This is a genomic window from Kitasatospora kazusensis (assembly GCF_039529945.1).
Taxonomy (GTDB): Bacteria; Actinomycetota; Actinomycetes; order Streptomycetales; family Streptomycetaceae; genus Kitasatospora; species Kitasatospora kazusensis.
Map to the genome: position 1 here is coordinate 1 of NZ_BAAANT010000045.1, position 47,193 is coordinate 47,193.

Genomic DNA, 47,193 nt, shown 5'->3' on the forward strand with positions numbered 1-47,193 from the left:
CGTGCGCCGCGAGATCCCTCCCGATCTCGCGGCGCACGTCCGTCGTCCGTCCGTGGTCGTCCCTCGTCTGCCCGTCGTCGTCTGTCCGTGTGGACGGGACGGGCCGGTCAGTACCGCCCGGCCGGGCGGGGCAGGCCGTAGTGCTCGCGCAGGGTGCGGCCGGTGTAGCCCTCGCGGAAGAGGCCGCGGGCGCGCAGGATCGGCAGCACCTGCTCGATGAAGTCCGTCAGGCCGTCGGGCAGGATCGGCGGCATGATGTTGAAGCCGTCCGCCGCACCCTGGCCGAACCAGGTCTCGATGTGGTCCGCCAACTGCTCGGGTGTGCCGACCACCACCTGGTGACCGCGTCCGCCGCCGAGCCGGCCGACGAGTTGGCGCAGTGTCAGGCGGTCGCGCTCGGCGAGGTCGCGGATCAGTTCGAACCGGCTCTTGGCGCCGTTGATCTCGGTCACGGGCGGCAGCGGGGGCAGGGGTTCGTCCAGCGGGTGGTCGGTCAGGTCGAGGCCGAGCACGGTGGAGAGCACGCCGACCGACCGCTCCGGGTTGATCAGGTCGTCCAACTCCCGGTCGAGCCGCTTCGCTTCGGCTTCGGTCGAGCCGAGCACCGGCACCACGCCGGGCAGGATCTTCACCGCCGCCGGGTCGCGTCCGGCCTCGGCGGCCTGCCGCTTGAGGTCGGCGTAGAACGACTGGCCCTCGGCCAGCGTCTGCTGCGCGGTGAACACCGCCTCCGCCCAGCGGGCGGCGAACGCCCGGCCGCTGTCGGAGGAGCCGGCCTGGACGAGCAGCGGGTGGCCCTGCGGGCTGCGCGGGATGTTGAGCGGGCCGCGCACCTGGAAGTGCGGTCCGGCGTGGCCGATCTCGTGCACCCGGGCGGCGTCCGCGAAGGCCCCGCTCGCGCGGTCCAGCAGCAGTGCGCCGTCCTCCCAGCTGTCCCACAGCGCGGTGACCACGTCGAGGAACTCGTCGGCCCGCCGGTAGCGGAGCGAGTGCTCCTGGTTGGCCGTCCGGTTGAAGTTCTGCGCGGCCCGCTCGCCGGCGGAGGTGACGATGTTCCAGCCAGCCCGGCCGTGGCTGATGTGGTCGAGCGAGGCGAACTGCCGGGCCAGGTTGTAAGGCTCGGTGAATCCGGTGGAGACGGTGCCGATCAGCCCGATCCGCTCGGTGACCACGGCCAGCGCGGTGAGCAGGGTGAACGGCTCGAAGTGGCTGATCAGGCCCCAGCCGCCGTCCGAGCGGGCCTCCACCCCGTCGGCGAGGAAGACGGAGTCGAAGGAGGCGGCTTCGGCGGCCTGGGCCAGCCGCTGGAAGTGCGCGATGTCGGCGGCCTGGGCGGGGTCGGTGCGCGGGTGGCGCCAGGCGGCCTCATGGTGGCCGACGCCCATCAGGAAGAGGTTGAAATGCAACTGCCGGTCACTGTTCTCGGGCATGGCGAAGCACTCCGGAATTCGGAAGGAGGGAGGAAGGAGGGTGAAGAGTGAAGGGTGAAGTGTGAAGCAGGATGACGGAGGGTCAAGGGGAAGGAAGGAGGGTGAAAGGGTGCGAAAGGAAGAAGAAGGGGGATTCGGAAGGAAGGGCGGGATTACCCGATTCTCCGGTTCGCCACCTGGCCCGGCAACGATTCTCCGGGCCGTGGAATTAATACGGCGTCAATGGCCGCTGCGCGCCGTCCGCAGTTCCATCGGCCGTTGGTACGCGCTGTCCAGCACCCCGGCGCAGGCCGCCACCGCCAGGACGTCCGTCCCGAACGAGGCCGCCGTCACCAGCTGTCCCGGCTCGGGACGGGAGTGCTCCAGGACCTGCGCCCGGAGGTAGCCGCCCAGTTGGGGTGCGACCAGCAGGCCGGCCTCGCTGACCACCAGCACCTCGGGGTTGAGCATGTTGAGCAGCAGGGCGGCGGCGGGTGCGGCCAGTCGCAGCCGCTGCTCCAGCAGCCGCAGCGCGGGGTCGGCCCCGACGGCGGCCAGGGCCAGCAGCAGGTCGAAGTCCGGGACGGGGATCAGCCCCTGCGCGTGCGCGCGGCGGGCGACCGTCCGGTCCGAGACGGTGGCTTGGAGGCAGCCTGTCCGGCCGCAGGAGCAGGGCTCGGCCGACCCGGGCACCGGCAGGTGCGCGACCTCCCCGGCGCGGGAGCGGCGTCCGCGCAGCACGGTGCCGCCGGTGGCGAAGGCCGAGTCCACCACGTTGCCGATGAACAGCTGGGCCAGCTCGGTCGCACCCCGGCCCGCGCCGAACAGCAGCTCGGCCCGGGCGAGCGCGCGGGCGTGGCTCTCCACGTGCACCGGCAGCCTGGTGAACCGGGCCAGGCCGTCCCGGACGGGTACGTCCCGCCAGCCGAGCGGGCCGTGCTCCACCACCGTGCCGCGTTCGGAGTCCACCCAGCCGCCCGTCACCACGCCGAGGCCCAGCACCGAGCGCCCGCCGGTGTGGCGGGCCAGGAAGCCGGGGAGGTGGTCCCGGATCGCCCCGAGCACGGCCCGGGCTCCGCCCTGCCGGGGGATCCGCTCCTGGGCGGTGACCCGGCCGCGCAGGTCCAACAGCGCGAAGGTGAGCCACGGGACCCCGATGTGCACGCCGCAGGCCAGGTGGTGCCGGGTGTCCACGTCCAGGGGCAGCCGGGGCCGGCCGGCCCTGGGCGGCCCGTCGGGCGGCGGCAGCTCGCGGAGCAGGCCGAGGCCGATCAGGTCGGTGGTGTGCCGGGAGACGGCGGCTGGGCTGAGCCCGGTGGCCTGCCCGACGGCGGTCCTGGCCAGCGGTCCGCCGGCCAGCACCGCGCGCAGGACGGCCCCGGCGCCGCCGCCCTCCACGGGCAGCGGGCCGCGGCCGAGGGTGGGTGGAGCGACCAGTGCCAGCATGCGGTCGATGCTCCCAGCGGTGTGTTGCCCGGGTGTGGCGGCGGCATGAAGGGCTGGGCGGGCGGCCGCCCGGACGGCGGCGGGGCCGGGTGGCTCTGGGACGCTGCCGGGCGGACGGCCCTCGCGAAGGTGCGGAGATGAAGGCTGTGTCCGGGTGCGAACCGTCAAAAAGCCGCTAAATATGTCCGGCTACCAGGCTGATCAGGGGAGATCCGGCCGGAAGGCCGTAGTCTCGAAGTCGGCGAACAGATGTCCGGGGGCGGAGTCCCCGGCCCGGACCAAGAATGGTGCGCATGGCACGCGGCAGGCTGCGGATCTACCTCGGGGCGGCCCCCGGGGTCGGAAAGACGTACGCCATGCTCGCCGAGGCCCAGCGGCGGCTGGTCCGGGGCACCGACGTGGTGGTCGGCTTCGTCGAGCACCACAACCGCAGGCTGACCGCCGAGATGACCGAGGGTCTGGACACCGTCCCGCGCCAGGAACTGACCCACCGTGGCGCCGTCTTCAGCGAGATGGACCTCGACGCGATCCTGCAGCGCAGGCCGGCCGTCGTCCTGGTGGACGAACTCGCGCACACCAATGTTCCCGGCTGCCGCAACGCCAAGCGCTGGGAGGACGTCGAGGAACTCCTCGCGGCCGGGATCGACGTGGTCTCGACCGTCAACATCCAGCACCTGGAGTCACTCGGCGACGTGGTCGAGGGCATCACGGGCGTCCGGCAGCGCGAGACCGTGCCGGACGAGGTGGTCCGCCGGGCCGACCAGATCGAGCTGGTCGACATGTCCCCGCAGGCGCTGCGCCGCCGCCTCGCGCACGGCAACGTCTACGCCCCCGAGAAGATCGACGCCGCGCTCGCCAACTACTTCCGCCCCGGCAACCTCACCGCCCTGCGTGAGCTGGCCCTGCTCTGGACGGCCGACCGGGTCGACGAGTACCTCCAGCGCTACCGGGCCGAGCAGGGCATCGAGCGCACCTGGCAGGCCCGCGAGCGGATCGTGGTCGGTCTCACCGGCGGCCCCGAGGGCGGCACGCTGATCCGCCGGGCGGCCAGGATCGCCGACCGGGCCTCCGGCGGCGAGCTGCTGGCCGTGCACATCGCCCGTTCGGACGGACTGACCGGGGCCGGCTCCCCGCAGGCCCTGATCGAGCAGCGGGCGCTGCTGGAGAGCCTCGGCGGCAGCTTCCACACGGTGCTCGGCGAGGACCCGGCGGCGGCGCTGCTGGACTTCGCGCGGGGCGTCAACGCGACCCAGATCGTGCTCGGCTCCAGCCGCCGGCGGGCCTGGCAGTACATCTACGGGCCCGGTGTCAGCGCCACCGTCACCCGGGACTCCGGCGACATCGACGTGCACATCGTCACCCATGAGCACGCCGCCAAGGGCCGGGGCAGGATCCCGATCCGCAAGATCACCGACCTCGGCCGCGCGCGCACGGTCGCGGGCTGGCTGATCGGCGTCGCCGGGCCGCCCCTGCTGGCCCTGGCGCTCACCCAGCTGCACGGCCTCGGCGTGTCCACGGACATGCTGCTGTTCCTCTCCGTGACGGTCTGCGCGGCCCTGGTCGGCGGGCTGCTGCCGGCCGTCGCGTCCGCGCTGGTCGGCTCCTCGGCGCTGAACTACTACTTCACGCCCCCGATCCACACCTTCACCATCTCCGCGCCGCAGAACATCCTGGCGGTCGGCATCTTCACCGCCGTCGGCATCTCGGTGGCCTCGGTGGTCGACCTGGCGGCCCGCCGGACCCAGCAGGCCGCCCGGAGCCAGGCCGAGGCGCAGACCCTGAGCGCGCTCGCCGGTACCGTGCTGCGCGGTGTGCCCAGCGGGGACGGGCTGCTCACCGCCCTGCTCGACCAGGTCCGGGAGACCTTCCAGCAGGACTCCGCCGCCCTGCTGGAACGCCCGGACGGGCACGCGCCCTGGCGCTCCGCCGCCGTGAGCGGTCCGCAGCCGCCCGAGCGGCCCGAGGACGGCGACGTGGACGTCCCGGTGGGGGAGAACCTCGCGCTCGTCCTGCACGGCCGGGTACTCCCGGCGGCCGACCGCCGGCTGCTCGGCGCGTTCGCCGCCCAGGCGGCGGTCCTGCTGGAGCGCCGCCGACTGGCCGGGGAGGCCGCCGCCGCCCGCCGGGAGGCCGAGGGCAACCGGATCCGTACCGCGCTGCTCGCGGCCGTCTCGCACGACCTGCGCACCCCGCTCGCCGCCATCAAGGCGGCCGTCAGCTCGCTGCGCTCGGAGGACGTCGAGTGGGACGAGGCGGACGAGGCCGAACTCCTGGAGGGGATCGAGAACGGCGCGGACCGGCTCGACCACCTGATCAACAACCTGCTCGACATGAGCCGCCTGCAGACCGGCACCGTCACCCCGCTGATCCAGGAGACCGACCTCGACGAGGTCGTCCCGTTCGCACTCGGCGGGGTGCCGCCGGAGTCGGTCAAGCTGGACGTCCCCGAGACGCTCCCGATGATCCACGCCGACGCCGGGCTGCTGGAGCGTTCGCTGGCCAACCTGGTCGAGAACGCCGTCAAGTACAGCCCCGACGGCGTGAAGGTCCTGGTCAAGGCCGACGCGTTGCACCCGCTGGGCGCCCCCGGGAGGGTCGAGCTGCGCATCGTCGACCGGGGCCCTGGCGTGCCGGAGGAGGCCAAGGAGCGGATCTTCGCGCCCTTCCAGCGCTACGGCGACGCCCCGCGCGGCGCCGGCGTCGGCCTCGGCCTGGCCGTCGCGCGCGGCTTCGTCGAGGCGATGGGCGGCACCGTGGCCGCCGAGGACACCCCGGGCGGCGGGCTGACCATGGTGGTCACGCTCCCCGCCGTCGACCTGCCCGACCCGAACCATCCGGAAAACCGGCCCCAGCAGCCACCGAACCGAAAGGCGGAGCCCGTATGACCCGGGTCCTTGTCGTGGACGACGAACCGCAGATCGTCCGCGCCCTGGTGATCAACCTCAAGGCCCGCAAGTACGAGGTCGACGCGGCCCACGACGGTGCGAGCGCCCTGGAGCTGGCCGCGGCCCGCCATCCGGACGTGGTCGTCCTGGACCTGGGGCTGCCCGACATGGACGGCGTCGAGGTGATCAAGGGCCTGCGCGGCTGGACCCGCGTCCCGATCATCGTGCTCTCCGCCCGGCACGCCTCCGACGAGAAGGTCGAGGCGCTCGACGCCGGCGCCGACGACTACGTGACCAAGCCGTTCGGGATGGACGAGCTGCTGGCCCGGATGCGGGCCGCCGTCCGCCGGGCCGAGCCGGTGGCCGGGGAGGACGACTCGGTCGTCGTCACCGAGAGCTTCACCGTCGACCTGGCCGCGAAGAAGGTCAACCGGGACGGCACCGACGTACGCCTCACCCCGACCGAGTGGCACCTGCTGGAGGTGCTGGTCCGCAACGCCGGCCGGCTGGTCAGCCAGACCCAGCTGCTGCAGGAGGTCTGGGGCCCCGCCTACCGCACCGAGACCAACTACCTGCGGGTCTACCTCGCCCAGCTCCGCCGCAAGCTGGAGGCCGACCCCTCGCACCCGCGGCACTTCATCACCGAGCCGGGCATGGGCTACCGGTTCGAGGCCTGACCCGGCCGGCCGCCGCCGGGCCCGGATCCGCCACCGGGCCCGCTCCCGCCACCCGCCGCCGGGGCCGGACCAGCCGCCGGGCCCGACCCCGGGACGCGTAAAGCCGGTACCCTTCGGGCATGAGTGGTGACAACAGCAGCGACCAGCCGCAGGGCCGCTTCCGCCGCATGCTCAGCCGCCTGACCTCCTCCGCCGAGGAGCTCCAGGCCGAGGAGCTGCGACAGGACGCCGCGGAGTCGGGCTGCACCCCGATCGCCAGCTGCGGAGACCGCGAGCTGGTGACCGTGGCGGGCACCCTGCGGACAGTGACACTCCGTCCCCGGGCCGGTGTGCCGGCCCTGGAGGCGGAACTCTTCGACGGCAGCGAGGCCCTGGACGTGGTCTGGCTGGGCCGTCGGTCGATCATCGGCATAGAGCCCGGCCGTCGGCTGATAGCCAGCGGCCGGATCAGCCATGCGCGCGGACGCCGTGTGCTCTTCAACCCCCGCTACGAACTGCGTCCTGCCGGACACGGGAGCGAGTGAGTGTGACCAATCTGCCCGGCGGCGATCCCGCCGCCCGCACCGTCGTCCCCGACGACTACGGTCGCTACGTCGACCAGACCATGACCGAGGCGGTGGAGTCGACGGCCGATCAGTGGCGGGCGGCGGAGACCCCCGAGGAGGCCGCGGCCCGGGAGGCGGCGGCGTCCAAGGAGGCGGCCGACACCATCCTGAAGGCGTTCGGCGGGATCCGCGGCATGGTCGACATGACCCTGCCCGGCCTGGTCTTCATCCTGACCTTCAACATCACCCACCAGATCCCCACGGCGGCCTGGGCGGCCCTCGGCCTGAGCGGGATCTTCGTGGTCGTCCGGCTGTTCCGGCGGGAGACCATCCAGCACGCGTTCAGCGGCGTGTTCGGGGTCGCGATCGGCGCCTGGATCTCGATGAAGACCGGGAAGGCGGAGAACTTCTACCTGCCCGGCCTGCTCTACAACGTCGGCTACTGCATCGCGCTCGCGATCTCGGCCCTCGTCCGCTGGCCGCTGGTCGGCCTGATGCTCGGGCCGGTCACCGGTGAGATGTTCACCTGGCGGACGGAGAACCCGGGCCGGCTCAAGGCGTACACCAGGGCGACCTGGGCCTGGGTGGTGATCATGGGCGTCAAGCCGCTGATCCTCTTCCCGCTGTACTTCACCCACAACACCACCCTGCTGGGCTGGCTCAAGACGGCGCTGGGCATCCCCGCGCTCGTCCTGGCGATGTACGTGACCTGGCGGATCCTGCTCAAGGCCCCGGCGCCGATCAAGGCCGTGGTCGAGGAGGAGTAGCTCCCGCCGCGTACCCGCGTGCGTGAGGGCCGTACCCGGCTGCCGGGTACGGCCCTCACGCACGTGTGCCGGGTGGTGCTACTGGGCGCCGGAGACCGCCGACAGCAGGTCCTCCAGCTCCTCCTCGCGCTCCTGGGCCGCCACGAAGAGCAGCTCGTCGCCGCCCTCCAGGGTGTCGTCCTTGCCGGGCACCAGCACCCGGCCCTCGCGGATGATCGTCACCAGCGCGGTGTCGGCCGGCCAGCTGACGTCCCCGACCCGGGTGCCGACCAGCTCGGTGTCGGCGGCGAGGGTGAGCTCGACCAGGTTGGCGTTGCCCTGGCTGAAGCGCATCAGCCGGACCAGGTCGCCGACGCTCACGGCCTCCTCGACCAGCGCGGACATCAGACGCGGGGTGGAGACGGCGACGTCGACGCCCCAGGACTCGTTGAAGAGCCACTCGTTCTTCGGGTTGTTCACCCGGGCGACCACCCGCGGCACGCCGTACTCGGTCTTCGCCAGCAGCGACACGACCAGGTTGACCTTGTCGTCACCCGTCGCGGCGATCACCACGTGGCAGCGCTGCAGCGCGGCCTCGTCCAGCGAGGTGATCTCGCAGGCGTCGGCCAGCAGCCACTCCGCCATCGGCACCCGCTCCACCGAGATGGAGTTCGGGTTCTTGTCGATCAGCAGGACGTCGTGGCCGTTCTCCAGCAGCTCGCCCGCGATCGAGCGGCCGACGGCACCGGCCCCGGCAATTGCGACTCGCATCAGTGCTCACCCTCCTGCGGGCCCTTGGCGAAGGCCGACTCGACGGCCGCCTGGTCCGCCCGGCGCAGCGTCACGTGCACCAGATCGCCCTCCTGCAGCACCATCTGCGGCGTGGGCAGCATGCCTTCGCCGAGCCGGGTGACGAACGCGATCCGGGAGTTTGACGCCTCCTCCAGCGCGCTCAGCTTGTGGCCGATCCAGGACGGCGCGTACGCCACCTCGGCCATCTGCACGCTGCCGCTCGGGTCCTGCCAGAGCGGCTCGGCGCCGCTGGGCAGCAGCCGGCGGAGCATCTGGTCGGCCGTCCAGCGGACGGTGGCGACGGTCGGGATGCCGAGGCGCTGGTAGACCTCGGCGCGCCGGGGGTCGTAGATCCGGGCCGCGACGTGCTCGACGCCGAAGTTCTCCCGGGCCACCCGCGCGGCGATGATGTTCGAGTTGTCACCGCTGCTGACGGCGGCGAAGGCACCGGCCTCCTCGATGCCCGCCTCGCGCAGGGTGTCCTGGTCGAAGCCGACGCCGGTGACCCGGCGTCCGTTGAACCCGGAGCCGAGCCGGCGGAAGGCCGTCGGGTCCTGGTCGACGACGGCCACCGAGTGGCCCTGTTTCTCGAGCGCTCTCGCGAGGGCCGAACCCACGCGTCCGCACCCCATGATGACGATGTGCACGGGACGCTACCTCACCCAGTCCGTCGGGGTCATGACCTGCGCAAACACCGCTCATCATCCTTCCGCGCCCCGCAACCGGGGCGATCTCGGGGCCGCGCCGGCGGTCCGGCGAGGCGGGGCAACGTGACCGGTGCCCGCAAGCCCATCATCCGACACGCTAACCCCTCTACCGAACGCAGTCTCGATGAAGGTAGCGCCCAGGGGTCGGTGCCGGGGGGAAAACCCCTTACGATCCCTTAACGTGCCTATGCCTGCTGACCTAACGAAACGCATTCTGATCGGTCGAGCGCTGCGCAGCGACAAGCTGGGGGAAACGCTTCTCCCGAAGCGGATCGCGCTGCCGGTGTTCGCCTCCGACGCGCTGTCCTCGGTTGCCTACGCCCCCGAGGAGATCCTCCTCACCCTCTCGCTGGCCGGGGCCTCGGCGATCCACTTCTCCTGGCAGATCGGCGTCGTCGTCGCCGTGGTCATGCTGGCGGTGGTGGCGTCGTACCGGCAGAACGTGCACGCCTACCCCAGCGGCGGCGGCGACTACGAGGTCGCCACCGTGAACCACGGGTCGAACTCCGGCCTGGTGGTCGCGGCGGCCCTGATGGTCGACTACATCCTCACCGTCGCCGTGTCCACCACCTCCGGCGTGGCCAACGTGGTCTCCGCGGTGCCCGCGCTGCGCGGGCACGAGATGGGCCTGTCGGTCGCCCTGGTGATCATCCTGATGGGGATGAACCTGCGCGGTGTCCGCGAGTCCGGCACCGCCTTCGCCGTTCCGACGTACGCGTTCATGGCCGGTGTGGTCGGCATGCTGCTGTACGGCATGGTCCGGCACTTCGCCTTCGGCGCGAGCATGCACGCCGAGAGCTCCGGGTTCCACCTGGAGGCGACGCCCGGCAACGGCTCGCTGGCCGGGTTCGCGCTGGTGTTCCTGCTGCTCAAGGCGTTCTCCTCGGGCTGCGCCGCGCTGACCGGCGTCGAGGCGATCAGCAACGGTGTGCCCGCCTTCCGCAAGCCCAAGAGCAAGAACGCGGCGAACACGCTGCTGATGATGGCGAGCATCGCCGTGGTGATGTTCATGGGCATCATCTACCTCGCCCACCTGACCGGTACCCAGATGGCCGAGAACCCCGCCCAGCAGCTCGCCGGGGTGCCGGCCGGCTACCACCAGAAGACCGCGCTGGCGCAGATCAGCGAGGCCGTCTTCTCGAACTTCACGCCGGGCTTCTACTTCATCGCCGCCGTGACCGGCCTGATCCTGGTGCTCGCCGCCAACACCGCCTTCAACGGCTTCCCGGTGCTCGGCTCGATCCTCGCCCAGGACCGCTACCTGCCCCGGCAGCTGCACACCCGCGGTGACCGGCTGGCGTTCTCCAACGGCATCATCCTGCTGGCCGGCGCCGCGATCCTGTTCATCGTGGCCTTCGGCGCCGACCCGAACCGGCTGATCCAGCTGTACATCGTCGGCGTCTTCGTCTCGTTCAACATGAGCCAGTCGGGGATGATCCGGCACTGGACCCGCCTGCTGCGGACCGAGACGGACCCGAAGAAGCGCGCCCACATGTACCGCAGCCGGGCGATCAACGCCTTCGGCCTGGTGATGACGGCGGCCGTGCTGATCGTGGTGCTGGTGACCAAGATCAGCCACGCCTGGATCGCGATCGCCACCATGGTGGTGCTCTTCGTGATGATGAAGGCTGTCCGCCGCCACTACGACCGTGTCTCCGACGAGCTGGCCGCCGCCGAGGAGCCGGACGACGTGGTGCTCCCCACCCGGGTGCACGGCATCGTGCTGGTCTCCAAGCTGCACAAGCCCGCGCTGCGCGCGCTGGCGTACGCGCAGCTCGCGCGCTCCCAGACGCTGGAGGCCGTCACCGTCAACGTCGACCCCTCCGACACCGAGGCGCTGCGCCGGGACTGGGACGCGCGCGGCATCGAGGTGCCGCTGAAGGTGCTGGACTCGCCGTACCGCGAGATCACCGGGCCGGTGCTGGACTACGTCAAGAACCTGCGCCGCAGCAGCCCGCGCGACGTGGTCAGCGTGTACATCCCCGAGTACGTGGTCGGGCACTGGTACGAGCACCTGCTGCACAACCAGAGCGCACTCCGGCTCAAGGGACGCCTGTTGTTCCGGCCCGGCGTGATGGTTACTTCCGTACCCTGGCAGTTGGAGTCCTCCGAGCGGCGCAGCCCGCAGAAGGCCTGGTCCGCCCCCGGCGCCGTCCGACGTGGCGATCCGAGGCGCCAGCCCGTACGGTCGGGGGGTTCCGCCACGGAGCGGTCGGACATTCCGGCGCAGCCCGCGGACCGTACGGCAGAAGCCACCGCAGACCCCAGCAAGGACGCAACCACGTGAGTCGCAACACCCCGCCCCGTTCCTCCGGCAAGTCAGCGAAGTCCGGCGGCAAGTCCGGCGGGAAGTCGGGTGCCAAGTCCGGCGCCAAGCCGGGGCAGGTCACCCGCGCGCGCTGGGGTGCCCGGCCCGCCCGTCCCGAGGCGACCGACCGGGACGGCTTCACCGCGCAGACCGCTCCGCTGGCGCCGGGGGAGTCCTCCCCGCCGCCGGCCGCCGCCGTGCGCAAGGCCGCCGAGGCGAAGAAGCCGGCCGGCGGCCGGTCCGCCGCGGGCAAGCCGGCGGGCGGCGGTGCCAAGGCCCCGGCCGGCGGCGGTGCCGCGGGCCAGCGCGCGCCGCGCAAGCAGGCCGTCCGCCCGCCCAAGGCGCTGCGGGCCGCCAAGCCCGTGCTGCGCGTCCCTGCCGGTGACCCGCTGGTCGGCGAGCGCTACGAGGTCGAGGTCGGCCCGGTCGCGCACGGCGGCGGGCACTGTGTGGCCCGGCACGAGGGGCGGGTGCTGTTCGTCCGGCACACGCTGCCCGGCGAGCGGGTGATCGCCCAGGTCACCGAGGGCACCACCAAGTCCCGCTTCCTGCGGGCCGACGCGGTGGAGATCCTGACCCCCTCCAAGGACCGGATCGCCGCGCCCTGCCCGTTCTCGGGCCCCGGGAAGTGCGGCGGCTGCGACTGGCAGCACGTCACCCCGGGCGGGCAGCGCAAGCTCAAGGGCCAGGTGCTCACCGAGCAGCTCGCCAAGCTGGCGGGGCTCACCCCGGCGGAGGCCGGCTGGGACGGCAGCGTCGAGCCGGTCGGCGGCAAGCTGCCGCCGGGCGAGGTGCCGCAGTGGCGCAGCCGGATCCAGTACACGGTCGACCAGGAGAGTGGCGAGGTCGGCCTGCGCAAGCACCGCTCGCACGACATCCAGCTCGTCGACCGCTGCCTGATCGCCTCCGAGGGCATCACCGAGCTCGGCCTCGAAGCCCGTGACTGGACCGGTCTGACCTCGATCGACGTGATCGCCGCAGCCGGGTCCTCGGACCGTCAGCTGATCCTCACCCCGGCGCCGGGCGAGCAGCTGCCGCTGGTCGAGCTGGACAAGCCGGTGTCGATCTCGCGGATCGACGACCAGGAGAACTTCCACCAGGTGCACGGTCGCACCTTCGTCCGCGAGCGGGCGGTCGGCCGCACCTGGCGGGTCAGCAACGGCGGCTTCTGGCAGATCCACCCCGAGGCCCCGGACACCCTGGTCGACGCCGTGATGTCCGGCCTGGACCCGCAGTGGGGCGAGAACGCCCTCGACCTGTACTGCGGCGTCGGCCTCTTCGCCGGTGCGCTGGCGGACCGGGTCGGCGAGGACGGCGCGGTGCTCGGCATCGAGTCCGGCAAGCAGGCCGTCCTCGACGCCCGGCACAACCTGGCGGAGCTGGAGAACGTCCGGATCGAGTGCGACAAGGTCGAGGCCCTGCTGCCGCGCACCGGCATCGAGTCGACCGACCTGATCGTGCTCGACCCGCCGCGCGCGGGGGCCGGCCGCGAGACCGTCCGCCACCTGGTCGGGCTGTCAGCCCGCCGGATCGCGTACGTCGCCTGCGACCCGGCCGCGCTCGCGCGGGACCTGGCGTTCTTCCGCGAGGGCGGCTACCGGCCGGTCTCGCTGCGGGCCTTCGACCTGTTCCCGATGACCCACCACTTCGAGTGCGTGGCGATCCTGGAGCCGATCCGGGGCGCAGCGTAGCGGCCTGCGGCGCGCGCCCGTGAGGGGTGCGCGCCGACCGGCGGACGGGCCGGGTGGAGGGGGGACGCCCCCTCCACCCGGCCCGTCGCCGTTGCGGGCTCCGCGGGGGCTGCGGGCTCTCCGGGCGTCGCCCGGGGCCGGGGCCGGTCAGCGGCCCTTGCCGCTGCCGTTGAACGAGAAGGGCGCCGTCCGCCGGCCGTCGGCCCCGCGCGGGACCAGCGCGTTCGAGTCGCCGTGCGTCCGGTCCGCCACCAGGCCCGACAGGAACCGGGTGAACCACTCCCAGCGGGTGTAGCTCGCGGGGACCGGTGCGGCGGTCGGCTGCTCCGCCGGGCGCACGTAGTGGGCGGGCGGAGTCCCGTCGGCGCTCTGCCGGCGCTGGGGCGAGTGAGGCTGCGTCATGGCGGTGTCCGATCCTCGGGCCGGGAGAGTACTGCCTCCGGCAGCTTACGGCTCGTCCCAGTGCTGGCAGGGGCCGATGGTGGGGCAGGACCAGCCCTGCTGCCGGTGGGAGTCGTGTGCCACCGGGTTGCGGCAGTCCCGTGCCGCGGCGGGCGTCGCGGAGGGCGCGATGGCGGGTACGACAGCGGGTACGACAGCGGGCGCGATGGCGGGTGCGGCGGCGGGTGCGGCGGCGCGTGTCGTGGTGTCCGCGCCGAGGGCCCGGGTCGGCGGGCCCGCCTGCGCCGTTCGCGCCGGGGTGAGGTCGAGTGCGCCGTCCTGCACGCCGTCCAGTGCGCTGTCGGAAATCGGTCGTCCGGCCATGGCTGCCTCCTGTGCACCCGGCCGTGGGGTGGGCCGGTGCACTTCACGCTAGGCGGCCCGCCGGGCCGCGGGCATGAGCCGCTGGTCCCGGGTGTGTCCCGGGTCCGGCGCCGACGGGAGCGGTCCGCCTCCGGACGGGTGACGGACGTGCTTTGCGGGCAGTCTCCTCGGAGGTGGCGCGGGGTGGACCGGGGGAGTGGAGCGGCCGGAATGCGCCCTTGTTGTGCTAGCGCTTCGGCGCTAGCTTGAGGTATGGCCAAGAAGCAGCTGAATGTCCGGGTGGACGCCACCACCGCCGAGATGGCCCGCGAGCGGGCGGAGCAGCAGGGGATCAGCATGAACCAGTACATCGAACGACTCGTCCAGCAGGACATGGGCGAGTCGGGGCGGCTGTTCGTGGAGAAGGCCGCGCAGTTCATGAAGGAGTACGAGACCGCCTTCCTGTCCGAGTTCGGCGAGCGCGGCCAGGCCGACCTGCAGGACGTGCGTCGTTGAACCTTGAGGTCGACCTCTCCTGGCTGCTCATGACAGCCGAGCAGTACACCCCGGGCGATCCGCAGGTCACCGACTACGGATCGCTGCTCGCCGCGGTGGCCCGCCACCAGGCCGACATCTTCGACATCGCCGTCTACCCCGAACCGCAGGACCGCGCCGCCGCGCTGATGCACCAACTGATCCGCGTCCCGGCGCTGGAGCGGACCAACGAGCTGTTCGCCACCGCGGTCGCCTATGCGTACCTGGTCGCCAGCGGCTGCAACGTCGCCACCACGGCCCGCGAGGTACGCAGCCTCGCCCGCGCGATCCGCGAGGGCAAGCTCGGCGTCGGCGGGGTGGCCGAGCGGCTGGCCGCCTGGGTGGTGACCGAGCCGGAGGAGGAGGGCGTCACCGGCGAGGACGACGGGGAGGAGGGCGAGGCGGACTGAGTACGATGGGGGGTCATCCCCATGCCCCCCATGCCGAGGACTCACGGACGTTGCTGCAGGACATCGAGCGCTACCTGGCCTGCCCGCACTGCGCACAGCAGCTCACCCTCGACGGGCGGACGCTGCGCTGCGCCGCAGGCCACAGCTTCGACCAGGCCAAGCAGGGGTACGTGAGCCTGCTCGCCGGTGACGCGCACACCGGCACCGGCGACACCGCCGGCATGGTCGCCGCCCGCAGCGACTTCCTCGCCGCCGGGCACTACCGCCCGATCGCGGACGCCCTCGCCGAGGCGGCGGTGGCAGCCGGAGCAGCCGGGCCGGCCGGGCCGGGGGAGGGACTGGTGGCCGACCTCGGCGCCGGTACCGGCTACTACCTCGCGCACGTGCTGGCGCGGACCGGGGGCACCGGCGCCGCGCTCGACATCTCCAAGTACGCGCTGCGCCGTGCTGCGAAGGCACACCCGAGGATCGGCGCCGTCGTCTGCGACGCCTGGCGCCCGCTGCCGTTGCGCGACGCGAGCGCGGATCTGCTGCTCAACGTCTTCGCGCCGCGCAACGGGCCCGAGATCCGGCGGGTGCTGCGCCCCGGCGGCCGACTGCTGCTGGTCTCGCCGACCTCGCGCCACCTCCGGGAACTGGTCGCGGCACTGGGCCTGCTCTCGGTGGACGAGGACAAGGAACGCCGGATCGACGAGAAGCTCAGCCCCTGGCTGACCAGGACCGACCGGGTCGAGCTGGAGTTCCGGCTGAGCCTGTCGCGGGCCGATGCGGCGGCGGTCGTCGCGATGGGCCCGAACGCCTGGCACACGGACGCCGGCAAGCTCGCGGCCACGCTCGCCGAGCTGCCCGAACCGGTCGAGGTGACCGGATCGGTCCAGGTCACGACCTACGGCTGAGCCCGGGCGGGCGTACGGCCGGGCCCGGGCAGGCACAGCGGCAGGACCCCGGCCGGCGTAGGGCCCGGCCGGGCCGGGGGTACGGCCGCGTCCCGGCGAGGACGCCGCCTCGGCTGCCAACTCGTTGGGATGAATCTCGCGGGCAGGCACGTTTCTGCTCCCTCGACGAGGGCTAGGGTCCCCCGGGTGACCAGCGAAGCCGCCCCCAGCCTCCGGCCGGGGGGACCCACACCGTCCGCCGTCCGCCCCGTCCTGCGCCCCACCGTCGAGGAGCTCCGGCTCACCTCCTTCAAGTCCTACCGCCGGACGACCCTGCCGCTCTCCCCGCTGACCGTCCTGCACGGGCCGTCGGGCGTCGGGAAGTCGAACGCGCTGGACTCGCTGGCCGTGCTCTCCCGGCTCGCGCTCGGCGAGCAGATCGGCCCGTCGCTGGACGGGATCGGCGGCACCGCGGGGCCGCTGGCCGCACCCGTCCGGGGCGGACTCGCGGGCTGCGTGCCGCACGGCCGGAACGCGATCATCCTGGGCTGCACGGTGCGGTCCGCCGCCGGGCCGATCCGGCTCGAACTGGTGGTCCGTACCGATGGGCCGGTCCGGGTCGCCCGCGAGTGGCTCACCTGTGGCGGGCGGACGCTGGTCGAGACCGGCGAACAGGACGTGGCGCACGGCAAGGTCAACGTCACCTGGCACAACGACACCCGGCAGGGCGACATCCGGGCGCCCTTCCCCAGCAACACCCTGATCACCACCCAGATCCCGCTCCGGGTGGCCGGGTCCTCGCCCGGCGAGCGGATGGTGCTGGCCGCGAGCGAGCACCTGCTCACCGCCCTGCGCGAGGTCTTCCCGCTGCACCCCGTGCCCGCGCTGATGCGCGACTGGGCGAAGCCGGACCCGGACGCCCGGCTGCTCGGCTCCGCCGCCAACATCTCCGCCGTGCTGGCCAGGTTGAAGAGCGACTGCACCCGCCGTTACGGCCGGCTGCTCAAGGCCGTCCAGGCTGCGGCGCCGCACCCGCTGCTCGGGCTGGACGTGGCCCGGCGCGGGCCGGAGGCCCAGGAGCGGCTGCTCGCCGTCTTCGACGAGGGCGTGCTCGGCCGTACCGGGGCCGACCAGGCCTCGGACGGGATGCTCCGGCTGCTCGCCTTCGCGGCCGTGCTGCTGACCGGTGCCGGGGTGCTGGACGTCGACCCGGCCGGCGAGGTGCCCTCGGCCCACCGGCAGCTCACGGTGCTCGCGGAGGACCTGGGCGCGGGCCTCGGCGCGGAGCAGACCGCCTCGCTGCTGCGGGTGGCCCGGGAGGTCTGCGAGCGGGAGGACGTCCGGCTGCTCGGGGCGCTTCAGGATCCCGCGGCCGCCCGGGAGGCGGGCGGAGCGGAGCTCATCGAGTGCCGTCGGGACCCGGCCACCGGGCACAGCGTGCTGCGGCCAGAGATTCCCCGGGTACCGCCACAGGCGGTCGGGGCGATGGGGTAGACCTGGGGTGTGAACGATCAGCAGAACGGCCCGGCCGGTACCCCGCAGGACGACTCGGCGCAGAACGCTTCGGTTCAGGAGGCCCGGGTGCAGGACGCTTCGCTCGGGCGGCTCCAGCAGCGGCTGGCCGAGTTCGCGGCGGCTCGTGACTGGCAGCCCTTCCACGTCCCGAAGAATCTGGCCGCCGCGCTGAGCGTGGAGGCCGCCGAACTGCTCGAAATCTTCCAGTGGCTGACGCCCGAACAGGCGGCCGCGGTGATGGACGACCCGGGCAGCGCGCACCGGGTCCGGGACGAGGTCGCCGACGTGCTGGCGTACCTGCTGCAGTTCTGCGCGGCGGTCGGGGTGGATCCGCTGGCCGCGCTCGCGGCGAAGATCGAACGGAACGAGCTGCGGTTCCCGGTGCCCGGCGGGGACACCGGACCGGGGCACCGGACGGAGCACTGAGGGGCGGCAGGTCGCTCGTGTGGGTGACCTGAGTTATCCACAGGGGCGAGTTGTCCACAGGAATTCAGGGAGGTGCTGCGCGGAGCCGGTCCGCGCAGCACGCTTGCGCCGTGACCCACCGTCGGAGACGACGGCCGACGCGAGCGAGGGGAGCGGCGACTCATGGACGCGCTGCGACTGATCAAGACTGCCCGGCACGCGCTGGCGGAGGCCAGGACGGTACCGGACGCGCTGACCGAGGCCTGGCAGGCCGGGCTGCTCACCGAGGCGGTCGGTGCCAGGATCGCCGAACGGGACACCGGAGAGGTGGGCGCGCTGGGGCAGTTGCTCTGCGACGCAGGCGCGCACGCCGTCAGCTGCCTCGACCAGCCGCCGACCGGACCGGCGCCACAGGACGGCGTCCGCCCGGACTGGAGCCGGGAGGACTGGAGCCGGGCCGACTGGAGCGGCACCGGCCGGGCGGCCCGGCTCGGCGAGGTCGGCGACCTCGAACCCGCCCTGGAGGAACTCGGCCGGCTGCTCCACGACGTCGCCGAGACGCTGGTGGTGCTGGCCTGCGGTGCGGAGACGGAGAGCCTGTACTGGCGCTGTATCGACGGGGTGGACGCCGGTTCCGAGTGCAAGGACCTGGTCGCGGAGCTGCTCCGCGCGGTTCGTAAGGAGACGGCGGCGAAGGACGCGGCGGGCTGCGGCCGTCCGGCGGGCTGCCGGGGCCCGGGCTGCGCGGAGCCCGGGCCGGTCACGGACCAGCGTGCCGGGGGCGGCCTGCCGATGCTGCTGGTGCCGCTGCGTCCGCCGGTCGCGGGGCGCGGCTACCAGCCCGGGGCGGAGGATTCCGCGGAGCCGTCGGCGGCCGGCCGGCCCTCGGCGGATCGGATGCCGGAGGACTGCAGGTCGGCGTCGAGCCCGGCCAGGTCCTCGTTGAGGGAGGCGAGCAGTTCCTGCATCTGCGCGAGCAGGTTCATGGGCGTGGCGGGTGTCTCGGACGAGGGCTCGGACATGAGGGGACCTCTCCAGCTCAATAGTGCGGTCTGAGTTGTCAGGACAGCGGCCGGGGCGGTTGCCCGGGCCGTCGGCCCCGTCGGCCCAACGACCTCGCCGCACGGCCGGTCACCGCGAACCACCCGTAGCGGTCCAACCGCGGCACCGGGTACGCCCCAGGGGTGAGTGCGGCTTGCGACGCGCCGACGAGGTCGGCTAGGAGGCCCGGCGGGCGGGCCGGTGCGTCATTGCCGGAAGGCCTCGCCCTCGAAGACGTCGTCCGGGAAGACCCGCCCGAGAAGACCCGCCCGAGCCCCCTTGCTCAAGAAGCCCTTGCCCGGGAAAACCGAGCGGCCCCCGGCTCGTCGGGTGCGACGAGCCGGGGGCCGGAGCCCGGAGAAATGACGGGAGGATCAGTTGTGCGCGTGCAGCTCGGCGTTGAGACCGCCCCACGAACCGGACCGGGCGATCACCTCGACCGCACCGCTCTGCGAGTTGCGGCGGAACAGCAGGTTGTCCTGGCCGGACAGCTCGACCGCCTTGGCGATCTTCCCGTCCGGGGTGGTCACCCGGGTGCCGGCGGTGACGTACAGGCCGGCCTCGACCACGCAGTCGCTGCCCAGCGAGATGCCGATGCCCGCGTTGGCGCCGAGCAGGCAGCGCTCGCCGACCGCGACGACCTGCTTGCCACCGCCGGACAGGGTGCCCATGATCGAGGCGCCGCCGCCGATGTCGCTGTGGTCGCCGACCACGACGCCTGCACTGATCCGGCCCTCGACCATCGAGGTGCCCAGCGTGCCGGCGTTGAAGTTCACGAAGCCTTCGTGCATCACGGTGGTGCCGACGGCCAGGTGGGCACCGAGCCGGACACGGTCCGCGTGCGCGATCCGGACACCCGTCGGGGCGACGTAGTCCGTCATCCGGGGGAACTTGTCGATCCCGTACACGGCCAGCTGCCCGCCCTGCGCGCGGACGGCGAGCCGGGCCTGCTCGACCTTGTCCACCGGGACGGGGCCGATGCTGGTCCAGGCGACGTTGGCGAGCAGACCGAACAGGCCGTCCAGGTTCTGGCCGTGCGGCTTGACCAGACGGTGGCTCAGCAGGTGCAGGCGCAGGTACGCGTCGTGCGCGTCGAGCGGCTTCTCGTCCAGGGAGGAGATGGCGGTGCGCACCGCGACCACCTCGACGCCCCGGCGCGCGTCGCTGCCCAGGGCCTGCGAGGCGCCTTGGCCGAGTGCGGCCTCGGCCTCCTCGGCGGTCAGCCGTACGGTGCCGGCCGGGCCGGGCTCCGCGACGAGCTCGGGTGCGGGGTACCAGGTGTCGAGGACGGTGCCGTCGGCAGCGATGGTCGCCAGACCGGTGGCGACAGCGCCGCTTGCGAGGGAGGAGGTTTCAGCAGTCACATCGTGCACGTTAACGAATTCCGGCCATCGGTGCTGCACGCGCCCACCGTCCGGACACGCCCGCGCCGGACAAAACCCGGTGCTCCCCGCACCTCGGCTCCGCAATACTCGGACGGGTGTTCATCTCGATCTCCACCACAGGAACGGCCGAGCGCCCAGCCACTGACCTGGGCTTTCTGCTGCACAAGCACCCCGATAAGGTGCAGCGCTTCTCCACCTCCCACGGTCAGGCCCACGTCTTCTACCCCGAGGCGAGCGAGACGGTGTGCACGGCGGCTCTGCTGCTGGACATCGACCCGATCGCCCTGGTCCGCCGGGGCCGGGGCAAAGGGCGGGGCGGCTCACCCGACTTCGCGCTGGCCCAGTACGTCAACGACCGGCCCTACGCCGCGTCCTCGCTGCTCGCGGTGGCGCTGCGGACGGTGTTCCGTTCGGCGATGAAGGGCGTCTGCGAGCACCGGCCCGGACTCGCGGAGCAGCCGCTCCCGCTGCGGATCGTGCTGCCCGCCGTACCCGCCAACGGTGCGGGCGAGGACGGACCGGCCGCGATGGTGCGGCGGCTGTTCGACCCGCTCGGCTGGCAGACCCGGGCCGAGGCGATCCCGCTGGACGACTCCTTCCCCGAGTGGGGCGAGTCCCGGTACGTCCGGGTGGAGCTGACCGCGACCGTGCGGCTGGCCGACGCACTTCAGCAGCTGTACGTCCTGCTCCCCGTCCTGGACGGCGCCAAGCACTACTGGGTCGCTCCGGACGAGGTGGACAAGCTGCTGGACGCGGGGGAGGGCTGGCTGGGCGACCATCCCGAACTGGTCCTGATCACCCGTCGGTACTTCGCCCGTCGCTGGTCGCTGACCCGGACGGCGCTGGAGCGCCTGGAGCTGGCCCGGCTCGCCGAGACGGACGACCGCGAGCCCGAGGAGATCGACAACGCCGTCGACGACAACGCCGTCGACGATGCCGACCGCCCGGATGCCGGCGGCCCGAACAACGACCGCCCGGAGGAGGTGGAGGAAGTGGAACAGCCCGTCTCGCTGGCGGTCCGACGCCGCCAGGCGATCCTGGCCGCGCTCGCGGAGGTCGGCGCGGCCCGGGTCCTCGACCTCGGCTGCGGGCAGGGTGAACTGGTCGGAGCGCTGCTCAAGGAGCGCCGGGTGACCGAGGTGCTCGGGGTGGACGTCTCCTCCCGGGCGCTCGCGGCAGCCGAGCGGAAGCTGCGGCTCGACCGGATGACCGAGCGCCAGGCGGCCCGGGTCAGGCTCGTCCAGGGCGCGCTGACCTACACCGACGCCCGGCTCAAGGGCTACGACGCGGCCGTGCTCTCCGAGGTCATCGAGCACCTCGACCTGCCACGGTTGCCTGCCCTCGAATACGCGGTGTTCGGCGCGGCCCGGCCGCAGTCCGTGGTGGTGACCACCCCCAACGCCGAGTACAACGTCCGCTGGGAGACCCTCCCGGCCGGTCACGTCCGGCACGCCGACCACCGCTTCGAGTGGGACCGTGCGCAGTTCCTGGCCTGGGCGGAGCGGGTCGCCGACACGTACGGCTACACCGTCGTGGTCCGCCCGGTCGGTCCGTACGACGACGAGGTCGGCGCACCGACCCAGCTCGCGCTGTTCCGCGCGGGCACCACGGACGGCAGCGCCTCCGCCGCCCCTACCGCCACCTCCGCAGCCCCCGACGCCTCCGCCCCCGCCTCTACCCCCACTTCCACCTCCGCCCCCACTTCCACCCCCACTTCCGCCTCCACCGAAGGGAGCGTGACCCGATGACCGACCTCGACGCGCTGCCCGCCCGCCGCCTCCCCGTCACCGACGTCTCGCTCGTCGTCCTGATCGGCACCAGTGGCGCGGGCAAGTCCAGCTTCGCCCGCAAGCACTTCCGGCCGACCCAGGTGGTCTCGTCCGACTTCTGCCGGGGCCTGGTCGCCGACGACGAGAACGACCAGTCGGCCTCGGCCGACGCCTTCGAGGTGCTGCACTACATCGTCGGCAAGCGCCTCGCGGCCGGCCGCCTCACGGTGGTGGACGCCACCAACGTCCAGCCCGAGGCCCGCAAGCAGTTGATCAAGATTGCCCGGGAGCACGACGTGCTCCCGATCGCGATCGTGCTCGACGTCCCGCCCGCCGTCTGCGCCGAGCGCAACCAGGCCCGGCCGGACCGGCAGTTCGGTCCGCATGTGATCCCCCGCCAGCAGCGCGAGCTGCGCCGCTCGCTCAAGGGCCTGGAGCGCGAGGGCTTCCGCAAGGTGCACGTGCTGCGCGGTGAGGCCGAGGCGGCCGCCGCCGAGATCGTCATCGAGAAGCGCTACAACGACCTGCGCCACCTCACCGGCCCGTTCGACATCGTCGGTGACATCCACGGCTGCCGCTCCGAGCTGGAGACCCTGCTCGGCCGGCTCGGCTACACCCTCGTCCGCGACGACCTGGGCCGTCCGGTCGACGCCGTGCACCCGGCCGGCCGCACCGCCGTCTTCGTCGGCGACCTGGTCGACCGGGGCCCGGACACGCCGGGCGTGCTGCGGCTGGTGATGGGCATGGTCGGGGCCGGGCACGCCGTCTGCGTCCCCGGCAACCACGAGAACAAGCTCGGCCGCCACCTGGACGGCCGCAAGGTCACCGTCTCGCACGGCCTCCAGGAGTCGCTGGACCAGCTGGCGGGCGAGAGCGAGGAGTTCCGCCGCGAGGTCCGCACGTTCATGCGCGACCTGGTCAGCCACTACCTGCTGGACGGTGGCGACCTGGTGGTCTGCCACGCCGGCCTGCCCGAGAAGTACCACGGCCGCAACTCCGGCCGGGTCCGCTCGCACGCGCTCTACGGCGACACCACCGGCGAGACCGACGAGTACGGGCTGCCCGTCCGCTACCCGTGGGCCGAGGAGTACCGGGGCCGGGCCCTGGTGGTCTACGGCCACACCCCGGTGCCGACCGCGAGCTTCGTCAACAACACCATCTGCCTGGACACGGGCTGCGTCTTCGGCGGCAGCCTGACCGCGCTGCGCTACCCCGAGCGCGAGCTGGTCGTGGTCGAGGCGGAGCGGGAGTGGTACGCCCCGGTCCGTCCGAGGAGCACCGACGCCCCCGGCTCCCGGGAGGGCCGCCCGCTGGACCTGGCCGACGTGGCGGGCCGGCGGATCGTCGAGACCGCGCTGCACGGCCGGGTCTCGGTGCGGGAGGAGAACGCCGCGGCCGCGCTGGAGGTGATGAGCCGTTTCGCACTCGACCCCCGGCTGCTCCCCTACCTCCCGCCGACCATGGCCCCGAGCGCGACCTCCCGCCGCGAGGGCTACCTCGAACACCCCGAGGAGGCGTTCTCCTCCTATCTCGGCGACGGCGTCCGGCAGGTGGTCTGCGAGGAGAAGCACATGGGCTCCCGGGCCGTGGTGCTGGTCGCCCGGGACGCCGCCGCCCTGGAGAAGCGGTTCGGCGTCGCCGGCCCGGGTGCGATCTGGACCAGGACGGGCCGCGCCTTCCTCAGCGACGACGAGCTCACCGGCGAGGTACTGGGGCGGGTCCGGTCCGCCGCCGAGCGGGCCGGGCTGTTCGAGGAGTTCGACACCGGCTGGCTGCTGCTCGACGCCGAGCTGATGCCGTGGTCGCTCAAGGCCGTCGAACTGCTGCGCCGTCAGTACGCGGCCGTCGGTGCGGCGGCCGGCTCGGCGCTGCCCTCGGTGCTGTCCGCGCTGGAGCAGGCGTCCGGGCGGGGCCTGGACCTCGGCGAGCTGACGGCCCGGCAGCGGCAGCGCGCGGCGGACGCGGAGGCGTTCACCGCCGCGTACCGGCGTTACTGCTGGCCGACCGAGGGCCTGTCCGGTATCCGGCTCGCACCCTTCCAGGTGCTGGCGGCGGAGGGGGCCAACCTCGCCGTCCGTCCGCACGACGAGCACCTGGCCTGGATCGACCGGCTGGTCGCCGCGGACGACCGGTCGGCACCGGTCCTGCAGGCCACCGGCCGCCTGCTGGTCGACACCTCCGACGAGGCGTCCGTCGCGGCGGGGGTCGCCTGGTGGGAGGAGCTCACCGCGGCCGGCGGCGAGGGCATGGTGGTCAAGCCGCTCAGTTCGGTGGCCCGGTCCGCCTCGGCGAAGGGCGGTCCGGGCGGGCTGGTCCAGCCGGGCATCAAGGTGCGCGGCCGGGAGTACCTGCGGATCATCTACGGTCCGGACTACACCCAGCACCTGGACCAGCTGCGGCAGCGCTTCCTCGGCCACAAGCGGTCACTGGCCCTGCGCGAGTACGCGCTCGGCCTGGAAGCGCTGGACCGGCTGGCCGGCGCCGAGCCGCTCTGGCGGGTGCACGAGGCGGTGTTCGCGGTGCTGGCGCTGGAGTCGGAGCCGGTGGACCCGCGGCTCTGAGCGCACCGGGGGCGGGCCCGCGCCGGTGACGTGCCGGGTCCGTCCCCGCCCGCTGCGGGAAGCAGCAGGGTGCATAGAAATTCAGAGCATCGTATATAGTTGCTGTCTCGTCCTCCCAGTTCCGCTGTCCCTCGCACTGCCTCCGTCCCACCCGACCCACCCTCCCGTTCGGTACGCACGCCGCCGATCACGTCACCCCAGGAGCCCGGCATGGCCTTCAACCTCCGGAACAGGCACTTCCTCAAGGAGCTCGACTTCACTCCGCAGGAGTTCCGCTTCCTGCTGGACCTCTCCGCGCAGCTCAAGGCCGCGAAGTACGCCGGGACGGAGCAGCAGCGGCTGCGGGGCAAGAACATCGCCCTGATCTTCGAGAAGACCTCTACCCGGACCCGCTGCGCCTTCGAGGTGGCCGCTCACGACCAGGGTGCGAGCACCACCTACCTCGACCCGTCGGGCTCGCAGATGGGGCACAAGGAGTCGGCCAAGGACACCGCCCGCGTCCTCGGCCGGATGTTCGACGGCATCGAGTACCGGGGTCACGGTCAGGAGGTCGTCGAGGAGCTGGCGGCCCATGCGGGCGTCCCGGTCTGGAACGGTCTCACCGACGAGTGGCACCCCACCCAGATGCTGGCGGACGTCCTGACGATCCAGGAGCACAGTGCCAAGCCGCTGGCGGACGTCGCGCTCGCCTACCTCGGCGACGCCCGCTGCAACACCGGCAACTCGCTGCTCGTCACGGGCGCGCTGCTCGGCCTGGACATCCGGATCGTCGCGCCCAGGCAGCTCTGGCCGGCGGACGAGGTGCAGAAGGAGGCCCGCGCGCTGGCCGAGACCACCGGGGCCCGGATCACCCTCACGGAGGACGTCGCCGCCGGAGTGGCCGGTGCCGACTTCCTCTACACCGACGTCTGGGTCTCGATGGGCGAGCCCAAGGAGGTCTGGGCCGAGCGGATCTCGCTGCTGAAGCCGTACCAGGTCTCGATGGAGACGCTGCGGGCGACGGGCAACCCGGCGGTGAAGTTCCTGCACTGCCTCCCGGCCTTCCACGACCTCGGCACCGAGGTCGGCCGGCAGATGCACGAGCTCACCGGGATGTCGGAGCTGGAGGTCACCGACGAGGTGTTCGAGTCCGCGCACTCGGTGGTCTTCGACCAGGCGGAGAACCGGCTGCACACCATCAAGGCCGTCCTGGTCGCCACGCTCGGCTCCTGACACCGCGAGGCTCCCGGCGTCCCGCCGTTCCCGCCCCCGGACCCGCCTGCGCCCGGAGCCTCGCACCTGACAGGGAGGCCCGGTACCTGACACGGGCCCGGCGGGCCCGGTGGGCGGAGCCGGCGCGCGGACCCGGTGAGCGGGGCCGGTAAGAGGTGCGGATCGACGCCGCGAGGCGGACAGTCGGAAGGGCATGCCTGACGCCGTGCTCAGGTAGGGATGCACTATGGTTTATCTCGACATCGAGATAACTCCGCACTATGGTTTATCTTGACATCAAGATACTTGCCGAGAGGCACCCGCGCGCGGTCCAAGGGCATGCTGCCTAACTAAGGCTTACCTTACCACCGGCATCGCGAAGCACCTCAAGCACGAAGCACCCAAGAAGGAGTCAGTCGTGTCCGCGAACAGCTTCGACGCCCGCAGCTCGCTGCAGGTGGGCGACGAGTCGTACGAGATCTTCAAGCTCTCCGCCGTCGAGGGTTCCGAGCGGCTGCCGTACAGCCTCAAGGTGCTGCTGGAGAACCTGCTCCGCACCGAGGACGGCGCGAACATCACCGCCGACCACATCCGGGCACTCGGCGGCTGGGACCAGAACGCCGAGCCGAGCCAGGAGATCCAGTTCACGCCCGCCCGCGTGATCATGCAGGACTTCACCGGTGTCCCCTGTGTCGTCGACCTCGCCACCATGCGCGAGGCCGTCAAGGAGCTGGGCGGCGACCCGGCGAAGATCAACCCACTGGCCCCGGCCGAGCTGGTCATCGACCACTCCGTCATCGCCGACAAGTTCGGCACCAAGGACGCGTTCACCCAGAACGTCGAGATCGAGTACGGCCGGAACCAGGAGCGCTACCAGTTCCTGCGCTGGGGCCAGACCGCGTTCGACGAGTTCAAGGTCGTCCCCCCGGGCACCGGCATCGTCCACCAGGTCAACATCGAGCACCTGGCCCGCACGGTCATGGTCCGTAACGGCCAGGCGTACCCCGACACCTGCGTCGGCACCGACTCGCACACCACCATGGTCAACGGCCTGGGCGTACTGGGCTGGGGCGTCGGCGGCATCGAGGCCGAGGCCGCGATGCTCGGCCAGCCGGTCTCCATGCTGATCCCGCGCGTGGTCGGCTTCAAGCTCAACGGCCAGCTGCCGGCCGGCACCACCGCCACCGACCTGGTGCTCACCATCACCGAGATGCTGCGCAAGCACGGTGTGGTCGGCAAGTTCGTCGAGTTCTACGGCGAGGGCGTCACCGCGATCCCGCTGGCCAACCGCGCCACCATCGGCAACATGTCGCCGGAGTTCGGCTCGACCTGTGCGATCTTCCCGATCGACGCCGAGACCATCAGCTACCTCAAGCTCACCGGCCGCAGCGAGCAGCAGCTCGCCCTGGTCGAGGCGTACGCCAAGGAGCAGGGCCTCTGGCACGACCCGTCGGTCGAGCCGGTCTACTCCGAGTACCTCGAACTGGACGTCTCCACCGTCGTCCCGTCGATCTCCGGCCCGAAGCGCCCGCAGGACCGCGTGATCCTGGCCGAGGCCGCCGAGAAGTTCGCCGAGGTGCTGCCGGCCTACTCCGCCGAGGCCTCGAAGCCGACCGCCGTCACCGCCCCCGACGGCTCGACCTACGAGATCGACAACGGCGCGGTCGTGATCGCCTCGATCACCTCCTGCACCAACACCTCCAACCCCTCCGTCATGCTGGGCGCCGCCCTGCTGGCGAAGAAGGCCGTGGAGAAGGGCCTCACGGTCAAGCCGTGGGTCAAGACCACCCTGGCCCCCGGGTCCAAGGTCGTCATGGACTACTACGAGAAGGCCGGCGTTCTCCCGTACATGGAGAAGCTGGGCTTCAACCTGGTCGGCTACGGCTGCGTCACCTGCATCGGCAACTCGGGCCCGCTGCCCGAGGAGGTCTCGGCCGCCGTCAACGAGGCCGACCTGGCCGTCGTCTCGGTGCTCTCCGGCAACCGCAACTTCGAGGGCCGGATCAACCCGGACGTCAAGATGAACTACCTGGCCTCCCCGCCGCTGGTGGTCGCCTACGCCCTCGCCGGCAACATGAACATCGACATCACCAAGGACGCGCTGGGCCAGGACGCCGACGGCAACGACGTCTTCCTCGCCGACATCTGGCCGTCCGAGAAGGAGGTCGCCGATGTCGTCGCCGGCTCCATCGACGAGGCCATGTTCGACAAGGGCTACCAGGACGTCTTCGCCGGTGACCACCGCTGGCAGTCGCTGTCGATCCCGACCGGCAACACCTTCGAGTGGGACGCCGAGTCCACCTACGTCCGCAAGCCCCCGTACTTCGAGGGCATGGCGAAGACCCCGAGCCCGGTGACCGACATCGCCGGCGCCCGCGTGCTCGCCAAGCTGGGCGACTCGGTCACCACCGACCACATCTCCCCGGCCAGCTCCATCAAGCCCGGCACCCCGGCCGCGCAGTACCTCACCGAGCACGGTGTGGAGAAGCGCGACTTCAACTCCTTCGGTTCGCGTCGTGGCAACCACGAGGTGATGATCCGCGGCACCTTCGCCAACATCCGCCTGCGCAACCAGGTCGCGCCGGGCACCGAGGGCGGCTACACCCGCGACTTCACCCAGGCCGACGGCCCGGTGTCGTTCATCTACGACGCCTCGCAGAACTACCAGGCCGCCGGCATCCCGCTGGTCGTCCTGGCCGGCAAGGAGTACGGCTCGGGCTCGTCCCGTGACTGGGCCGCCAAGGGCACCGCGCTGCTCGGCGTCAAGGCCGTCATCGCCGAGTCGTACGAGCGCATCCACCGCTCGAACCTGATCGGCATGGGCGTCCTGCCGCTGCAGTTCCCCGAGGGCCAGACGGCCGACTCGCTCGGCCTGACCGGCGAGGAGACCTTCTCGATCTCCGGCGTCGTCGCGCTCAACGAGGGCGGCATCCCGGAGACTGTCAAGGTCGTCGCGGACGGTGTCGAGTTCGATGCCAAGGTGCGCATCGACACCCCCGGCGAGGCGGACTACTACCGCAACGGCGGCATCCTGCAGTACGTGCTGCGCAGCCTGATCGGCTGAGTCTGCGAACGGCAGCGGCCGGGCCGTCCCACTCCACCTGCGGAGAGGGGCGGCCCGGCCGTCTTCGTGCTAGGACGGAGCCATGACTACCGACCCGTGGCCCGTGATCCACGCCGAGCGCCGGGCGCTGCTCGCCGACGTGGTCGAGCTGACCCCGAAGCAGTGGCTCACGCCGTCGCTCTGCCCGGGGCGGACGGTGCGCGACACGCTGGCGCACCTGACGGCGACGGCCAGGATGACCCCGTCCGGCTTCTTCGTGAAGCTGGCGCGCTCCGGGTTCCGCTTCGAGGTGATGACCGCGCGGGAGATCGCCGAGCTGACCACCGGGACGACGCTGCAGACGCTCGACCTCTTCGCCGAGCAGCTGACCTCGGTCAGCCACCCGCCGGGCCCGGTCGACAGCTGGCTCGGCGAGACAGTGGTGCACGCCGAGGACATCCGCCGCCCGCTCGGGATCGTGCACGAGTACCCGGTCGCGGCGCTGACCCGGTGCGCCGACTTCTACCGGCGCTCCAACCTGCTGATCGGCGCCAAGCGCCGGGTCGCGGGGCTGACCCTGCGGGCCACCGACACGGACTGGTCGGCGGGCAGCGGGCCCGAGGTCTCCGGCCCGATGCTGCCGCTGCTGCTCGCGATCACCGGCCGTGGCGCCGGGCTCACCGGCCTCGCGGGGGCGGGGTTTTCCACGCTCGCTTCTCGGATGCGGTAACCAGAGAAGGGGCGCGGGGAACTGCGCGAAGCGGTAGGCAACGGTCCGCAGCCTTCCGAATTCGCGCAGTTCCCCGCGCCCCTGAATAACTCAGACCTGGTCACAGGCCTGGGCCCGCAGGGCACGGGCGAGGTCGTCCCGGCCTTCCAGGACGAGGCGGCGCAGGGCCGGTGCCGCGTCCGGGTGGGCCGTCAGCCAGGTGTCGGCGGCCGCCAGGGTCTGCACGTCGGTCTGCACCCGGGGGAAGAACCCGCCGACGATCTTCACGGCGATCTCGATGCTGCGCTGCGCCCAGACGGTCTCCAGCACGTCGAAGTACCTGGCGGTGTAACCGGCGGTCAGGTCGCGCCGGTCCGGCTGTGCGAAGCCCGCGATCTGGGCTTCGACCAGCGCGTTCGGCAGCTCGTCCGAGTCGATCACCGCCGACCAGGCGGCGGCCTTGGCCTCGGCCGTCGGTACGGCGGCGAGGCAGTGCGTCAGGTGCTGCTTGCCGCTGGCGGTGTTGTCCTGGGCCAGTTCGGCCCGCAGCCGGGCCTCGGTCGCCTGCCCGGCGCAGGCCAGCGTCAGCCACAGCTCCCAGCGCAGCTCCTGGTCGACCTCCAGGCCGTCGATCCTCGCGGTGCCCGCCAGCAGCCCCCCGACCAGCTGCAGGTGCTCGGTGCCGGTGGCGGTGTGGGCGAGGAACCGGGCCCAGGCCAGCTGGTGGTCGCTGCCCGGCGCGGCCGCCCGCAGCTCGCGCAGCGCGCACTCGGCGAGCAGCCGGCCCCCCTCGGCCCGCCGCTCGGGGGCGGCGTACAGGCTCAGGGCGCCCCTGGCCTGCTGGTGCAGCGACTGGAGCACGCCGATCTGCGACTCCGTCCCGGCGAAGCGCTCCACCAGGGAGAGGTAGTCGCGGGTCGGCATCACGCCGTCGCGGGTCAGGTTCCAGACGGCGGACCAGGTGAGGGCCCGGGCGAGAGGGTCGGTGATGTCGCCGAGGGAGGACCGCAGGGTCTCCAGCGAGTGGTCGTCGAACCGGATCTTGCAGTAGGTCAGGTCGTCGTCGTTGAGCAGCACCAGCGCGGGCCGGGGCAGCCCGGCGAGCTCGGCGACGACGGTGCGGGCGCCGGTCACGTCGATCTCGACCCGGTGGGTGCGGACCAGCGAGCCGTCGGTGTCCCGGTCGTAGAGACCGATCGCCAGCCGGTGCGGACGCGGCGTGCCGCCGTCCTGGAGCACGGCGAGTTCGGTGATCCGCCCCTCGGCGTCCACGGTGACCTGCGGGGTGAGCAGGTTGACCCCGGAGGTCTGCAGCCAGGCGGCGGCCCAGGCGGTCAGGTCGCGCCCGCTGGTCTCCTCCAGCGCGCCGAGCAGGTCGCCGAGCACGGTGTTCCCGAAGGCGTGCCGCTTGAAGTACTGCCGGACACCGTCGAAGAACGCGTCCCGCCCGACGTACGCCACCAGCTGCTTGAGCACCGAGGCGCCCTTGGCGTAGGTGATGCCGTCGAAGTTGAGCTTGGCGTCCTCCAGGTCACGGATGTCGGCCGTGATCGGGTGGGTGGTGGGGAACTGGTCCTGCCGGTACGCCCAGGCCTTGCGCCGGTTGGCGAAGGTGATCCAGGCCGACCGGTACCGGGTCGCGGCCACCTGCGCGTACGAGCCCATGAAGTCGGCGAAGGACTCCTTGAGCCACAGGTCGTCCCACCACTTCATGGTGACCAGGTCGCCGAACCACATGTGCGCCATCTCGTGCAGGATGACGTTGGCCCGGCCCTCGTACGCGGCGTCGGTGACCTTGGAGCGGAAGACGAACTCCTCGCGGAAGGTCACGCAGCCGGGGTTCTCCATCGCGCCGATGTTGTACTCCGGGACGAAGCACTGGTCGTACTTGCCGAACGGGTACGGGTAGTCGAACTCCTCGTGGAAGTAGTCCAGACCCTGCTTGGTGACGGTCAGGATCTCGTCCGCGTCGAAGTACCGGGCCAGCGACTTGCGGCAGGTCGCGGCGAGCGGGATCTCCAGCGTGGTGCCGTCGGCGAGCTTGCGGCTGTAGCTGTCGCGCACCACGTGGTACGGGCCGGCCACCACGGCGGTGAGGTAGCTGGAGATCGGGCGGGTCGTCGCGAAGTGCCAGATCCGGCCGTCGCCTTCGGTCTCCACCGACTCGTCGGCGCCGTTGGAGTACACGTCCCAGGCGGCGGGGGCGGTCACCGTGAAGGTGTACGGCGCCTTCAGGTCCGGCTGCTCGAAGGTGGCGAACACCCGCCGGGCGTCGGCCGGTTCGAAGTGGGTGTAGAGGTAGGTCTCGCCGTCGGCCGGGTCCACGAACCGGTGCAGGCCCTCGCCGGTGCGGCTGTACGCGCAGTCCGCCTCGATCACCAGGACGTTCCGCTCGGCCAGTCCGTCGACGGTCACCCGGACGCCGTCGAAGGCCGCCGCCGGGTCGAGCGCGCGGCCGTTCAGGCTGACGGCGCGCACGGTGGGCGCCAGCAGGTCCAGGAAGGTGGCCGACCCCGGAGCGGAGCTGCGGAACTCGACGGTGGTGGTGGACCGGAAGGTGGCGGCTGCCGGATCCACGGCGGACGTCACGTCGAGGTGGATGCGATAGCTGTCCACGGAGAGGACGTCGGCCCGTTGCTGGGCTTCGTCTCGGCTCAGGTTCTTACCCGGCACGGGCGGTACTCCTTTGTCCGGCGCGCACGCTGTGATTTGCGGTGGGAGGTCTTCTTCGGGGGCATCCTTTCACGCACGCTTTCACGCCCGCGTCCTGTGCCATGGCACAGGACCGGGTGTCCGGGCGGGCCGGAATGCGGGGGTCGGCCGCGATGTTGCCGCTTGAAGCCGGACTGAAGCCGGTGAAGCCAGACTGAAGCAAGAACCCCCGTTCTTACTGACCGAAGGACGCCCTCGTGACCACCACTCCCGAAGCCCGCAAGACCGCTGACTTCTGGTTCGACCCGATCTGCCCCTGGGCCTGGATGACCTCGCGTTGGATGCTGGAGGTCGAGAAGCTCCGCCCGGTGGACGTCCGCTGGCACGTGATGAGCCTGTCCGTGCTCAACGAGAACCGCGAGGACCTGCCGGAGCGGTACCGCGCGCTGCTGGGTGCGGGTTGGGGCCCGGTCCGCGTGGTGATCGCCGCCGCGCAGGCGCACGGCGACGAGGTGATCGGCCGGCTCTACACCGAGCTGGGCACCCGCTTCCACAACCAGGGCCTGCCCAACGAGCGGGCGACCGTCGAGGCCGCCCTGGTGGCGGCCGGCCTGCCGGCCGAGCTGGCGGACGCCGCCGACAGCAAGGACTACGACGAGGCCCTGCGCGCCTCGCACTCCGAGGGCATCACCCTGGTCGGCGAGGACGTCGGCACCCCGGTGATCGCCGTGGACGGCCCCGACGGCGACCGGGTCGCGTTCTTCGGCCCGGTGGTCACGCCGACCCCGCGCGGCGAGGCCGCGGCCCGCCTGTGGGACGGCACGCTGCTGGTCGCCTCGACCCCGGGCTTCTACGAGATCAAGCGCACCCGGACGGCGGGGCCGTCCTTCGAGTAACGGGTCGACCACAGCAGGGGCGCGGGGACTGCGCGCATGCGCGCAGTCCCCTCGCCCCTGGGGTTCACCGAGTGCGTTGCCTGAACCAGCCGATTGCCGAGAGAGCGGCCGCGAGACCGGCGGTGAAGTACAGCTGGATCCGGTTGTCGGCGTCCAGGGTCATCAGCGCGAGCACCCCGATGACGGCGGCCAGCGCGACCCAGGTCAGGTAGGGGAAGAGCCACATCCGCACGGTGAGCAGCTCCGGCGCCTCGCGCTCCAGCCGCCGCCGCATCCGCAGCTGGGCGACCGCGATGAACGCCCAGACCACCAGCACGGCCGCGCCGACCATGTTGAGCAGCCAGTTGAAGACGGTGGTCGGCCACCAGTAGCTCAGCAGCACCGCGAGGAAGCCGAACGCGGAGGAGGCCAGCACCGCGAGCCGGGGCACGCCGCCGGAGATCCTGGCGAGCGCCTTCGGCCCCTGGCCGCGCCGGACGAGTGAGTAGGCCATCCGCGAGGAGCCGTAGATGTTGGCGTTCATCGCGGACAGCAGTGCGATCAGCACCACCACGTTCATCAGCTGTGCCGCGCCCGGGATGCCGATGCCGTTCAGCACCGCGACGTAGGGGCCCTCCTTGACCACCGCCGGGGCGTTCCACGGCACCAGTGTCACGATGACCGCCATCGAGCCGACGTAGAAGACCGCGATCCGCCACATCGCGGTGCGCACGGCCGTGGCCACGCTGCGGCGCGGGTCCGCCGACTCGGCGGCGGCGATCGTCACGGTCTCCAGACCGCCGTACGCGAACACCGAGGCCAGCAGGCCGGTGACCAGGCCGGCCGATCCGTGCGGGAAGAAGCCGCCCCGGCCGGTCAGGTTGGCGGCGCCGGGGGCGGCCGTGCCGGGCAGCACCCCGAGGATCGCGAGCACGCAGACCACCAGGAAGGCCGCGATGGCGGTGACCTTCACGGCGGCGAACCAGAACTCGAACTCGCCGAAGTTCTTCACCGCCGCCAGGTTGGTGGCGCAGAAGAAGGCCATGAAGAGGCCCACCCAGAGCGCCGGGGGCACACCGGGGAACCAGCTCTGCATCACGTGCGACGCGCCGATCGCCTCGGCCGCCACCCCGACGCAGAGCAGCGTCCAGAACATCCAACCGACCGTCAGGCCGGCCCAGGGCCCGATCTCCTTCTCGGCGTGCACCGAGAAGGAGCCGCTGGCGGGCCGGGCCGCCGACATCTCGCCGAGCATCCGCATCACCAGCATCACCAGCAGCCCGGAGGCGGCGAAGGCGAGCACGATGGACGGTCCGGCGGCGGCGATGCCGGCGCCCGAGCCGACGAAGAGCCCGGCGCCGATCACCCCGCCGAGCGCGATCATCGAGAGATGGCGCTGCTTGAGACCGTGGGAGAGCTGATGGTCGCCGGACGTGTCGGCGGGCACCGGCGTCCGCCGGGTGGTGGGGGTCGGCATCAGAGCGGATCCAGACTGTACGGATAGCGTGGGGATCCGTTCACTATTCGGTACAGCCCGTGGTCATGCGAGCAACGCTCGGTATACGGACATCGAAGTGACCAAAAGTGACCTGATCCGTACGGATCGGACCGCTGGAAGGCCGAAACCGACAAGTTCGGGGGCTGACGCTTTGTCGGGGACGACGCCGTACGGGTGCGACCGACCGCGTAGGTTCACAGGTGTTCACCGAAGCGTCGTGCCAGAACTGGAGACCCGCCCATGGCCACCGCCACCGCCGTACCGTCCACCCCGGTCCTCGCCGACCTGCTTCCGCGCGCGGCCGGCCGGCTCGGCAGCCAGGCCCGCGAACTCGCCCTGGTGGCCGGCGGCGCGGCGCTCACCGGCCTCGCGGCCCAACTGTCCGTCAACGTCCCGGGCTCGCCGGTGCCGGTCACCGGCCAGACCTTCGCCGCCCTGCTGGTCGGCACCGCGCTCGGCACCCGGCGGGGGATCGCCTCGCTCGGCCTCTACCTGCTGGCCGGGATGGCCGGGCTGCCCTGGTTCGCCGCCGGCAGCTCCGGCTGGGCGATGCCGAGCCTCGGCTACGTCATCGGCTTCGTCCTCGCGGCCGGCCTGACCGGCGCCCTGGCCCGTCGCGGTGCGGACCGCAGCCCGCTGCGGACGGCCGGCGCGATGGTCCTCGGCAACCTGGCGATCTACGCGGTCGGCGTGCCGTACCTGGCGGTCTCCCTGCACGTCCCGCTCGCCCGCGCCGCCGACCTCGGCCTCTACCCCTACCTGGTCGGCGACGGCCTCAAGGCACTCGTCGCCGTGGGCGCCCTCCCGCTCGCCTGGAAGCTCCTCCGCCGCGGGTAGACACGGTGCCGCGCGCTCGGCCGGGTTCACCGGACGGGTACGGCGGACTCGGGGGCGCGGGGAACTGCGCGAATCGGGAGTGACGGACGAGTGCCTTCCGCCCTCGCGCAGCTCCCCGTGCCCCTGGACAGTGCAAATGGTCGCCTGTGCAACACTTTCCGCATGCGCGTGTACCTGGGTTCCGACCATGCCGGATACGACCTCAAGAACCACCTCGTCCAGTGGCTGAAGGAGGCCGGCCACGAGCCGGTCGACTGCGGGCCGCTCATCTACGACGCCGTGGACGACTACCCGCCGTTCTGCCTGCGGGCAGCCGAACGCACGGCCGCCGACCCGGAGTCGCTCGGCATCGTGATCGGCGGCTCGGGCAACGGCGAGGCGATCGCCGCCAACAAGGTCAAGGGTGTCCGTGCCGCGCTCGCCTGGAGCGAGCAGACCGCCGCGCTCGGCCGCGAGCACAACAACGCCAACGTGATCTCCATCGGCGGCCGGATGCACACCGAGGACGAGGCGACCAAGTTCGTCGAGCTGTTCCTCAACACCCCGTACAGCGGCGAGCCCCGGCACACCCGCCGGATCGAGATGCTCAGCGAGTACGAGACCACCGGCGAGCTGCCGCCCATCCCGGCCCACCACCCGCAGGGCTGATCGTTCCTCCGACGGTCCGGCCGGGCACCGCCTGAAGGGGTGCCCGGCCGGACCGGCGGTCGCTCAGAACCCGTGCGGCAGCCAGGGCGCGACGTCCGAGGCGAACGCCCGGGAGGCCTCGGCCAGTGCGCCGTCGCGCAGTTCGGTGACCAGACCGGCGGCGGCCAGCGCCGTCAGGTTCGTGCCGCCGAGGTAGGCCGAGCCCAGCTCCCGTACCGCCAGGGCCAGATCCGCCCGTTCGGTGGTCGGCTCGCAGACGGCCCCCTTGCCCGGGCCGCCGCTGTGCAGCTTCCAGCGGCCGGTGTTCCAGGGGCAGAACTCGTCCGTGACGTCCAGGACGACTTCCACCGGTGCCGCGTAGCCGCGCCCCCGCAGCGCGGCGCCGACGTCCACCAGCCGCACGAACATCGAGTCGCTGATCCGGGCGTCCAGCCGGCGCGGGTCCGAGACCAGGTGGAGCAGCGGGTCGTCGACCGGGCGGCTGCGGACGGTCACGGTGTCCGTCAGGTCCAGGTCCAGCAGGAAGGACCAGAGCGCGGCGTACACCTGCGGCGACTGCGCCTCGATGTCCCGCACCCGCACCGTCCCGGCCGGGACGTCCGCCGCCGTCCAGGCCACGTCGACCGCGTAGCGCGCGTACCCGAGCAGTTGCCCGGTCCCGCGGTCCTCCGCGAGGACGCACTGCAGCGGTGAGTAGCCGCCGCGCGAGCCGGGCGCGTCCAGCAGCGGGAGCCGCTCCCAGTCCGGCCGGCGCTCCAGCATGCCGGGCCGCAGCGCCACCCGGGACGCGTACAGCCGCTCGCAGGCGGGGCTGCTCTCCGCCGGGTCGGCCAGCCGCAGCCGGACGGACGCGTCACCGGGGGAGCGCAGCCGGACCTTGGCGCGTGGCACGGTCAGCGAGAGCCGCCAGGTGCCGAGGCCGTAGCCGAACCGTCCGTAGATGGCGGACTCCGAGGCGGTGAGCACCGCCAGCGCCTCGCCGCGCGCACGGATGTCGTCCAGCTGACGGCGCATCAGTGCGGTCAGCAGGCCGCGCCGCCGGTGGGTGGGCAGCACGCCGACCATCGTCACGCCCGCCGCGGGCAGCACCGCGCCCCCGGGCACCGCCAGCCGGAAGCTGAACGCCCCCGCGCCGCCGACCTGTGCCGGGCCGTCCCAGGCCGACAGCGAGCGGTCGAGCTCGGTCAGCCCGCGCCAGAGCTCGCGCTCCTGCGGCTCCTCCTCCTGGCCGCCGAAGGCGACCTCCAGCCCGCGGTACCAGGCCTCCCACTCCTGCGGGGCCAGAGCGCGGACGATCGGCGCAGGGAGTTCGCGGGCGTCGGGAGCGGCAGCATCGGCGGTCATATGCCAACAGCTATCACCGGCCCGGGCCGTCCGCGACCGAATTCCGGCCGCGCTCGCGCCCGGGTCCGGCCACGGGCCGCCGACGGAGATCTCGTCCGACACCGTCCTGCCCGTCGACGCCGACCCGTACCGGTGGATAGGGTCAGAGCCCATGGCTGGCAGCATGCCGGGCTCACGGCCCCAGACGACTGCGACGGGATCCCCCGCGAAAGCGGCCCGGGACCCCTGGACGGCCCGGTCGCGCGCGCGGCTCTACCGGGCCCGCCGAAGGCTGCGCCGAACCGGTGTGGACTACTTCCGCGGCGACGCCTCGGACTGGCTCGCCTTCACCGCGTTCCTGCTGCTCGTCCCGCTGCTGGTGCTGCTCAACATCTGGATCCCCGCCTGGGTGCCGCCCACCGCGCTGGTCCTGCCGATCCTCGCAGGCGCCCTGCTGCTGCGGCCCGGCACACTGGTGCTGCTGTACGCCGCCGCCGCGCTCGGGCTCTCCACCGAGTCGCTGGTCCACACCGGCGAGCGGGTGGCCAGCGACCGTCCCGACACCTACGTCTTCGGCGTCACCCCCGGTGCGGCCCTGGTGGTCGGCGCGGTCGGGGTGGCCGGCCTGCTGCTCGCCCAGTTCCGCAGCCGGGTCGGGGTGCCCTGGCGCGGCGGCGGCTCGATGCTCTTCGATCTGCGCGAGCGGCTGCGGGTCCAGAGCAGGGTGCCCGACCTGCCGCAGGGCTGGTACGCCGACATGGCGCTGCGCCCGGCAGGCGGCCAGTCCTTCTCCGGCGACTTCGTGGTCGCGGCCCGGACCGGGCCGGGCCGGCGGGTGCTGGAGGTGGTCCTCGCGGACGTCTCCGGCAAGGGGATGGACGCCGGTTCGCGCGCCCTGCTGCTCTCCGGCGCGTTCGGCGGGCTGCTCGGCTCGCTGCCCGCGCACGAGTTCCTGCCCGCCGCCAACGGCTACCTGCTGCGCCAGGACTGGGAGGAGGGGTTCGCCACCGCCGTCCACCTGGTGCTGGACCTGGACAGCGGCGAGTACGAGCTGCTGTCGGCGGGCCACCTGCCGGGGATGCAGCGGCTCTCCGGCGCCGGGCGCTGGGAGGTCAAGGAGTCGGTGGAGGGCCCGTTGCTGGGCATCTACGACGGCGCCAAGTTCGAGGGGGTCCGGGGCCGGCTGAACCGGGGCGACGTGCTGATGCTCTGCACCGACGGGATGGTCGAGGTGCCCGGCCGGGACCTGGCCGAGGGCATGGACCGGCTGATGGGCGAGGCGGACCGGCTGGTGGCCAGGTCGCTGCTGGTCGGCGGCAACCAGGGGGCGGCGGTCAAGCTGATCGAGACGGTGGCCAAGGACGTCAACGACGACCGGGCCGTCCTGCTGCTCTGGCGGCAGTAGCACCGGCGGCACGCCGGGCCGCTCGTCGGGCCCTGTGGACCGATTGGCATATGTCAAGTCCGGGCGGTGATCTTCGGCCATTCCCGGCCCTCCGCCGGACCCGTCGGTCCGCCGGTGATCCACCGGCCCCGAACGACCGGTCACTCCGTCCCGTAGCCGGTCAAACCACCCCTGTCGACGCTCCGTCAGCGCCCTTGCGCTATCGTCTCGGTCGGCGGAAATTCGTCTCACATCGCAGGATCTTCCCGCCGGGCTTCCGGCAAGTCCTTTACGCAGTCGGCACGAACGACCACACTGAGTCCGGGCGGGGCTGGTCGGCACTCGGGGGATGGGGGGCACCACATGCGGCTCGCGGCAGGTGTCGCGATGCAGCCAGGTACCCCGGTTCTGGCGTGATCGGCAGACTTCCGCCCGAGACCGTCCGTGCCGCAGCTGGGCGCGGGGGCGTCGCCACGGGGTTCCGGCACGGAGCTTCGTAACGCAGCCTCGCTACGAAAGAATGAGGAAGTGAATTCGGGTGGGCCTCTCCGTCTCCGCGCTGTTCCTGTTCGGCGTCATCGTCGTCATCTTCATCCGCAACAAGCAGATGAAGCTCAGTCACGCGGTACTCGCCGCGCTCTTCGGCTTCATGGTCAGCCAGTCCACGGCCGCGACGCCCATCCACGACTTCCTGAACCAGATGGCGAAGACGATCTCCTCCGTCGTCAGCTGACGCCCGGCCACCGGCGGGCCGCCTGCCGCGGACCGGTCACTGACCGGCGCGCAGGGCCTGCCACCAGCGGCTGAGCAGTCCGCGCCGGGGGGTGCGGGAGTAGACCGGGGCGGGCACGTCCGTCGGCGTGTCCGGCTCGGCCTCCGGGCTGCGCTCGTCCACCAGCAGGATGAACAGCCGTGCCCAGCACAGGCGTTCGCCGCGCGGCCAGGACAGGGCGCGCAGCGCCGCCGAGGCGGCCTCCGAGACCTCCCCGTTGACCCGGACCTCCGCGATGTCGTCACCGGCCTTGCCGCCGAGGAACAGCTTCACGCCGTTGAACCCCGGCGTGGTCAGCTCCGGGTGCAGTGCCCCGGCGAGCGCCGGCAGCAGCTGGTGGTCGGCCAGCCAGCCGGCCAGCCGCTCGCTGTCGAACCCGAAGACCGCGGCGGGCCCCTGGACGGCCAGCCGGCCCGGAAGGGCCTCGTGCCGGTAGTGGTCGCCGTGTTCGCCGCGGTGCTCCAGCATCTCCACCACCGCGGCCGCCGTGGTGGTCGCCCACATCTTCACGGCGTTGTCGAGCTGCTCCTCCTCGGTCTTGCCGAGGCCGGCCGCGCAGTCCCAGACCACCGGGCCGTCGGCCCGGCCGAGGTGCAGGACGAACCCGAGGTCGACATGGCCCGGGCCGCTGGCCCCGGGGTGTTCGCGGACCGCGACCGCCGTGGTGCCCGGTCCTCGGACGATCTCGCCGTCGACGGTGAACCGCTGGCCGTAGCGCGCCATTTCGCGGACCACGCTGCGCTGTATGACGGCCAGTCGGTCCTGCGGACGCACGGGCGGGCTCCTCGGTCGAATAAACAGTCGAACTTCGAACGCGAGCGAGAGTATCGGCCTGCGGCGCTGGCGGGAAACGGGCGGGAAACGGGTGGGGGTCGGCGGGGGGAAGTCCGGGGGAAACCGGTGGGGGAGTGACAACGGCCCCCGGCCGGCGAAGTCATCGCCGACCGGGGGCCGAAGAGTTGGAGCGGGTGACGAGAATCGAACTCGCGTGGCCAGTTTGGAAGACTGGGGCTCTACCATTGAGCTACACCCGCACGGCTGTGCCGGGGCACAGTCGCCCCCCGGCCGTTTCCGGTCGTGAGGACGGGAACAGCGTACCTGGTCGGGCCGGTCGCCCGCACACCACTTCCGCTCCCCGGCCCGTCCGGCGGCCGTCCATATTACGGCCGCCCGGGCCCGGTCGGCGTGTACGCTTCCTCTCGGCACCACGGGGTGTGGCGCAGTTTGGTAGCGCGTCCGCTTTGGGAGCGGAAGGCCGTCGGTTCGAATCCGGCCACCCCGACAGTGCGGCAGGGTCTCGTCTCGCGGACGGGGCCCTGTTGGCGTTACGGGCCCGGGTCGGGCAAGCTCGAAAGTTGATCGTTCACCAATGTTCGCCGACGCCCACCGGGGCCGTCGGCGTTCGCCGGCGGTCACCCGTATCCGCCGAGCCCCCTGGAAGTGTGAGCCCGCATGCCTTTCGCCGACCGCCCCCGGCTCGATCCGAAGACCGCCGTCGGCGCGGTCTTCGTCGCCGCGCTCTTCATGTCGATCATGGACACCACGATCGTGAACGTGGCGCTCCCCTCGATCGGCCGTCAGTTCCGGGTCGACCCGGCCTCGGTCGGGGTGGTCAACGTCGGCTACCTCGTCACCCTCGCCGTCTTCGTGCCGCTCTCCGGCTGGCTCGGCGACCGCTACGGCACCCGCCGGGTCTTCCTGGGCGCGCTCGCGCTCTTCACCGTCGCCTCGCTGCTCTGCGGCAGTGCCGGCAGTCTGGACCAGCTGACCCTCTACCGCATCCTGCAGGGCGCGGCCGGCGGCCTGCTCACCCCGGTCGGGATGACCATGCTCTTCCGCGCCTTCCCGCAGGAGGAGCGGATGCGCGCCACCCGGGTGCTGATGCTGCCCGCCGCCGTCGCCCCGGCGGCCGGGCCGGTGCTCGGCGGCTGGCTGGTGGACAGCTGGTCCTGGCACTGGGTCTTCATCGTCAACGTCCCGATCGGGGTCCTCGCCCTGGTGTTCGGCCTGCTCTTCCTCCCCGACTACCGGACCGAGCGGGTCGGCCGGTTCGACGCGGCGGGCTTCCTGCTCGCGGCGGCCGGGTTCGGCCTGGCCATGTACGCGCTGGCCGAGGGCGCCGGGCAGGGCTGGGGGAGTGCGCGGATCCTGGCCTCCGGCGCGGCCGGGCTCGCCGCGCTGGCGGCCCTGGTGGTGGTCGAACTCCGTCTTGCCGAGCCGATGCTGGACCTGCGGCTGTTCCGCGACCGGATCTTCCGGACGACGAACCTGCTCTCGCTGTTCTCCGGCGCGGCCTTCCTCGGGATGCTCTACCTCTTCCCCCTGCTGATGCAGGACGCCCTCGGGATGGACGCCCTGCACAGCGGGCTGATGGTCTTCCCGGAGGCGGTCGGCGTGATGATCGCCTCCCAGATCGCCGGCCGGCTCTACCCCCGGGTCGGCCCGCGCCGGCTGCTCGCCACCGGGGCCGGGGTGGTGGCGGTCTGCCTCGCACTGATGGCGACGATCGGCCCGGACAGCAACCTCTGGGCCGTCCGGGGGCTGCTGTTCGTCACCGGTTTCGCCATGTCGCACGTCTTCATGCCGTCCCAGACGGCGGCCTTCGCCGGGATCTCCCAGCGGTCCACCGGCGCGGCCTCGACGCTCTACAACGCGCAGCGCCAGCTCGGCTCGGCCCTGGGCGTGGCGGTGCTGGGGACGGTCCTCGCGGCCGTCGGCACCGTCACCACGCATGCCGGAGGTACGCCCACGGCGAACCTCGCGGCCTACCGGGCGGCCTTCCTGGTGGCCGCCGCGCTGGCGCTCGTGGCGGCTGTGACAGCGCTGTTCGTCCGGGATTCGGACGCTGCCGCGACCATGCGCAGGGCCCCGGAGAGGGCCCCGGAGCCGGTGGCGGAGGCCGCTGCGGCGCCGTGATCAGCGGTGTCCTGGCGTCCGCCTTTCGTGGTACCGGTAGGATGGGCCGCTGGCGGTGGTGCCTGCGGCATGCGTGCAGGTCAGCCGCCCGAGGGCGAGGAGTCAAGCTCACCGTCCACCCCCGTACGGGAGATGCAGCTCCAACCGCCCATCGCCCGTCTCGCCCGACCGACCCGGCCACCCGGCCGAGCCGGCCAGGCGGAGACAACCTGACCGCAAGCCCCTAGGAGACCCAACCGTGAAGAGCGCCGTCGAGACTCTGAACCCCACTCGGGTTCGACTCACCGTCGAGGTGCCCTTCGAGGAGCTCAAGCCCAGCCTCGACGCGGCGTACAAGAAGATCAACCAGCAGGTCTCGGTCCCGGGCTTCCGCAAGGGCAAGATCCCGAACCGTGTCATCGACCAGCGCTTCGGCCGTGCCGCCGTGCTGGAAGAGGCCGTCAACGACGCCCTGCCGCGCTTCTACACGCAGGCCGTCGACGAGGGCAAGATCGAGGTCCTCGGACAGCCCGACATCACCGACATCCAGGGTGTCGAGAACCTCGTCGACGGCGGTGACCTCAGCTTCGTCGCCGAGGTCGACGTCCGTCCCGAGATCACCCTCCCCGACTTCGCCGGCATCGAGGTGACCGTCGACCCGATCGTGGTCGAGGACGCCGACGTCGAGAAGTCGCTGGAGCAGCTGCGCGAGCGCTTCTCCTCGGTGAAGGACGTCGAGCGCGCCGCCGCCGAGGGCGACGTCGTGGTCGTCGACCTGGAGGCCAAGGTCGACGGTGAGGTGCCGGAGGACGGCACCGCCACCGGCGTGAGCTACGAGATCGGCTCCGGCCGCCTGCTGGACGGCATCGACGAGGCCGTCATCGGCCTCGCCGCCGGCGAGTCCAAGGCCTTCGAGACCGAGCTCAAGGGCGGCACCCAGGCCGGCCAGACCTCGGAGGTCACCGTCACCGTGACGGCCGTCCAGGAGAAGGAGCTGCCGGCTCTGGACGACGAGTTCGCCCAGCTGGCGAGCGAGTTCGACACCCTGGACGAGCTGAAGGCCGACTCCCACAAGCGCCTGGAGCGCATGCGTGAGTTCGACCAGGCGACCCAGGCCCAGGAGCGCGTCCTCGACGAGCTGCTGAAGCTGGTCGAGATGGAGTACCCGGAGAAGCTCCTCAAGGACGAGGTCGAGACCCGTCGCCACAACCTGGAGCACCACCAGCTGGAGCCGATGGGCCTGAACCTCGACACCTACCTCGCGACCCAGGGCAAGACCCGCGAGGAGTTCGACGCCGAGACCGAGGAGCAGGCGAAGAAGGGCATCAAGACCCAGTTCGTCCTGGACGAGATCGTCGCCAAGGAGGAGATCGGGGTCGAGCAGCAGGAGCTGACCGAGCACCTGATCCGCCGTGCCGCCGGCTCGGGCCTGACCCCGGACCAGTTCGCCCAGCAGGTCGTCGAGGGTGGCCAGGTGCCGCTGCTCGTGGGCGAGGTCGCCCGCGGCAAGGCGCTCGCGCTGGTCGTCGAGGCCGCCAAGGTCGTCGACACCAACGGTGAGGCCGTCTCCTTCGAGGACGACGAGACCGACGAGTCGGGCGAGACGGTCGAGGCAGCCGCCGAGGCCGCCGAGACCACCGAGGCCTGATCCTCCTCGTAGTCGAGTCCCAACTGGCGGGCCCGGGCACCTTCTGGTGCCCGGGCCCGCTGTGCTCCCCCGCTGACCCTGCGCTCACAGCGAACAGTTCTGCGTGGGGGATTCTGCGGCCCTGCCTGCGCGTTAGGGTCCTTAGACAGCGACACCGCGACACCGTTATCGCGGGCAGGGCGCAGTGATATCCCAGAGCTGTGCGACAAAGCGACGGCCGCAGGTCGGCCTTCAAATCGACTGAGCAGGTGGCTAAGTGACGTTCCCGCAGATGCAGATGCCTGGCCTGATGGCGCCGCACGCCGCCGCTGGTGACGTGCTCGGCGGCCTGGGGGACCAGGTCTACAACCGGCTGCTCAACGAGCGGATCATCTTCCTCGGTACGCAGGTCGACGACGACATCGCCAACCGGATCACGGCCCAGCTGCTGCTGCTGGCCGCCGATCCCGAGAAGGACATCTACCTCTACATCAACTCCCCGGGCGGTTCGATCACCGCCGGCATGGCGATCTACGACACCATGCAGTACATCAAGAACGACGTGGTGACGATCGCGATGGGTATGGCGGCCTCGATGGGCCAGTTCCTGCTCACCGCCGGCGCGAAGGGCAAGCGGTTCTCGCTGCCGAACGCCAACATCCTGATGCACCAGCCATCGGCCGGCCTCGGCGGCTCGGCCACCGACATCCGGATCCAGGCCGAGCAGCTGCTCCGCACCAAGAAGCGGATGTCGGAACTGATCGCGCACCACAGCGGCCAGTCCTTCGACCGGATCACCGCGGACTCCGACCGTGACCGTTGGTTCACCCCGGAGCAGGCCAAGGAGTACGGCCTGATCGACTCGATCATGCACAGCGCCGCGGACGTCCCGGGCGGCGGCGGCACCGGCGCCTGACCGCAGCCGGCAGCAGACTGAACCCGACCGTACGCTTCGGAGGACAGAACACCCCATGAACACCCCCCAGACGCCCCGCGGCGAGTACTACGGCGCCCGCGCAGAGGGCCGGTACATCGTTCCGCGATTCGTCGAGCGCACCTCCCAGGGCGTTCGCGAGTACGACCCGTACGCCAAGCTGTTCGAGGAGCGCATCATCTTCCTCGGCTCGCAGGTGGACGACGTCTCGGCGAACGACATCATGGCCCAGCTGCTCTGCCTGGAGTCGATGGACCCGGACCGCGAGATCCAGATGTACATCAACTCGCCCGGCGGCTCCTTCACGGCGCTGACGGCGATCTACGACACCATGCAGTACGTCAAGCCCGACATCACCACGGTCTGCATGGGCCAGGCGGCCTCCGCCGCGGCCGTGCTGCTCGCGGCCGGCACCCCCGGCAAGCGGATGGCGCTGCCGAACGCCCGGATCCTGATCCACCAGCCGTACACCGAGACGGGCCGCGGCCAGGTCTCCGACCTGGAGATCCAGGCCAAGGAGATCTTCCGGATGCGCGAGCAGCTGGAGGAGATGCTCTCCAAGCACTCCAACAAGGATGTCGCCACCGTCCGTGACGACATCGAGCGGGACAAGATCCTGACGGCCCAGGAGGCCCTGGAGTACGGGCTGATCGACCAGATCATCTCCACCCGCAAGACCTCGCTGACCGACTGACCTCGGCGGCTCCGGGGCGGGGCGTACGCACCCGTGGACTGTGGTGCACGCCCCGTCCCGCTCCGTTCCGGTCGGGCCTTCGACCGGGCACAATTCCAGTAGGGGAAGACGGCGCCAGCGCGTCCGCGACCCCTGCGAGACGGCATCTGTTCGGTATCAATTCGCCCAGGGCGTACGGCAGACCTGCCGAAGACGACGGATTGACCGGCTCGGCAGAGTACCGTCGGATAGCGAGACCGACCGCCGACGGCGAGTCGGTCCACAGCACCAGGCCCCGGAACCCCCGCGGGGCCCCTGGCGAAGGGGAAGCACCTCGTGGCACGCATCGGAGACGGTGGCGACCTGCTCAAGTGCTCGTTCTGCGGCAAGTCGCAGAAGCAGGTGAAGAAGCTGATCGCCGGGCCAGGCGTCTACATCTGCGACGAGTGCATCGACCTCTGCAACGAGATCATCGAGGAGGAGCTCGCCGAGACCTCCGAGGTCCGTTTCGAAGAGCTCCCGAAGCCCCGCGAGATCTACGAGTTCCTGGACCAGTACGTGGTCGGCCAGGACCTCGCCAAGAAGTCGCTGTCGGTGGCGGTGTACAACCACTACAAGCGGGTCCAGGCCGGTGAGACGGGCCGCAGCGGCGGCAACGGCCGCGAGGACGCGATCGAGCTGGCCAAGTCCAACATCCTGCTGCTGGGCCCCACCGGCTCCGGCAAGACGCTGCTGGCCCAGACCCTGGCCCGGATGCTGAACGTCCCGTTCGCCATCGCGGACGCCACGGCGCTGACCGAGGCCGGGTACGTCGGCGAGGACGTCGAGAACATCCTGCTCAAGCTGATCCAGGCGGCCGACTACGACGTCAAGAAGGCCGAGACCGGGATCATCTACATCGACGAGATCGACAAGGTCGCCCGCAAGAGCGAGAACCCGTCGATCACCCGCGATGTCTCCGGCGAGGGCGTGCAGCAGGCGCTGCTGAAGATCCTGGAGGGCACCACCGCGTCGGTGCCCCCGCAGGGCGGCCGCAAGCACCCGCACCAGGAGTTCATCCAGATCGACACGACGAACGTGCTGTTCATCGTGGGCGGTGCCTTCGCCGGTCTGGAGCGGATCATCGAGGGACGCGCGGGCGGCAAGGGCATCGGCTTCGGTGCGACGATCCGCAGCAAGCGCGAGAGTGACTCCAGCGACCACTTCCGGCAGGTCATGCCGGAGGACCTGGTGAAGTTCGGCATGATCCCCGAGTTCATCGGCCGACTGCCCGTCATCACCAGCGTGCACAACCTGGACCGCGAGGCGCTGCTGCAGATCCTCACCGAGCCGAAGAACGCGCTGGTCAAGCAGTACCGCAAGCTCTTCGAACTCGACGGTGTGGACCTGGAGTTCAGCAAGGACGCGCTGGAGGCCATCGCCGACCAGGCGATCCTGCGCGGTACCGGCGCCCGCGGGCTGCGCGCGATCATGGAGGAGGTGCTGATGTCCGTGATGTACGAGGTGCCCTCGCGTCAGGACGTCGCCCGCGTGGTCGTCACCGGTGACGTGGTCTCCAAACACGCCATCCCGACGCTCGTCCCGCGCGACATGATCAAGCGCGAGCGGCGCGAGAAGAGCGCGTGACGCTCAGCTGCTGAAGGGCGCGGGGAACTGCGCGAAGCGGGAGGCCACGGACCGTGGCCTC

General features: G+C 71.8%; 38 protein-coding genes and 2 tRNA genes. 28 read left to right on the forward strand and 12 right to left on the reverse strand.

Features of this window, described 5'->3' with window-relative positions; genetic code table 11:
- Positions 1-107: 107 nt before the first annotated feature.
- Positions 108-1,430 carry an LLM class flavin-dependent oxidoreductase gene (locus tag ABD330_RS27185; RefSeq protein ID WP_344468647.1) on the reverse strand — a complete coding sequence of 441 codons (1,323 nt, stop codon included), beginning with the start codon at positions 1,428-1,430 and terminating at the stop codon, positions 108-110.
- A gap of 219 nt (positions 1,431-1,649) precedes the next feature.
- Positions 1,650-2,855 (reverse strand): ROK family transcriptional regulator, encoded by a 1,206-nt coding sequence (locus ABD330_RS27190; RefSeq protein WP_344468648.1) that lies wholly within the window; start codon positions 2,853-2,855, stop codon positions 1,650-1,652.
- A 293-nt stretch (positions 2,856-3,148) separates the two neighbouring features.
- Between ABD330_RS27190 and ABD330_RS27195 the strand changes: the two genes are divergently transcribed.
- From ABD330_RS27195 to ABD330_RS27210, 4 genes are all read left to right on the forward strand, one after another.
- On the forward strand, positions 3,149-5,740 hold the full coding sequence (locus ABD330_RS27195) for an ATP-binding protein (protein WP_344468649.1): 2,592 nt from the start codon (positions 3,149-3,151) through the stop codon (positions 5,738-5,740).
- The gene (locus tag ABD330_RS27200; protein ID WP_344468650.1) at positions 5,737-6,417 is read left to right on the forward strand and encodes a response regulator; all 681 of its coding nucleotides are present in this window, start codon (positions 5,737-5,739) and stop codon (positions 6,415-6,417) included. The genes ABD330_RS27195 and ABD330_RS27200 overlap by 4 nt, the downstream gene beginning before the upstream one ends.
- Before the next feature lie 119 nt (positions 6,418-6,536).
- Positions 6,537-6,941, forward strand: a complete 405-nt coding sequence (locus ABD330_RS27205) for an OB-fold nucleic acid binding domain-containing protein (protein ID WP_344468651.1) — start codon at positions 6,537-6,539, stop codon at positions 6,939-6,941.
- A gap of 2 nt (positions 6,942-6,943) precedes the next feature.
- Complete coding sequence (locus tag ABD330_RS27210; RefSeq protein ID WP_344468652.1) at positions 6,944-7,729, forward strand: DUF3159 domain-containing protein; 786 nt, start codon at positions 6,944-6,946, stop codon at positions 7,727-7,729.
- Positions 7,730-7,807: 78 nt separating this feature from the next.
- Here the strand turns inward: ABD330_RS27210 and ABD330_RS27215 are convergent, their stop codons facing one another.
- Both ABD330_RS27215 and ABD330_RS27220 read right to left on the reverse strand, forming a co-directional pair.
- Entirely contained in the window at positions 7,808-8,479 is a 672-nt protein-coding gene (locus ABD330_RS27215) for a potassium channel family protein (RefSeq protein WP_344468653.1), read from the reverse strand.
- Entirely contained in the window at positions 8,479-9,147 is a 669-nt protein-coding gene (locus tag ABD330_RS27220; protein WP_344468654.1) for a potassium channel family protein, read from the reverse strand. The genes ABD330_RS27215 and ABD330_RS27220 overlap by 1 nt, the downstream gene beginning before the upstream one ends.
- A gap of 247 nt (positions 9,148-9,394) precedes the next feature.
- On the opposite strand from ABD330_RS27220, the gene ABD330_RS27225 reads away from it, so the two are divergent.
- Both ABD330_RS27225 and ABD330_RS27230 read left to right on the forward strand, forming a co-directional pair.
- Entirely contained in the window at positions 9,395-11,494 is a 2,100-nt protein-coding gene (locus ABD330_RS27225; protein WP_344468655.1) for an APC family permease, read from the forward strand.
- 386 nt (positions 11,495-11,880) lie between these two features.
- On the forward strand, positions 11,881-13,206 hold the full coding sequence (locus ABD330_RS27230; protein ID WP_344468682.1) for a class I SAM-dependent RNA methyltransferase: 1,326 nt from the start codon (positions 11,881-11,883) through the stop codon (positions 13,204-13,206).
- 147 nt (positions 13,207-13,353) lie between these two features.
- Here the strand turns inward: ABD330_RS27230 and ABD330_RS27235 are convergent, their stop codons facing one another.
- Together ABD330_RS27235 and ABD330_RS27240 are read right to left on the reverse strand one after the other, a co-directional pair.
- Positions 13,354-13,608 carry a hypothetical protein gene (locus tag ABD330_RS27235; protein WP_344468656.1) on the reverse strand — a complete coding sequence of 85 codons (255 nt, stop codon included), beginning with the start codon at positions 13,606-13,608 and terminating at the stop codon, positions 13,354-13,356.
- A gap of 45 nt (positions 13,609-13,653) precedes the next feature.
- Positions 13,654-13,971, reverse strand: a complete 318-nt coding sequence (locus ABD330_RS27240) for a hypothetical protein (RefSeq protein WP_344468657.1) — start codon at positions 13,969-13,971, stop codon at positions 13,654-13,656.
- Between the two features lie 252 nt (positions 13,972-14,223).
- On the opposite strand from ABD330_RS27240, the gene ABD330_RS27245 reads away from it, so the two are divergent.
- The 6 genes from ABD330_RS27245 to ABD330_RS27270 all read left to right on the forward strand — a co-directional run bounded on the left by ABD330_RS27245 (position 14,224) and on the right by ABD330_RS27270 (position 18,745).
- Positions 14,224-14,466: a toxin-antitoxin system HicB family antitoxin gene (locus ABD330_RS27245; RefSeq protein ID WP_344468658.1), complete on the forward strand. Its 243-nt coding sequence runs from the start codon at positions 14,224-14,226 to the stop codon at positions 14,464-14,466.
- Positions 14,463-14,894 (forward strand): fic family toxin-antitoxin system, toxin component, encoded by a 432-nt coding sequence (locus ABD330_RS27250; protein ID WP_344468659.1) that lies wholly within the window; start codon positions 14,463-14,465, stop codon positions 14,892-14,894. The genes ABD330_RS27245 and ABD330_RS27250 overlap by 4 nt, the downstream gene beginning before the upstream one ends.
- 50 nt (positions 14,895-14,944) lie before the next feature.
- Positions 14,945-15,790, forward strand: coding sequence for a putative RNA methyltransferase (locus ABD330_RS27255; RefSeq protein ID WP_344468660.1), 846 nt, complete (start codon positions 14,945-14,947; stop codon positions 15,788-15,790).
- 186 nt (positions 15,791-15,976) lie between these two features.
- On the forward strand, positions 15,977-17,263 hold the full coding sequence (locus ABD330_RS27260; RefSeq protein WP_344468661.1) for an AAA family ATPase: 1,287 nt from the start codon (positions 15,977-15,979) through the stop codon (positions 17,261-17,263).
- A gap of 87 nt (positions 17,264-17,350) precedes the next feature.
- Positions 17,351-17,710, forward strand: coding sequence for a nucleotide pyrophosphohydrolase (locus tag ABD330_RS27265; protein WP_344468683.1), 360 nt, complete (start codon positions 17,351-17,353; stop codon positions 17,708-17,710).
- A gap of 162 nt (positions 17,711-17,872) precedes the next feature.
- A complete protein-coding gene (locus tag ABD330_RS27270; protein ID WP_344468662.1) occupies positions 17,873-18,745 on the forward strand; it encodes a DUF6099 family protein in 873 nt (290 codons plus the stop codon).
- A gap of 359 nt (positions 18,746-19,104) precedes the next feature.
- Here ABD330_RS27270 and dapD read toward each other — a convergent pair whose 3' ends face one another.
- Positions 19,105-20,094: a 2,3,4,5-tetrahydropyridine-2,6-dicarboxylate N-succinyltransferase gene (gene dapD, locus ABD330_RS27275; RefSeq protein ID WP_425555653.1), complete on the reverse strand. Its 990-nt coding sequence runs from the start codon at positions 20,092-20,094 to the stop codon at positions 19,105-19,107.
- A 116-nt stretch (positions 20,095-20,210) separates the two neighbouring features.
- On the opposite strand from dapD, the gene ABD330_RS27280 reads away from it, so the two are divergent.
- The 5 genes from ABD330_RS27280 (at position 20,211) to ABD330_RS27300 (ending at position 29,409) form a co-directional block, all read left to right on the forward strand.
- On the forward strand, positions 20,211-21,863 hold the full coding sequence (locus tag ABD330_RS27280; protein WP_344468665.1) for a 3' terminal RNA ribose 2'-O-methyltransferase Hen1: 1,653 nt from the start codon (positions 20,211-20,213) through the stop codon (positions 21,861-21,863).
- A complete protein-coding gene (locus tag ABD330_RS27285) occupies positions 21,860-24,445 on the forward strand; it encodes a polynucleotide kinase-phosphatase (protein ID WP_344468666.1) in 2,586 nt (861 codons plus the stop codon). Before ABD330_RS27280 ends, ABD330_RS27285 begins: the two co-directional genes overlap by 4 nt.
- A 210-nt stretch (positions 24,446-24,655) precedes the next feature.
- Positions 24,656-25,657, forward strand: a complete 1,002-nt coding sequence (gene argF, locus ABD330_RS27290) for an ornithine carbamoyltransferase (protein ID WP_344468667.1) — start codon at positions 24,656-24,658, stop codon at positions 25,655-25,657.
- 397 nt (positions 25,658-26,054) lie between these two features.
- Positions 26,055-28,700 (forward strand): aconitate hydratase AcnA, encoded by a 2,646-nt coding sequence (gene acnA / locus ABD330_RS27295; protein ID WP_344468668.1) that lies wholly within the window; start codon positions 26,055-26,057, stop codon positions 28,698-28,700.
- Between the two features lie 82 nt (positions 28,701-28,782).
- Positions 28,783-29,409, forward strand: coding sequence for a maleylpyruvate isomerase family mycothiol-dependent enzyme (locus tag ABD330_RS27300; protein ID WP_344468669.1), 627 nt, complete (start codon positions 28,783-28,785; stop codon positions 29,407-29,409).
- 90 nt (positions 29,410-29,499) lie between these two features.
- Here the strand turns inward: ABD330_RS27300 and pepN are convergent, their stop codons facing one another.
- Entirely contained in the window at positions 29,500-32,061 is a 2,562-nt protein-coding gene (pepN, locus tag ABD330_RS27305) for an aminopeptidase N (RefSeq protein WP_344468670.1), read from the reverse strand.
- 236 nt (positions 32,062-32,297) lie between these two features.
- Between pepN and ABD330_RS27310 the strand changes: the two genes are divergently transcribed.
- Positions 32,298-32,936 carry a mycothiol-dependent nitroreductase Rv2466c family protein gene (locus ABD330_RS27310; protein ID WP_344468671.1) on the forward strand — a complete coding sequence of 213 codons (639 nt, stop codon included), beginning with the start codon at positions 32,298-32,300 and terminating at the stop codon, positions 32,934-32,936.
- Positions 32,937-33,000: 64 nt separating this feature from the next.
- Here the strand turns inward: ABD330_RS27310 and ABD330_RS27315 are convergent, their stop codons facing one another.
- Positions 33,001-34,392 (reverse strand): amino acid permease, encoded by a 1,392-nt coding sequence (locus ABD330_RS27315; protein WP_344468672.1) that lies wholly within the window; start codon positions 34,390-34,392, stop codon positions 33,001-33,003.
- A gap of 261 nt (positions 34,393-34,653) precedes the next feature.
- Between ABD330_RS27315 and ABD330_RS27320 the strand changes: the two genes are divergently transcribed.
- The gene (locus tag ABD330_RS27320; protein ID WP_344468673.1) at positions 34,654-35,250 is read left to right on the forward strand and encodes a biotin transporter BioY; all 597 of its coding nucleotides are present in this window, start codon (positions 34,654-34,656) and stop codon (positions 35,248-35,250) included.
- Positions 35,251-35,412: 162 nt separating this feature from the next.
- A complete protein-coding gene (locus tag ABD330_RS27325) occupies positions 35,413-35,898 on the forward strand; it encodes a ribose-5-phosphate isomerase (RefSeq protein ID WP_344468674.1) in 486 nt (161 codons plus the stop codon).
- Between the two features lie 63 nt (positions 35,899-35,961).
- Here ABD330_RS27325 and ABD330_RS27330 read toward each other — a convergent pair whose 3' ends face one another.
- Complete coding sequence (locus ABD330_RS27330) at positions 35,962-37,242, reverse strand: GNAT family N-acetyltransferase (protein WP_344468675.1); 1,281 nt, start codon at positions 37,240-37,242, stop codon at positions 35,962-35,964.
- A 151-nt stretch (positions 37,243-37,393) separates the two neighbouring features.
- On the opposite strand from ABD330_RS27330, the gene ABD330_RS27335 reads away from it, so the two are divergent.
- Both ABD330_RS27335 and ABD330_RS27340 read left to right on the forward strand, forming a co-directional pair.
- On the forward strand, positions 37,394-38,626 hold the full coding sequence (locus ABD330_RS27335) for a SpoIIE family protein phosphatase (protein WP_344468676.1): 1,233 nt from the start codon (positions 37,394-37,396) through the stop codon (positions 38,624-38,626).
- Between the two features lie 517 nt (positions 38,627-39,143).
- Positions 39,144-39,338, forward strand: coding sequence for a hypothetical protein (locus ABD330_RS27340; RefSeq protein WP_280718210.1), 195 nt, complete (start codon positions 39,144-39,146; stop codon positions 39,336-39,338).
- 36 nt (positions 39,339-39,374) lie between these two features.
- On the opposite strand, the gene ABD330_RS27345 is transcribed toward ABD330_RS27340, so the two are convergent.
- Together ABD330_RS27345 and ABD330_RS27350 are read right to left on the reverse strand one after the other, a co-directional pair.
- Positions 39,375-40,151, reverse strand: coding sequence for a DUF6348 family protein (locus tag ABD330_RS27345; RefSeq protein ID WP_344468677.1), 777 nt, complete (start codon positions 40,149-40,151; stop codon positions 39,375-39,377).
- 186 nt (positions 40,152-40,337) lie between these two features.
- Positions 40,338-40,411: transfer RNA gene (locus ABD330_RS27350), tRNA-Gly, on the reverse strand.
- Positions 40,412-40,585: 174 nt separating this feature from the next.
- Here ABD330_RS27350 and ABD330_RS27355 point away from each other — a divergent pair.
- The 6 genes from ABD330_RS27355 (at position 40,586) to clpX (ending at position 47,132) form a co-directional block, all read left to right on the forward strand.
- Positions 40,586-40,659: transfer RNA gene (locus ABD330_RS27355), tRNA-Pro, on the forward strand.
- Positions 40,660-40,829: 170 nt separating this feature from the next.
- Positions 40,830-42,293 (forward strand): MDR family MFS transporter, encoded by a 1,464-nt coding sequence (locus ABD330_RS27360; RefSeq protein WP_344468678.1) that lies wholly within the window; start codon positions 40,830-40,832, stop codon positions 42,291-42,293.
- 238 nt (positions 42,294-42,531) lie between these two features.
- On the forward strand, positions 42,532-43,920 hold the full coding sequence (gene tig, locus ABD330_RS27365) for a trigger factor (protein ID WP_344468679.1): 1,389 nt from the start codon (positions 42,532-42,534) through the stop codon (positions 43,918-43,920).
- 277 nt (positions 43,921-44,197) lie between these two features.
- The gene (locus ABD330_RS27370; protein ID WP_425555656.1) at positions 44,198-44,815 is read left to right on the forward strand and encodes an ATP-dependent Clp protease proteolytic subunit; all 618 of its coding nucleotides are present in this window, start codon (positions 44,198-44,200) and stop codon (positions 44,813-44,815) included.
- Between the two features lie 55 nt (positions 44,816-44,870).
- The gene (locus tag ABD330_RS27375) at positions 44,871-45,527 is read left to right on the forward strand and encodes an ATP-dependent Clp protease proteolytic subunit (protein ID WP_344468680.1); all 657 of its coding nucleotides are present in this window, start codon (positions 44,871-44,873) and stop codon (positions 45,525-45,527) included.
- A 315-nt stretch (positions 45,528-45,842) separates the two neighbouring features.
- Positions 45,843-47,132 (forward strand): ATP-dependent Clp protease ATP-binding subunit ClpX, encoded by a 1,290-nt coding sequence (gene clpX / locus ABD330_RS27380; protein ID WP_344468681.1) that lies wholly within the window; start codon positions 45,843-45,845, stop codon positions 47,130-47,132.
- Positions 47,133-47,193: the final 61 nt, after the last annotated feature.

Bases quoted from the DNA above. Each gene is read 5' to 3' on its own strand.
- ABD330_RS27200 (WP_344468650.1), top strand. From the start codon at position 5,737: ATGACCCGGGTCCTTGTCGTGGACGACGAACCGCAGATCGTCCGCGCC.
- ABD330_RS27360 (WP_344468678.1), top strand. From the start codon at position 40,830: ATGCCTTTCGCCGACCGCCCCCGGCTCGATCCGAAGACCGCCGTCGGC.
- ABD330_RS27320 (WP_344468673.1), top strand. From the start codon at position 34,654: ATGGCCACCGCCACCGCCGTACCGTCCACCCCGGTCCTCGCCGACCTG.
- argF (WP_344468667.1), top strand. From the start codon at position 24,656: ATGGCCTTCAACCTCCGGAACAGGCACTTCCTCAAGGAGCTCGACTTC.
- ABD330_RS27245 (WP_344468658.1), top strand. From the start codon at position 14,224: ATGGCCAAGAAGCAGCTGAATGTCCGGGTGGACGCCACCACCGCCGAG.
- ABD330_RS27325 (WP_344468674.1), top strand. From the start codon at position 35,413: ATGCGCGTGTACCTGGGTTCCGACCATGCCGGATACGACCTCAAGAAC.
- ABD330_RS27370 (WP_425555656.1), top strand. From the start codon at position 44,198: ATGCCTGGCCTGATGGCGCCGCACGCCGCCGCTGGTGACGTGCTCGGC.
- ABD330_RS27335 (WP_344468676.1), top strand. From the start codon at position 37,394: ATGGCTGGCAGCATGCCGGGCTCACGGCCCCAGACGACTGCGACGGGA.
- ABD330_RS27185 (WP_344468647.1), bottom strand. From the start codon at position 1,430: ATGCCCGAGAACAGTGACCGGCAGTTGCATTTCAACCTCTTCCTGATG.
- ABD330_RS27235 (WP_344468656.1), bottom strand. From the start codon at position 13,608: ATGACGCAGCCTCACTCGCCCCAGCGCCGGCAGAGCGCCGACGGGACT.
- ABD330_RS27190 (WP_344468648.1), bottom strand. From the start codon at position 2,855: ATGCTGGCACTGGTCGCTCCACCCACCCTCGGCCGCGGCCCGCTGCCC.
- ABD330_RS27225 (WP_344468655.1), top strand. From the start codon at position 9,395: ATGCCTGCTGACCTAACGAAACGCATTCTGATCGGTCGAGCGCTGCGC.
- ABD330_RS27205 (WP_344468651.1), top strand. From the start codon at position 6,537: ATGAGTGGTGACAACAGCAGCGACCAGCCGCAGGGCCGCTTCCGCCGC.
- ABD330_RS27330 (WP_344468675.1), bottom strand. From the start codon at position 37,242: ATGACCGCCGATGCTGCCGCTCCCGACGCCCGCGAACTCCCTGCGCCG.
- ABD330_RS27195 (WP_344468649.1), top strand. From the start codon at position 3,149: ATGGCACGCGGCAGGCTGCGGATCTACCTCGGGGCGGCCCCCGGGGTC.
- ABD330_RS27375 (WP_344468680.1), top strand. From the start codon at position 44,871: ATGAACACCCCCCAGACGCCCCGCGGCGAGTACTACGGCGCCCGCGCA.
- ABD330_RS27240 (WP_344468657.1), bottom strand. From the start codon at position 13,971: ATGGCCGGACGACCGATTTCCGACAGCGCACTGGACGGCGTGCAGGAC.
- ABD330_RS27315 (WP_344468672.1), bottom strand. From the start codon at position 34,392: ATGCCGACCCCCACCACCCGGCGGACGCCGGTGCCCGCCGACACGTCC.
- ABD330_RS27285 (WP_344468666.1), top strand. From the start codon at position 21,860: ATGACCGACCTCGACGCGCTGCCCGCCCGCCGCCTCCCCGTCACCGAC.
- ABD330_RS27300 (WP_344468669.1), top strand. From the start codon at position 28,783: ATGACTACCGACCCGTGGCCCGTGATCCACGCCGAGCGCCGGGCGCTG.
- ABD330_RS27270 (WP_344468662.1), top strand. From the start codon at position 17,873: ATGGACGCGCTGCGACTGATCAAGACTGCCCGGCACGCGCTGGCGGAG.
- ABD330_RS27215 (WP_344468653.1), bottom strand. From the start codon at position 8,479: ATGCGAGTCGCAATTGCCGGGGCCGGTGCCGTCGGCCGCTCGATCGCG.